This window comes from Ruegeria sp. O4, from assembly GCF_056535125.1.
The window spans coordinates 1-51,039 of sequence record NZ_JBQERO010000024.1 but is presented as its reverse complement, the minus strand read 5'-3'; the positions used below and the strand labels follow the sequence as shown (position 1 = coordinate 51,039).

At 57.2% G+C, this 51,039-nt stretch carries 63 protein-coding genes, 1 tRNA gene and 1 pseudogene; 31 read left to right on the top strand and 34 right to left on the bottom strand.

The window, feature by feature from the left end:
- The 6 genes from ACR0J7_RS18785 to ACR0J7_RS18760 form a co-directional block, all read left to right on the top strand.
- On the top strand, nucleotides 1-191 hold a 191-nt coding region (locus ACR0J7_RS18785), incomplete at its 5' end, for an EF-Tu C-terminal domain-related protein (protein ID WP_480487331.1).
- Between the two features lie 240 nt (nucleotides 192-431).
- The gene (locus tag ACR0J7_RS18780; protein WP_480484782.1) at nucleotides 432-2,159 is read left to right on the top strand and encodes an amidohydrolase; all 1,728 of its coding nucleotides are present in this window, start codon (nucleotides 432-434) and stop codon (nucleotides 2,157-2,159) included.
- Nucleotides 2,160-2,334: 175 nt separating this feature from the next.
- Nucleotides 2,335-2,649, top strand: coding sequence for a 30S ribosomal protein S10 (gene rpsJ, locus ACR0J7_RS18775; RefSeq protein WP_008756422.1), 315 nt, complete (start codon nucleotides 2,335-2,337; stop codon nucleotides 2,647-2,649).
- Between the two features lie 18 nt (nucleotides 2,650-2,667).
- Nucleotides 2,668-3,393 (top strand): 50S ribosomal protein L3, encoded by a 726-nt coding sequence (gene rplC / locus ACR0J7_RS18770; RefSeq protein ID WP_171638102.1) that lies wholly within the window; start codon nucleotides 2,668-2,670, stop codon nucleotides 3,391-3,393.
- Nucleotides 3,390-4,007 carry a 50S ribosomal protein L4 gene (gene rplD / locus ACR0J7_RS18765; protein WP_480474058.1) on the top strand — a complete coding sequence of 206 codons (618 nt, stop codon included), beginning with the start codon at nucleotides 3,390-3,392 and terminating at the stop codon, nucleotides 4,005-4,007. The genes rplC and rplD overlap by 4 nt, the downstream gene beginning before the upstream one ends.
- On the top strand, nucleotides 4,004-4,300 hold the full coding sequence (locus ACR0J7_RS18760) for a 50S ribosomal protein L23 (RefSeq protein WP_170609990.1): 297 nt from the start codon (nucleotides 4,004-4,006) through the stop codon (nucleotides 4,298-4,300). Before rplD ends, ACR0J7_RS18760 begins: the two co-directional genes overlap by 4 nt.
- 283 nt (nucleotides 4,301-4,583) lie before the next feature.
- On the opposite strand, the gene ACR0J7_RS18755 is transcribed toward ACR0J7_RS18760, so the two are convergent.
- The 3 genes from ACR0J7_RS18755 to ACR0J7_RS18745 form a co-directional block, all read right to left on the bottom strand.
- Nucleotides 4,584-4,796, bottom strand: a complete 213-nt coding sequence (locus tag ACR0J7_RS18755; RefSeq protein ID WP_209505835.1) for a DUF1127 domain-containing protein — start codon at nucleotides 4,794-4,796, stop codon at nucleotides 4,584-4,586.
- A 165-nt stretch (nucleotides 4,797-4,961) separates the two neighbouring features.
- Entirely contained in the window at nucleotides 4,962-5,423 is a 462-nt protein-coding gene (locus tag ACR0J7_RS18750; RefSeq protein WP_480484780.1) for a hypothetical protein, read from the bottom strand.
- 21 nt (nucleotides 5,424-5,444) lie between these two features.
- Nucleotides 5,445-5,813, bottom strand: coding sequence for an antibiotic biosynthesis monooxygenase family protein (locus tag ACR0J7_RS18745; RefSeq protein ID WP_480915225.1), 369 nt, complete (start codon nucleotides 5,811-5,813; stop codon nucleotides 5,445-5,447).
- Nucleotides 5,814-5,890: 77 nt separating this feature from the next.
- Between ACR0J7_RS18745 and ACR0J7_RS18740 the strand changes: the two genes are divergently transcribed.
- The gene (locus ACR0J7_RS18740) at nucleotides 5,891-6,322 is read left to right on the top strand and encodes a MarR family winged helix-turn-helix transcriptional regulator (protein ID WP_480915223.1); all 432 of its coding nucleotides are present in this window, start codon (nucleotides 5,891-5,893) and stop codon (nucleotides 6,320-6,322) included.
- A 101-nt stretch (nucleotides 6,323-6,423) separates the two neighbouring features.
- Here the strand turns inward: ACR0J7_RS18740 and rpmD are convergent, their stop codons facing one another.
- From rpmD to rplB, 18 genes are all read right to left on the bottom strand, one after another.
- A complete protein-coding gene (rpmD, locus tag ACR0J7_RS18735; RefSeq protein WP_267364815.1) occupies nucleotides 6,424-6,612 on the bottom strand; it encodes a 50S ribosomal protein L30 in 189 nt (62 codons plus the stop codon).
- Nucleotides 6,613-6,624: 12 nt separating this feature from the next.
- Nucleotides 6,625-7,194, bottom strand: a complete 570-nt coding sequence (rpsE, locus tag ACR0J7_RS18730) for a 30S ribosomal protein S5 (protein WP_209505839.1) — start codon at nucleotides 7,192-7,194, stop codon at nucleotides 6,625-6,627.
- A gap of 186 nt (nucleotides 7,195-7,380) precedes the next feature.
- Nucleotides 7,381-7,740, bottom strand: a complete 360-nt coding sequence (gene rplR / locus ACR0J7_RS18725; RefSeq protein WP_010437103.1) for a 50S ribosomal protein L18 — start codon at nucleotides 7,738-7,740, stop codon at nucleotides 7,381-7,383.
- An 11-nt stretch (nucleotides 7,741-7,751) separates the two neighbouring features.
- Entirely contained in the window at nucleotides 7,752-8,285 is a 534-nt protein-coding gene (gene rplF, locus ACR0J7_RS18720) for a 50S ribosomal protein L6 (protein WP_170467582.1), read from the bottom strand.
- A gap of 11 nt (nucleotides 8,286-8,296) precedes the next feature.
- The gene (gene rpsH / locus ACR0J7_RS18715) at nucleotides 8,297-8,689 is read right to left on the bottom strand and encodes a 30S ribosomal protein S8 (protein WP_209505841.1); all 393 of its coding nucleotides are present in this window, start codon (nucleotides 8,687-8,689) and stop codon (nucleotides 8,297-8,299) included.
- A gap of 13 nt (nucleotides 8,690-8,702) precedes the next feature.
- On the bottom strand, nucleotides 8,703-9,008 hold the full coding sequence (rpsN, locus tag ACR0J7_RS18710; RefSeq protein ID WP_010437098.1) for a 30S ribosomal protein S14: 306 nt from the start codon (nucleotides 9,006-9,008) through the stop codon (nucleotides 8,703-8,705).
- A 19-nt stretch (nucleotides 9,009-9,027) separates the two neighbouring features.
- Nucleotides 9,028-9,588, bottom strand: a complete 561-nt coding sequence (gene rplE, locus ACR0J7_RS18705) for a 50S ribosomal protein L5 (RefSeq protein WP_209505843.1) — start codon at nucleotides 9,586-9,588, stop codon at nucleotides 9,028-9,030.
- On the bottom strand, nucleotides 9,581-9,892 hold the full coding sequence (gene rplX, locus ACR0J7_RS18700) for a 50S ribosomal protein L24 (protein WP_480474055.1): 312 nt from the start codon (nucleotides 9,890-9,892) through the stop codon (nucleotides 9,581-9,583). Before rplX ends, rplE begins: the two co-directional genes overlap by 8 nt.
- A gap of 2 nt (nucleotides 9,893-9,894) precedes the next feature.
- Complete coding sequence (gene rplN, locus ACR0J7_RS18695) at nucleotides 9,895-10,263, bottom strand: 50S ribosomal protein L14 (protein ID WP_005621870.1); 369 nt, start codon at nucleotides 10,261-10,263, stop codon at nucleotides 9,895-9,897.
- 75 nt (nucleotides 10,264-10,338) lie between these two features.
- A complete protein-coding gene (gene rpsQ, locus ACR0J7_RS18690) occupies nucleotides 10,339-10,569 on the bottom strand; it encodes a 30S ribosomal protein S17 (RefSeq protein WP_209505845.1) in 231 nt (76 codons plus the stop codon).
- 4 nt (nucleotides 10,570-10,573) lie between these two features.
- On the bottom strand, nucleotides 10,574-10,780 hold the full coding sequence (rpmC, locus tag ACR0J7_RS18685) for a 50S ribosomal protein L29 (protein WP_209505847.1): 207 nt from the start codon (nucleotides 10,778-10,780) through the stop codon (nucleotides 10,574-10,576).
- Between the two features lie 203 nt (nucleotides 10,781-10,983).
- On the bottom strand, nucleotides 10,984-11,487 hold the full coding sequence (locus ACR0J7_RS18680; protein WP_480538830.1) for a hypothetical protein: 504 nt from the start codon (nucleotides 11,485-11,487) through the stop codon (nucleotides 10,984-10,986).
- A gap of 149 nt (nucleotides 11,488-11,636) precedes the next feature.
- Nucleotides 11,637-12,257: a 2OG-Fe(II) oxygenase family protein gene (locus ACR0J7_RS18675; RefSeq protein ID WP_480915221.1), complete on the bottom strand. Its 621-nt coding sequence runs from the start codon at nucleotides 12,255-12,257 to the stop codon at nucleotides 11,637-11,639.
- 235 nt (nucleotides 12,258-12,492) lie between these two features.
- Nucleotides 12,493-12,906 carry a 50S ribosomal protein L16 gene (gene rplP, locus ACR0J7_RS18670; RefSeq protein ID WP_267364819.1) on the bottom strand — a complete coding sequence of 138 codons (414 nt, stop codon included), beginning with the start codon at nucleotides 12,904-12,906 and terminating at the stop codon, nucleotides 12,493-12,495.
- Between the two features lie 12 nt (nucleotides 12,907-12,918).
- Nucleotides 12,919-13,629, bottom strand: a complete 711-nt coding sequence (gene rpsC, locus ACR0J7_RS18665) for a 30S ribosomal protein S3 (protein ID WP_209505853.1) — start codon at nucleotides 13,627-13,629, stop codon at nucleotides 12,919-12,921.
- On the bottom strand, nucleotides 13,629-14,009 hold the full coding sequence (gene rplV / locus ACR0J7_RS18660) for a 50S ribosomal protein L22 (protein ID WP_039538267.1): 381 nt from the start codon (nucleotides 14,007-14,009) through the stop codon (nucleotides 13,629-13,631). Before rplV ends, rpsC begins: the two co-directional genes overlap by 1 nt.
- Before the next feature lie 3 nt (nucleotides 14,010-14,012).
- Nucleotides 14,013-14,291, bottom strand: coding sequence for a 30S ribosomal protein S19 (rpsS, locus tag ACR0J7_RS18655; protein WP_005980699.1), 279 nt, complete (start codon nucleotides 14,289-14,291; stop codon nucleotides 14,013-14,015).
- 3 nt (nucleotides 14,292-14,294) lie between these two features.
- Nucleotides 14,295-15,137 (bottom strand): 50S ribosomal protein L2, encoded by an 843-nt coding sequence (gene rplB, locus ACR0J7_RS18650; RefSeq protein ID WP_170531634.1) that lies wholly within the window; start codon nucleotides 15,135-15,137, stop codon nucleotides 14,295-14,297.
- Nucleotides 15,138-15,432: 295 nt separating this feature from the next.
- Between rplB and ACR0J7_RS18645 the strand changes: the two genes are divergently transcribed.
- The gene (locus ACR0J7_RS18645) at nucleotides 15,433-16,554 is read left to right on the top strand and encodes a hypothetical protein (RefSeq protein ID WP_480496039.1); all 1,122 of its coding nucleotides are present in this window, start codon (nucleotides 15,433-15,435) and stop codon (nucleotides 16,552-16,554) included.
- 74 nt (nucleotides 16,555-16,628) lie between these two features.
- On the opposite strand, the pseudogene ACR0J7_RS18640 reads toward ACR0J7_RS18645, so the two are convergent.
- Together ACR0J7_RS18640 and ACR0J7_RS18635 are read right to left on the bottom strand one after the other, a co-directional pair.
- Nucleotides 16,629-16,727: pseudogene (locus ACR0J7_RS18640) on the bottom strand (50S ribosomal protein L23); the annotation flags it as partial.
- Entirely contained in the window at nucleotides 16,726-17,760 is a 1,035-nt protein-coding gene (locus tag ACR0J7_RS18635; protein ID WP_480508542.1) for a fatty acid desaturase, read from the bottom strand. The gene ACR0J7_RS18635 and the pseudogene ACR0J7_RS18640, both read right to left, overlap by 2 nt.
- 319 nt (nucleotides 17,761-18,079) lie before the next feature.
- Here ACR0J7_RS18635 and rplO point away from each other — a divergent pair, with 319 nt between their 5' ends.
- The 17 genes from rplO to ACR0J7_RS18550 all read left to right on the top strand — a co-directional run bounded on the left by rplO (nucleotide 18,080) and on the right by ACR0J7_RS18550 (nucleotide 33,994).
- Complete coding sequence (gene rplO / locus ACR0J7_RS18630) at nucleotides 18,080-18,553, top strand: 50S ribosomal protein L15 (protein WP_480496037.1); 474 nt, start codon at nucleotides 18,080-18,082, stop codon at nucleotides 18,551-18,553.
- Between the two features lie 110 nt (nucleotides 18,554-18,663).
- Entirely contained in the window at nucleotides 18,664-20,028 is a 1,365-nt protein-coding gene (gene secY, locus ACR0J7_RS18625) for a preprotein translocase subunit SecY (RefSeq protein WP_480508517.1), read from the top strand.
- Nucleotides 20,025-20,669, top strand: coding sequence for an adenylate kinase (locus ACR0J7_RS18620; RefSeq protein ID WP_209505861.1), 645 nt, complete (start codon nucleotides 20,025-20,027; stop codon nucleotides 20,667-20,669). The genes secY and ACR0J7_RS18620 overlap by 4 nt, the downstream gene beginning before the upstream one ends.
- A gap of 201 nt (nucleotides 20,670-20,870) precedes the next feature.
- Nucleotides 20,871-21,239, top strand: a complete 369-nt coding sequence (rpsM, locus tag ACR0J7_RS18615) for a 30S ribosomal protein S13 (RefSeq protein WP_209505862.1) — start codon at nucleotides 20,871-20,873, stop codon at nucleotides 21,237-21,239.
- 15 nt (nucleotides 21,240-21,254) lie between these two features.
- Nucleotides 21,255-21,644: a 30S ribosomal protein S11 gene (gene rpsK / locus ACR0J7_RS18610; RefSeq protein ID WP_170462414.1), complete on the top strand. Its 390-nt coding sequence runs from the start codon at nucleotides 21,255-21,257 to the stop codon at nucleotides 21,642-21,644.
- A gap of 114 nt (nucleotides 21,645-21,758) precedes the next feature.
- Entirely contained in the window at nucleotides 21,759-22,775 is a 1,017-nt protein-coding gene (locus ACR0J7_RS18605; RefSeq protein ID WP_480484769.1) for a DNA-directed RNA polymerase subunit alpha, read from the top strand.
- A 175-nt stretch (nucleotides 22,776-22,950) separates the two neighbouring features.
- On the top strand, nucleotides 22,951-23,373 hold the full coding sequence (gene rplQ, locus ACR0J7_RS18600) for a 50S ribosomal protein L17 (protein WP_267363765.1): 423 nt from the start codon (nucleotides 22,951-22,953) through the stop codon (nucleotides 23,371-23,373).
- Nucleotides 23,374-23,483: 110 nt separating this feature from the next.
- Entirely contained in the window at nucleotides 23,484-23,891 is a 408-nt protein-coding gene (locus tag ACR0J7_RS18595) for a hypothetical protein (RefSeq protein ID WP_480915219.1), read from the top strand.
- Nucleotides 23,892-23,956: 65 nt separating this feature from the next.
- Nucleotides 23,957-25,342 carry a trypsin-like peptidase domain-containing protein gene (locus ACR0J7_RS18590; protein ID WP_480484767.1) on the top strand — a complete coding sequence of 462 codons (1,386 nt, stop codon included), beginning with the start codon at nucleotides 23,957-23,959 and terminating at the stop codon, nucleotides 25,340-25,342.
- Between the two features lie 3 nt (nucleotides 25,343-25,345).
- Nucleotides 25,346-26,656, top strand: a complete 1,311-nt coding sequence (locus tag ACR0J7_RS18585) for a replication-associated recombination protein A (protein WP_480484766.1) — start codon at nucleotides 25,346-25,348, stop codon at nucleotides 26,654-26,656.
- 186 nt (nucleotides 26,657-26,842) lie between these two features.
- Nucleotides 26,843-27,886, top strand: a complete 1,044-nt coding sequence (locus tag ACR0J7_RS18580; RefSeq protein ID WP_480833377.1) for an RluA family pseudouridine synthase — start codon at nucleotides 26,843-26,845, stop codon at nucleotides 27,884-27,886.
- Nucleotides 27,883-28,554, top strand: coding sequence for an HAD-IA family hydrolase (locus tag ACR0J7_RS18575; RefSeq protein ID WP_480915217.1), 672 nt, complete (start codon nucleotides 27,883-27,885; stop codon nucleotides 28,552-28,554). Before ACR0J7_RS18580 ends, ACR0J7_RS18575 begins: the two co-directional genes overlap by 4 nt.
- 3 nt (nucleotides 28,555-28,557) lie before the next feature.
- Complete coding sequence (locus ACR0J7_RS18570) at nucleotides 28,558-29,265, top strand: ATP12 family chaperone protein (protein WP_480484764.1); 708 nt, start codon at nucleotides 28,558-28,560, stop codon at nucleotides 29,263-29,265.
- A 205-nt stretch (nucleotides 29,266-29,470) separates the two neighbouring features.
- A complete protein-coding gene (locus tag ACR0J7_RS18565; RefSeq protein WP_480474036.1) occupies nucleotides 29,471-30,487 on the top strand; it encodes an amino acid ABC transporter substrate-binding protein in 1,017 nt (338 codons plus the stop codon).
- A 128-nt stretch (nucleotides 30,488-30,615) separates the two neighbouring features.
- Nucleotides 30,616-31,884, top strand: a complete 1,269-nt coding sequence (locus ACR0J7_RS18560) for an amino acid ABC transporter permease (RefSeq protein WP_480474035.1) — start codon at nucleotides 30,616-30,618, stop codon at nucleotides 31,882-31,884.
- A gap of 1 nt (nucleotide 31,885) precedes the next feature.
- Complete coding sequence (locus tag ACR0J7_RS18555) at nucleotides 31,886-33,190, top strand: amino acid ABC transporter permease (RefSeq protein WP_480547313.1); 1,305 nt, start codon at nucleotides 31,886-31,888, stop codon at nucleotides 33,188-33,190.
- A gap of 12 nt (nucleotides 33,191-33,202) precedes the next feature.
- Nucleotides 33,203-33,994: an amino acid ABC transporter ATP-binding protein gene (locus ACR0J7_RS18550; protein ID WP_480484762.1), complete on the top strand. Its 792-nt coding sequence runs from the start codon at nucleotides 33,203-33,205 to the stop codon at nucleotides 33,992-33,994.
- 44 nt (nucleotides 33,995-34,038) lie between these two features.
- Here the strand turns inward: ACR0J7_RS18550 and ACR0J7_RS18545 are convergent, their stop codons facing one another.
- The 8 genes from ACR0J7_RS18545 to ttcA all read right to left on the bottom strand — a co-directional run bounded on the left by ACR0J7_RS18545 (nucleotide 34,039) and on the right by ttcA (nucleotide 42,000).
- Nucleotides 34,039-34,536, bottom strand: coding sequence for a SixA phosphatase family protein (locus ACR0J7_RS18545; protein ID WP_480915215.1), 498 nt, complete (start codon nucleotides 34,534-34,536; stop codon nucleotides 34,039-34,041).
- The gene (locus ACR0J7_RS18540) at nucleotides 34,533-35,219 is read right to left on the bottom strand and encodes a ferredoxin (protein ID WP_480915213.1); all 687 of its coding nucleotides are present in this window, start codon (nucleotides 35,217-35,219) and stop codon (nucleotides 34,533-34,535) included. The genes ACR0J7_RS18545 and ACR0J7_RS18540 overlap by 4 nt, the downstream gene beginning before the upstream one ends.
- Nucleotides 35,220-35,241: 22 nt before the next feature.
- Nucleotides 35,242-36,105: an acetylglutamate kinase gene (gene argB / locus ACR0J7_RS18535; RefSeq protein ID WP_267363778.1), complete on the bottom strand. Its 864-nt coding sequence runs from the start codon at nucleotides 36,103-36,105 to the stop codon at nucleotides 35,242-35,244.
- Between the two features lie 60 nt (nucleotides 36,106-36,165).
- Nucleotides 36,166-36,819 carry a ribosome biogenesis GTP-binding protein YihA/YsxC gene (gene yihA, locus ACR0J7_RS18530; protein ID WP_480474029.1) on the bottom strand — a complete coding sequence of 218 codons (654 nt, stop codon included), beginning with the start codon at nucleotides 36,817-36,819 and terminating at the stop codon, nucleotides 36,166-36,168.
- On the bottom strand, nucleotides 36,816-37,553 hold the full coding sequence (locus ACR0J7_RS18525; protein WP_480897824.1) for an MOSC domain-containing protein: 738 nt from the start codon (nucleotides 37,551-37,553) through the stop codon (nucleotides 36,816-36,818). Before ACR0J7_RS18525 ends, yihA begins: the two co-directional genes overlap by 4 nt.
- Nucleotides 37,550-39,379, bottom strand: a complete 1,830-nt coding sequence (gene yidC, locus ACR0J7_RS18520) for a membrane protein insertase YidC (RefSeq protein WP_480915211.1) — start codon at nucleotides 39,377-39,379, stop codon at nucleotides 37,550-37,552. Before yidC ends, ACR0J7_RS18525 begins: the two co-directional genes overlap by 4 nt.
- A gap of 126 nt (nucleotides 39,380-39,505) precedes the next feature.
- Complete coding sequence (locus tag ACR0J7_RS18515) at nucleotides 39,506-41,062, bottom strand: putative bifunctional diguanylate cyclase/phosphodiesterase (RefSeq protein ID WP_480901039.1); 1,557 nt, start codon at nucleotides 41,060-41,062, stop codon at nucleotides 39,506-39,508.
- Nucleotides 41,063-41,106: 44 nt separating this feature from the next.
- Nucleotides 41,107-42,000, bottom strand: a complete 894-nt coding sequence (ttcA, locus tag ACR0J7_RS18510) for a tRNA 2-thiocytidine(32) synthetase TtcA (RefSeq protein WP_480901041.1) — start codon at nucleotides 41,998-42,000, stop codon at nucleotides 41,107-41,109.
- Between the two features lie 114 nt (nucleotides 42,001-42,114).
- On the opposite strand from ttcA, the gene ACR0J7_RS18505 reads away from it, so the two are divergent.
- Nucleotides 42,115-43,050 (top strand): alpha/beta fold hydrolase, encoded by a 936-nt coding sequence (locus tag ACR0J7_RS18505; RefSeq protein ID WP_480901043.1) that lies wholly within the window; start codon nucleotides 42,115-42,117, stop codon nucleotides 43,048-43,050.
- Here the strand turns inward: ACR0J7_RS18505 and yidD are convergent.
- Genes yidD through rpmH form a run of 3 tightly spaced genes read right to left on the bottom strand, consistent with a single transcriptional unit; the run spans nucleotide 43,047 to nucleotide 43,863 of the window.
- A complete protein-coding gene (gene yidD, locus ACR0J7_RS18500; protein ID WP_209598859.1) occupies nucleotides 43,047-43,280 on the bottom strand; it encodes a membrane protein insertion efficiency factor YidD in 234 nt (77 codons plus the stop codon). The genes ACR0J7_RS18505 and yidD overlap by 4 nt on opposite strands.
- Nucleotides 43,277-43,702, bottom strand: coding sequence for a ribonuclease P protein component (gene rnpA, locus ACR0J7_RS18495; RefSeq protein ID WP_209598858.1), 426 nt, complete (start codon nucleotides 43,700-43,702; stop codon nucleotides 43,277-43,279). Before rnpA ends, yidD begins: the two co-directional genes overlap by 4 nt.
- A gap of 26 nt (nucleotides 43,703-43,728) precedes the next feature.
- Nucleotides 43,729-43,863 (bottom strand): 50S ribosomal protein L34, encoded by a 135-nt coding sequence (gene rpmH / locus ACR0J7_RS18490; protein ID WP_005980833.1) that lies wholly within the window; start codon nucleotides 43,861-43,863, stop codon nucleotides 43,729-43,731.
- A gap of 269 nt (nucleotides 43,864-44,132) precedes the next feature.
- Between rpmH and ACR0J7_RS18485 the strand changes: the two genes are divergently transcribed.
- The 5 genes from ACR0J7_RS18485 to ACR0J7_RS18465 form a co-directional block, all read left to right on the top strand.
- On the top strand, nucleotides 44,133-44,891 hold the full coding sequence (locus ACR0J7_RS18485) for a TVP38/TMEM64 family protein (RefSeq protein ID WP_480901045.1): 759 nt from the start codon (nucleotides 44,133-44,135) through the stop codon (nucleotides 44,889-44,891).
- Nucleotides 44,892-44,894: 3 nt separating this feature from the next.
- The gene (locus ACR0J7_RS18480; RefSeq protein ID WP_480915208.1) at nucleotides 44,895-46,313 is read left to right on the top strand and encodes a dihydrolipoyl dehydrogenase family protein; all 1,419 of its coding nucleotides are present in this window, start codon (nucleotides 44,895-44,897) and stop codon (nucleotides 46,311-46,313) included.
- Nucleotides 46,314-46,331: 18 nt separating this feature from the next.
- A complete protein-coding gene (locus ACR0J7_RS18475; protein WP_480484751.1) occupies nucleotides 46,332-47,714 on the top strand; it encodes an ATP-binding protein in 1,383 nt (460 codons plus the stop codon).
- A gap of 64 nt (nucleotides 47,715-47,778) precedes the next feature.
- Nucleotides 47,779-47,855, top strand: a tRNA-Arg gene (locus tag ACR0J7_RS18470).
- A gap of 710 nt (nucleotides 47,856-48,565) precedes the next feature.
- The coding region (locus ACR0J7_RS18465; protein WP_480915206.1) for a DUF4062 domain-containing protein at nucleotides 48,566-51,039 on the top strand (2,474 nt) is incomplete at its 3' end.

The following is a 51,039-nucleotide window of genomic DNA, read 5'->3' as shown; positions in this document are numbered from 1 at the left end:
ACTTCCGGACCACTGACGTGACCGGCACCGTGACCCTGGCGGAAGGCACCGAGATGGTCATGCCCGGCGACAACGTGTCGTTCGGCGTTGAACTGATCGCACCGATCGCGATGGAGCAGGGCCTGCGCTTCGCCATCCGCGAAGGCGGCCGCACCGTCGGCGCCGGCGTCGTGTCGAAGATTACTGAATAATTCGCACAAGCGAATGAACCAACGAAAAGGGCTTCCCTCGGGACGCCCTTTTTTCGTTTTTGCCTAAGCTGATTGTAATGCTACTTCTCTCATATTGAGGCATCACAATTAGAAAGAGGTCACAGCATGCACTTATTGGCGCGTTCAGTTGGTCTAGTTGCTGCACTTGTTTATTTATCCACATCAGCGTCCGCACAGCAGATCGCGGACAGGATTTATCTCGGAGGGCCTGTGTTAACGATGAACGATAAGGCTCCGTCCGCTGAAGCGGTCGCAGTCAAAGACGGACGCGTTCTTGCTGTGGGGTCGTTGTCTGATTTGTCGATGCATCGCGGTGAAGAAACCGAAACGTTTGACCTGGAAGGCCGCGCGATGCTTCCGGGTTTTGTAGATAGCCACGGTCATGTGGTCATGGGGGGGTTGCAGGCATTGTCCGCCAACCTTCTTGCGCCGCCTGATGGGAAAGTCGTTGATATCGCCAGTCTGCAAGCCACGTTGACTGACTGGGCCGACGAAAATGCGCAAGCCGTTGAACAGGTCAAAATGATCATCGGCTTTGGTTACGACAATGCTCAATTAAAGGAACTGCGCCACCCTACGCGACAAGAACTGGACATTGTGTCTGAGGACTTGCCGGTCGTTATCGTTCATCAGTCCGGGCATTTGGGAGTAGCAAACTCGAAAGCTCTAGAGTTGGCAGGCATCACAGCCGCTTCAAAAGCCCCTCCGGGCGGAGTGATTCAACGCGATGACGCCGGTGAGCCAAACGGTGTTCTGGAAGAGTATGCGTTCTTTTCGGTCCTTGTGCCCATGTTGGGAAATCTGGGTGAAGAAGGCCTGGCGGCATTTGCCAAAGCTGGAACCGAACTTTGGGCACAGTTTGGATACACGACCGGACAAGAAGGCCGAACCTCAGGAGAAATTGTTGACGTTCTCAAGAAAGTTGCCGCCGAAGATGGGCTCCCAATTGACGTGGTAGCCTTCCCGGATGTTCTTGAGGCTAGGGAATATATAGGTGCAAACACCTCCAAGAACTACGACGACCGGGTTCGGGTCGGGGGCTGCAAGCTAACGATTGACGGCTCGCCTCAGGGTTTCACGGCTTTGAGGGATCGGCCCTATTATGATCCAGTCGGAAGCTACTCCGCCGGTTATTCAGGGTATGCTGCTATTACGATGGAGCAGCTACAGGACGCCGTTAATTGGTGTTACGAAAATGGGTTCCAAATCCTTGTGCACTCTAACGGGGAAGGGGCTTCTGACATGCTGATAGCAGCTCTCGAAGAGGCACAGATGAAGTATGGCGACCCGGGGAATCGTCCGGTTCTGATCCACGGTCAGTTTCTAAGAGAGGATCAGGTTGCGAGTTTTAAACGCCTCGGCGTATTCCCATCGCTTTTCCCGATGCACACGTTTTACTGGGGGGATTGGCATCGTGATCACACCGTTGGGCCGGTCAATGCAGACAATATCTCACCCACAGGATGGCTGCTCGAGCGGGACATGATGTTTGGCACACACCACGATGCCCCGGTGGCCTTTCCAGATAGCATGCGTGTTCTTGCTGCGACGGTTACTAGACGCACACGCTCTGGAGATATTTTGGGGCCGCATCAAAGGGTCGATGTTATGACTGCCTTGAAAGCCATGACAATCTGGCCCGCTTGGCAGCATTTCGAGGAAGATGAAAAGGGGTCCATTGAGGTTGGCAAAGTTGCGGATTTCGTGATCCTGTCAGACGACCCCACATCCGTTGACCCAGAAACACTGGCGGAATTAGAAGTGCTTGTAACCGTGAAGGGCGACGAGATTGTTTATGAAGCCGAAGTGGGTGTCCGAGAGGGCAAATTGGATTACTCGCCGTTCTCAAATGATCCTGTGATTGCCCATCTGTATCTGCATGCGGTTTACCAAGGGATGAAGGTAGAAGACGCATGGCTAACCAATGGCGTGTCTGGCGGCGAATAAAACGGTGTTCTTTGTGACGTTTGCCCCTTGTCAAACCCCGCCAACCCCACTAATACGCGCAGGTTCTCAACAAGAACATCAAGGCGGGATGATTCCCGCCTTTTGGGTTCGATGAGGGTTGGCGATGCGCGTCTGTCCTCCTCTCAACCTCAACGCCTGATAAAAGGCTGTTACTATGCAAAGCCAAAATATCCGTATTCGGCTGAAGGCATTTGACTATCGCGTTCTGGATGCCAGCACGCAAGAGATCGTCAACACTGCCAAGCGGACCGGCGCGAATGTGCGCGGCCCGATCCCGCTGCCGAACAAGATCGAGAAGTTCACGGTTCTCCGTGGCCCTCACGTTGACAAGAAATCCCGCGACCAGTTCGAGATCCGCACGCACAAGCGTCTGCTCGACATCGTTGATCCGACCCCCCAGACCGTGGATGCGCTGATGAAGCTCGACCTGGCTGCTGGTGTGGACGTCGAGATCAAGCTGCAGTCGTAAGATCGGAGGGTATAGATTATGCGCTCTGGTATTATCGCAAAAAAAGTTGGCATGACCCGCCTGTTCATGGAAGACGGCAAGCAGATCCCTGTGACCGTTCTTCACCTGGACAACCTGCAGGTTGTTGCGCAGCGGACCGCTGAAAAAGACGGCTACACCGCCGTTCAGCTGGGCGCTGGTGCTGCCAAGGCAAAACGCACCTCGAAGGCCATGCGCGGCCACTACGCCGCTGCCAAGGTCGAGCCCAAGCGCAAGCTGGCCGAGTTCCGCGTCTCCGAAGATGGCCTGATCGAAGTGGGAGCCGAAATCTCGGCCGAGCACTTCCTGGCTGGTCAGAAGGTTGACGTGTCGGGCACCTCGATCGGTAAAGGCTTTGCCGGTGCGATGAAGCGCCACAACTTCGGTGGTCTGCGCGCCTCGCACGGTGTGTCGATCAGCCACCGTTCGCACGGCTCGACCGGTCAGTGTCAGGATCCGGGCAAGGTGTTCAAAGGCAAGAAGATGGCCGGTCACATGGGTGCTGCCCGTGTTACCACCCAGAACCTCGAGGTTGTCAAAACCGACGCCGACCGTGGTCTGGTCTTCATCAAAGGCGCCGTTCCCGGACCGAAATCGGGCTGGGTCACCGTCAAGGACGCCGTGAAGAAGAAAGCACCGGAAGGCCTGCCTTTCCCGGCTGCTGTGAAATCGGCTGCAACCGAAGCACCTGCGGAAGAAGTATCCGCGGAAGGTGGTGAAGCATGAAACTTGATGTAATCAAACTGGACGGCGGCAAGGCCGGCGACATCGAGCTGGATGCAGACCTGTTCGGCCTCGAGCCGCGCGCGGACATCCTGCACCGTGTGGTCCGTTGGCAGCGCAACAACGCGCAGGCCGGCACCCACAAGGTCAAGACCCGCTCGGAAACCAGCTACTCGACCAAGAAGATCTATCGCCAGAAGGGCACCGGTGGCGCACGCCATGGTGACCGTAACGCACCGATCTTCCGCAAGGGTGGTGTTTACAAGGGCCCGACCCCTCGTTCGCACGGCCACGACCTGCCGAAAAAGTTCCGCAAGCTTGGCCTGCGCCACGCTCTGTCGGCCAAAGCCAAAGCAGGTGAACTGGTTGTGATCGAGAACGCCGAAGCCGAAGGCAAGACCGCCGCACTGGCCAAACAGGTTGCAAACCTGGGCTGGAAACGCGCTCTGGTCATCGACGGCGCGACCGTGAACGAAGGGTTCCTGAAGGCGTCGCGCAACATCGAAGGTCTGGATATCCTGCCGTCGATGGGTGCAAACGTTTATGACATCCTCAAGCGTGACACCCTGGTGCTCACCAAAGCGGCTGTCGAAGCACTGGAGGCTCGTCTGAAATGAGCGCGAAGGCAGAACACTACGACGTGATCCGCAAGCCGATCATCACCGAAAAGTCGACCATGGCGTCCGAAAATGGCGCGGTTGTCTTTGAAGTGGCGATCGAAAGCAACAAGCCGCAGATCAAAGAGGCCGTTGAGGCGCTGTTTGGTGTGAAGGTCAAGGCGGTGAACACCACCGTGACCAAAGGCAAGGTCAAGCGGTTCCGCGGCCAGCTGGGCCGTCGGAAAGACGTCAAGAAAGCATATGTGACCCTGGAAGAGGGTAACACAATCGACGTAAGCACCGGTCTCTGATCCAACGCTTACAGCGACACTTTTCGGCCCCGGTGGATCACTCCTCCGGGGCCGATTTCGTTTCAGACGTCAAAGCTCTGGGTTTGCGCGTCGGGGCAGGGCGGTCACACGTCCTCCAGCGGCCGCTCAGGACGATTCTGGCGTCACCGGCATATTGGTAGCCCATCAACAGCTATCGCACCCTCTGGCGGCCGCTGAGCGGCCTGCTCGCGGGGCAGGGCCTGCACTGAACATAGAAAAGGCGCCCTAAGGCGCCTTTGGGTCGTTTCAATTGTATGAGTGGTTACGAGCAATATACGTGCCGGTGCGCGATATCTGCGATGTCGCAGCGGCGGATGCCGATATCGTCCAGCTCACGGTTGCTCAGACGCTGCAACTCGGTATAGGTGCGCTGATACTCAGCAGCACGTGCGCGGGCTGTTTTGATCCGTGTGATCATGTCAGCGATCCGGGTGCCGAAGTTGAAGCCGGTATGGGTCAGTGTCGCAGTTGTCATCTCTTTATTCCTTTCTCGTATCAGGGCGTATTCCCTGACGTTTCCTTTTGAGTTCCTTCATTGGACAAGGCAGAGATAGGAGCGTTTGCTATCGCTAACAACGCAGATTTTGGTCTAGCCGATATGCATCTATTGAATGGCTATACATGTCGTGGGCCACGTCAATCACACGCCGCTTTCATTTCTTTTGCGCGTTTTATTGCGGGCGGCCATCGCCCGACCATCACGTATGCTCAGCCCCATCAGTGTCAGATTGGTCGCCCCGGCAATCAGTTCGATGATCTGTACAATATAGAAGCTGGTATCAAACGAGCCCGCGTTTGCCTTTGCGCTCAGGTAGACGGCGGCTGGAACAAGGACGATGAGCCCGTTCATAGCAATGATTGGCATCCGTTTCTTTTTGGCGAGCGCAGGGGCATCTTTTCGACGACGCCCAAGTGTCGCCCCGGATGCACCGACAATCACCATTGCAGGCACCAGAACAAAGAGCCCGCTGACGATCATGGACTTTACTGCCGCGACGGTCTCATGGTTTGCAAATAACTCACTGTACAAAGTGGATGTCCAGAATACGAGTATCGTAAGAAAGCCTACTACTCCGGCGATGGGGTGGATGGTTCTTAACATGTTGCTACTCCCAAATGAGGGTCAGGCGACGCAGTGGTTTTCGACTGCGAGCTTGCGAAGAAGATGTGGCCGGGCCACTGCGCTTGCTGGATAGTCCGCGATCCGACGCTGGAACTCGGGATGAGTGAATGCGTCGCGAAAGCTTTGCACGTTCTGCCAGATCGCGTAGTTCACAAAGGTCGAACTGCCCGCGATACCCTGATGGAGCTGGGTTGAGATATATCCCGGTTGCGATTTCATGAAATCCGCATCATGCGCCCATGCCCGAAGCAGCGTCTTTTCGTCTTCGGCGTCCACCGTAAACAGGTTGATCAGCACCACCGGTCCTTCCTCGGTCTGCATCTGATCTGCCAGCGTGACGATCGTGTCCAACTCTTTGATACGAGCCATTTCGGTTCCCTTCGATTCTGAAATATAGCAAGCTATATAAAATTGCATAGCATGCTATTCAAGTGTAAATCCAGGACATGGACTTCGAAAAAGAAAACTCGGCCGGGTATCTGGTTAATCACATGGCACGATTGTTTGCAAAGGAGTTGCAGCAACGCATTGCGCCCTTTGGCATCGTCGTCGGACAATTCCCAATCTTGCTGGAACTCTGGCTCAAAGACGGTGTGACGCAAAAGGATCTGCTGACCAAAATTGACGTCGAACAGGCGACATTGGCTAACACGCTTAACCGTATGGAACGTGATGGCTTGATCAAAAGAACGAAGAACCATGCTGACGCCAGGGCTCAATTGATTTGGTTGACCGAGAAGGCCGCAGCACTTCGCAACAGCGCCTACGAGGCAGCTCAGAACGTGAATGCCGATGCATTACAGGTCTTGAATGACCCTGAGCGCGCACAATTCATGAACTATATGCGTCGAGTCATAGGCGGCATGCGCTCAAGGTGAATTGACGGAGGATCAGTTCACGGCACCGGCAGGCAAGCCCTTAAACAAAAAACGCCCCCGACCGAGGTCGGAGGCGTTTCTAAGTCTTCGAAGCTGCGGGCTTAGCCGCGCTCTTCGATGATCTCTACCAGATGCGGGATCTTGCGGATCATGCCGCGCACCGAAGGAGTATCCTCCAGCTCACGGGTTCTGTGCATCTTGTTCAGGCCCAGGCCGATCAGGGTTGCGCGCTGTTCGGCGGGGCGGCGGATCGGCGAACCGACCTGTTTGACGACGATGGTTTTTGCCATGACGTGCTCTCCTTATGCTTCTGCTTCAGCAGCAGCCGGTGCGTCGTCCCGCTTGGGCAGGATGTCAGCAACCTTTTTGCCACGACGTGCGGCAACCGAACGCGGGCTCTGCTCTTTCTGCAGGCCGTCGATGGTGGCGCGGATCATGTTGTAGGGGTTCTGCGAGCCCAGCGACTTGGAGACAACGTCCTTGACGCCCAGCATTTCGAACACGGCACGCATCGGACCACCGGCGATGATACCGGTACCTTCAGGCGCGGCGCGCATAACCACTTTACCAGCGCCGTGACGGCCCTCGATGTCGTGGTGCAGGGTCCGACCTTCGCGCAGCTGTACGCGGATCATCTGACGCTTGGCTTGCTCAGTCGCCTTGCGGATGGCTTCAGGTACTTCTTTCGCTTTACCCTTGCCAAAGCCGACGCGGCCTTTCTGATCGCCGACAACCACCAGAGCGGCGAAGCCAAAGCGCTTACCACCTTTTACGGTTTTCGACACGCGGTTGATTGCGACCAGGCGATCTGCAAATTCCGGCGTTTCTTCACGGTCGCGGCCACGGCCCCGACGGTTTTCACGTTCTGCCATTTGGCATCCCTTTTCCTCTAGAGGCGCTTGCGGCGCCAATTGCTCAATCGAAGTGAACCCCTGAATGACATTCTGGGGCTCCCCGATCATCGAGGCGGGCGGACCCGCCTTCAAAGTGCCGGTGCCGGGCTGAAGCCCGGCCTACGGCGTCGGATCCGGTAGGGCGGGCTTCAGCCCGGCACACCATCAGATCTTCAGGCCACCTTCACGCGCAGCGTCGGCGACAGCCTTCACTTTGCCGTGGAACAGGAAGCCGCCACGATCGAAATAGGCCTCTTCGACGCCCGCCTTCTTGGCACGCTCGGCGATGGCCGCGCCCACTTTGGTGGCCGCTTCGACGTTGTTCTTGCCAACAACACCCAGGTCTTTTTCCAGGGTCGAGGCCGAGGCCAGGGTCACGCCACGTACGTCGTCGATCAGCTGAACAGAGATGTTCTTGTTCGAACGGTGTACGGACAGGCGCGGACGACCCGCGTTGACCTTGCGAAGTTTGTTCCGAACGCGCAGGCGGCGCTTCAGAAACAGGGTTCTTTTGCTGTTTGCCATTGTCTGCGTCCTTACTTCTTCTTGCCTTCCTTGCGGAAGATGAACTCGCCCTTATAGCGGATGCCCTTGCCTTTGTACGGCTCGGGGCGGCGCCACTCGCGGATTTTGGCCGCGGTTTCGCCCACCAGCTGCTGGTCGATACCTTCCACAACGATCTCGGTCTGCTTCGGTGCGGTGATGGTGACACCTTCCGGAGCTGTGAAATCAACATCGTGGCTATAGCCCAGGTTCAGCTTCAGGGTGTTGCCCTGCATCTGCGCCCGGTAACCAACACCCTGGATCTCCAGCTCTTTTTTGAAGCCTGTGGTCACACCGGTTACCAGGTTGGCAACCATGGTGCGGCTCATGCCCCACTGCTGGCGGGCACGCTTGGACATGCCACGAGGGTCGATCTTGACCACGTTGTCTTCAACCGACAGCGTTACGTCGTCGGTGGCGGTGAAGCTGCGGGTGCCTTTCGGACCTTTGACTTCGATGGTCTGACCCGACACAGAGGCGGTAACGCCGCTGGGCAGCTCGACCGGTTTTTTACCAATACGAGACATTGCAGACCTCCTTAGAAGACGGTGCAGAGCACTTCGCCGCCAACATTGTTGGAGCGAGCGTTTGCGTCCGACATCACACCTTTCGGAGTGCTGACAATCGACACGCCCAGACCCTGACGGACCTGCGGGATGTCATTGACGCCCATGTATACGCGGCGACCGGGTTTCGAAACCCGCTTCAGTTCGCGAATGACAGGGGTGCCTTCGTAGTATTTCAGGCTGATTTCGATGGCCGGATGACCGTTTTCACCGGTCGTCTTTTCATAGCCACGGATGTAACCTTCGTCCGCCAGCACGTCCAGAACCCAAACACGCAGCTTCGACGCCGGAGTGGATACGGTGGACTTGCCGCGCATTTGCGCGTTGCGGATACGGGTGAGCATATCGCCGATAGGATCATTCATATCTATGTCTCCCTTACCAGCTCGATTTCACCATGCCGGGGATCTGACCAGCAGAACCCAGCTCGCGCAGCGCGATACGGCTGACCTTCAGCTTACGATAGTAAGCGTGGGGACGACCGGTCAGCTGACAACGGTTGTGCAGACGGGTAGCCGAGCTGTTGCGCGGCAGTTTCGCCAGTTTCAGACGCGCCTTGAAGCGCTCTTCCATCGGCTTGCTCTCGTCATTCGCGATTTCTTTCAGCTCGGCACGCTTTGCGGCATATTTGGCCACCAGGCGTTCGCGCTTCTTCTCGCGTTCGATCATTGCTTTCTTAGCCATGTCTCAATCCTCCCGGCGCTTACGCGTTGAACGGCATGTTGAATGCTTTCAACAGTGCCTTTGCTTCAGCGTCGGTTTTCGCTGTGGTGGCAATTACGATATCCAGGCCCCAGACCTCGTCGACCTTGTCGAAGTCGATTTCCGGGAACACGATGTGCTCTTTCATGCCCATGGCAAAGTTGCCACGACCGTCGAAAGAAGGCTTAACACCGCGGAAGTCACGAATACGCGGCATCGCGATCGTGATCAGACGATCCAGGAATTCGTACATCCGGTCACCGCGCAGGGTCACTTTCGCACCCAGCGGCATGTCTTCCCGGACGCGGAAACCCGCGATCGACTTCTTCGCCTTGGTTGCAACGGCCTGTTGACCGGCAATCGCAGTCAGGTCCTCGACAGCGGCTTTCGCTTTCTTCGAGTCTTTGACGGCCTCAGCACCACAACCGATGTTCAGAACGATTTTTTCCAGCTTGGGCAGCTGCATGTCGTTCTTGTAGCCGAACTCTTCTTTCAGAGCGGCACGGATGGTCTCGGCGTACTGCGCTTTCAGGCGCGGGGTGTAGGTTGCGTTATCAAGCATCGATCACGTCCCCTGTGGTCTTGGCAAACCGCACCTTCTTGTCACCTTCCATACGAAAGCCAACGCGGGTTGCTTTGCCGTTCTTATCCAGCAGTGCCAGGTTCGACAGCTCGATCGGGTTTGCCTGAGGCAGGCGACCACCTTGCGAGGTTTGCGACTGGCGGGTGTGGCGGATGGCGATGTTGATACCATCGACAACAGCTTTACCGGCTTTGGGGTCAACCGAGGTGATAGTTCCCTCTTTGCCCTTGTCCTTGCCGGACAGCACGACGACCTTGTCGCCTTTGCGGAGTTTAGCAGCCATGATTACAGCACCTCCGGAGCCAGCGAGATGATTTTCATGAAGTTCTTCGCGCGCAGTTCACGAACAACGGGGCCAAAGATACGGGTACCTACGGGCTCGTTGTTGTTGTTCAGGATGACGGCGGCGTTGCGATCGAAACGGATCGCGGTGCCGTCTTCGCGACGGACTTCCTTGGCGGTGCGTACGACGACGGCCTTACGGACGTCACCTTTCTTTACGCGGCCGCGCGGGATGGCTTCCTTCACCGAGACGACAATGATGTCGCCAACGGAGGCGTATTTACGCTTGGAACCACCCAGGACCTTGATGCACTGAACTCGGCGTGCGCCAGAGTTGTCAGCGACATCCAGATTGGTCTGCATCTGGATCATGTGGTTTCTCCCGACCTGTGGGGGCTGGTCTGATTAAATCCCCCAGGGTTTCGACAAATGAAAAATCCCGGAAGCTTACGCTTCCAGAACTTCCCAACGTTTCGTCTTCGATTTCGGCGCGCATTCGATGATGCGTACAGAGTCGCCGACCTTGAAGGCGTTCTTTTCGTCATGAGCCCGGTATTTCTTGGACTTACGAACGGTTTTGTGCAGCAGCGGGTGCTTGAAACGGCGCTCGACCAGCACGGTGATGGTCTGTTCGTTGGCGTCGCTGGTCACGGTGCCTTGCAGGATACGCTTGGGCATCTGATTACTCCTCGGATGCCGCAGCAGCGGCCTTTTCGTTCAGGATGGTTTTGACGCGGGCAGCGTTGCGGCGGGCCGCTTTGATGCCAGCAGTGTTTTCCAGCTGACCGGTTGCCTGTTGAAAGCGCAGGTTAAAGCTTTCTTTCTTCAGGTTGACCAGTTCCTCGCGGAGCTGATCAGGGGTCTTGTCACGCAGTTCTTGGGCGTTCATCGCCTTTTTCCTTTGCTCAAAACACCAGAAGGCCCCGTACACGGGTCACCTTTGACCTGGTGGATGAATGATAGACATACGAATCGCCCGACAACGCCGGGAGACCGCAAGATGCCGCTCTATAGGGGGTTAGGGGTGGGGTGGCAAGGGAAAGTTTGCCATGCGGGAACAGGGAAATTCCCAAAATCAAAAACTCGCGTGTGTCACCGTGTCAGACCCTGGCTATTTGCCACTCTGGTCAATACGGACAGCATCTCGGAAACCTCTTCCGGTGAAAGACGGCCATGACCGTCCAGGAACGCTCCGATGTCACGCCCGGTATATCGCCCCGTCAGCTTCCCTTCCTCAAGGATCAGATTGTTTCGCACGAGCTCCACGGCGGTCACATGGCAAATACGGCATTTCTCGATGAAGATCCCGCCCGAGTCCCGGATAATTCGGAAATGAGCAAGCAGAACCTCGGCCTTGTCCGGAGTCACCCCGCCATGACCGGAGCGCAGGTAAATTTCGACCGCCCGTCCGGACCGGGCTCCGACCAGCACGCCATCTGACACATTAAGCTCATCCCAAACGAAATCACCGGAATGGGGGGCGTGGCATCCGGAACAGCTGTTTTCGTAGATGCGGTGCGGGTCGACCTCCTGTCCCACTACGCCAGTCGCGCTTGAGACCAGTAGCCCTATGATCAATGTGACAAATCTCAGCACGGTGTGTCCGATCAAACCAGATACGCGGCACTCCGGTCCGACTCATCAGGCAGACCGACGCATTGGAGCGGAGTCTACAACGAGCAGGCTTAAGTGTGCTTGATCCCGATCAATCAAACAGGTGCAGAAGTCAGCCCTGCCAGAAACGGTCAGTCCCACTTATAGTTGAAACTCACCGAAATCCGCTCTTCCTCGGCCATGTTCATCGGCACCTCGTGGCGTAGCCAGCTTTCCCATAGCAGGACATCGCCCACCTGCGGCTTCATATAGATGAACGGCTGCAAATCGCGCCGCCCGCCTTTGAGGCGCGTCGGCGCGGCCATCATGCGGCCTGAGCGAGGGTCTTCAAGCTTCAGAGCACTCGCCCCTTCTGGCATCGATACATAGGTCGTGCCCGAGATCACGCTGTGCGGGTGCAAGTGGCTGGAATGCATGCCGCCCTCGGGCAGGATGTTGATCCAGAGGTCTTCCAGCTTCAGCTCACCCTCGCCCAGATCAAACTCCAGATCCTTGGCAAAAGCCGCCACATGGCTGTCCAGCGCCTTGACCAGATCGGCGAATATCGGAAACCGCCAGGGCAGGTCGGTCAGCGAAGCATAGCTGGTGTAACCGGGATAGCCGTTTTCTTCGCACCAGTCCTGACCGGCCTCGTCATCCTCGGCGATGACAAGGCACGAGCTTTCCAACTCCTCCGCATCGATCGGGGGACCAAACTCGGACAAAGAGGCACGATAGAGGCGGGTGACGAAGAGTGATTCAATCTGTGGCATGGCGCTGTCTTAAACCAGCCGCGCGGTGAAGGCGATGGCTGTTTTGCGAGGCTCTGCCTCGCGCTCCGGGATATTTGCAGCCAGATGAAGAACGGATTCCCTGCTTCATCTGGCCCAAAATTCCCGGGGGAGGCGCGCGGCACGCGCGACGGGGGCAGAGCCCCCTATAGAAAAACCCCCGCCGGTGTTCCGACGGGGGTCAATCTTGTCACGAGCGGGGGTGCCCCCGGATCGCTTACCAGTCTTCGCGAACCACGACGCGGGTCTTGATCGGCAGCTTCATCGCAGCCAGGCGCAGGGCCTCGCGGGCGATGTCGTCATTGACGCCGTCGATCTCGAACATCACGCGACCGGGCTTGACCTTGCAAACCCAGCGGTCGACCGAACCCTTACCTTTACCCATACGAACTTCGATCGGCTTTGCAGTGACCGGAGTGTCGGGGAAGATGCGGATCCAGACACGACCCTGACGCTTCATGTGACGCGTCATGGCACGACGTGCAGCTTCGATCTGGCGTGCGGTTACACGCTCAGGCTCGATCGCTTTCAGGCCGTAGGTGCCAAAGTTCAGATCAGAGCCGCCCTTGGCTTCGCCCTTGATCCGGCCTTTGTGCAACTTGCGGAATTTTGTACGCTTTGGTTGAAGCATATCTTTCCCTCCTTAGCGACGACCGCCACCAGCACCACGAGGTGCAGGGCCGTCCTGGAGTTCCTGTGCTTTACGGTCACGTGCCTGCGGATCGTGCTCCATGATCTCCCCTTTGAAGATCCAGACCTTGATCCCGATGATCCCGTAGGGGGTCATCGCTTCGGCATGTGCGTAATCGATGTCGGCGCGCAGCGTGTGCAGCGGCACACGGCCTTCGCGGTACCATTCGGTCCGTGCGATTTCGGCACCACCCAGACGGCCAGCGACGTTCACCCGGATACCCAGGGCGCCCATGCGCATGGCGTTCTGTACGGCACGCTTCATCGCGCGGCGGAACGAAACACGGCGTTCCAGCTGCTGAGCGATTGACTCGGCAACCAGCTGACCGTCAAGCTCGGGCTTGCGCACTTCGACGATGTTCAGGTGCAGTTCGCTGTCGGTCATCGCGGCCAGCTTCTTGCGCAGAACTTCGATGTCCGCACCTTTCTTGCCGATGATGACACCCGGACGTGCGGTGTGGATCGTAACGCGGCACTTCTTGTGCGGACGTTCGATGATCACACGGGCAACACCGGCCTGCTTGCACTCTTTCTGGATGAACTCACGGATCTTGAGGTCTTCCAGAAGAAGATCACCGTAGTCCTTGGTATCTGCGTACCAGCGGCTGTCCCAGGTGCGGTTGACCTGAAGGCGCATGCCGATCGGATTGACTTTATGTCCCATTAGGCTTGCTCCTCAACTTGACGCACCTTGATGGTGATCTCCGAGAACGGCTTCATGATCTTGCCGAAACGGCCACGGGCACGCGGGCGACCGCGCTTCATGACCAGGTTCTTGCCAACCCAGGCTTCGGCGACGATCAGCTCGTCAACGTCCAGGTTGTGGTTGTTTTCGGCATTCGCGATTGCGGACTGCAGGCACTTCTTGACGTCCTGCGCGACGCGCTTGTTCGAGAAAGTCAGGTCGGTCAGGGCCTTCTCGACTTTCTTGCCGCGGATCATTTGCGCAACCAGGTTCAGTTTCTGCGGGCTGGTGCGAAGCATGCGCGTTTTCGCCATTGCTTCGTTTTCAGCCACGCGGCGGGGGTTCTTTTCCTTGCCCATGACTTACTTCCGCTTCGCTTTTTTGTCTGCGGCGTGGCCATAATAGGTCCGTGTCGGCGAATATTCACCGAACTTCTGACCGATCATGTCTTCCGAGACGTTTACCGGGATATGCTTCTGGCCGTTGTACACACCAAAGGTCAGACCCACGAACTGGGGCAGGATGGTGGAACGACGCGACCAGATCTTGATGACTTCGTTGCGGCCCGACTCGCGCGCTGCTTCGGCTTTTTTCAGCACGTAAGCATCGACGAAAGGACCCTTCCAAACAGAGCGAGACATGGATTAACGTCCCTTCTTCTTGGCGTGCCGCGAGCGGATGATCAGCTTCTGGGACGCTTTGTTCTTGTTGCGGGTACGCTTACCCTTGGTGTCCTTACCCCACGGCGTAACCGGTGTACGGCCACCCGAGGTACGACCCTCACCACCACCATGCGGGTGATCGATCGGGTTCATAGCAACACCACGAACCGACGGACGAACGCCCTTGTGGCGCATACGACCGGCTTTACCAAGGTTCTGGTTGCTGTTGTCGGGGTTGGACACGGCACCGATGGTGGCCATGCATTCCTGACGGACCATGCGCAGCTCGCCCGAGCTCAGACGGATCTGAGCGTAACCGCCATCGCGGCCCACGAATTGCGCGTAAGTACCGGCCGCACGTGCGATCTGACCGCCTTTGCCAGGCTTCATCTCGATGTTGTGGACGATGGTACCGATTGGCATGCCCGAGAACGGCATTGCGTTGCCCGGCTTGATATCGGCCTTTGCCGACGCGATGACCTTGTCACCAACAGCCAGACGCTGCGGAGCCAGGATATACGCCTGCTCGCCGTCTTCGTATTTAACCAGTGCGATGAACGCGGTCCGGTTCGGGTCATATTCGATCCGCTCGACGGTTGCCGCGACATCAAATTTGTTCCGTTTGAAGTCAACGATCCGGTAGAGACGCTTTGCGCCACCGCCGCGGCGGCGTGAAGTGATCCGTCCGGTGTTGTTCCGGCCGCCCGATTTGGTCAAACCCTCTGTGAGAGACTTGACCGGACGTCCTTTCCAAAGCTCCGAACGGTCGATCAGCACCAGCCCGCGCTGGCCCGGCGTCGTCGGCTTGTACGACTTGAGTGCCATGCTTTCTGTCTTCCGTTTAGCAAGTGCAGGGGAGGTCCCCCGCTATGTGATAGGCCCCCGTAGGTGCCAAAGGTATAGGGCCCCGAAGGTCCCCGGTTGCAAAATATCTAAGGCCCCGGAACGAATCCGAGGCCGCAAGATTGGGTGCGTTTAGCAGTGTTGGGAGTTGGTGTCTATAGGGTGCGGCAGATTATCTTAGCGTTGCTGACAACACACTGAGGGAGTTGCTCACACTTTTCAACTCTACTACCTCAAAAGGTGAAAGAATCCAGTCTAGAAAGCGGGTAACGCGTTGATGTTAAAAACACTAATCAGCCAATTTGGGAGAAAGGAGCTCGAAGTATATGAATGGGACAGAAATGACATTTTGATGAAGAGGCTGCCGGATCGACCCCAGTGGGCTCACTTCGCAAATGCCAGACCAGCACTTGAGTTTTCAGGCTGGCAGCTTGCGCAGGCAGTTGTTAAAACAGATTTCCTGATAACAAAAAGTAGATATTTGCAAAGCCTTGGGTTTCTCCTCCAATGCCACCACGTTCTTAACCCAAACATGGGTGGAAATTTGAGGCTTGTAGACGGTGGATCCGGCCTGCTTAGCGATGTTTCTCAAACCAGCATGAGCGCTCGCCTAGGGCAAGGTATCTCTGTTCTTTTCGCTCAGAACTTAGGATACGATTTTGTCAGTCATCTAGCTACCGACCCGGACGTTATAGTGCACAAGAAGACCAATAAAATTGGCACAGTAGCAGATTTTCTTTTCGAAAACTCCTCTCGGGAGCGTATGATACTTGAAGCGAAGGCCTCTTTTGCGCTGCAAGAAAACAATCCTTCCGGGGTGAAGCAAGTGCTTAAACCCGCCCTTGAGAAACAAGTTGCACCGTGGCTTAGCGCAATTTCCCCACCTGCCAGTAAAGGATACGCCACCCTTACGTGTTTTCGCGAGGCATCGAGCAATACGCAGAGCGCCCTGGTTTTTGTAGACCCACCAGGGGATGAAACCGTAACAGGAATGAAGTTGCCACCTAGTTGGGTTCTTCGTAGAAATTATAGTTCTTGGCTTGCCGCAATGGGAATGATTGAAACAGCCCAACAGCTTATTGGAGCAGATATCACAGAAAGTCGGTCCCATGACATTGACCTAGCTACAATCAGGGATCGAGCGTTTGTTGTTACCCGGTTTCACCCTGAAATTTCTGAGATGGAAGATATCTACGTCGGAATCGATTTGAGTATATATTCTCTCATTCGCGATACGATAAATGGCTCGGAAGACGCACTATTGGGCTACGAGCAGGTGGAGTGGGAACCTGATGACTTCGGGCAACGGCCAAATGGCAGCCTCATGTCAGATGGAACATTTTTTGGGTCAATTGATGAAATCCAAGAAATTAAATCTCCTAAGAAACATTACACGTAGTTTCGCAATGTTCACGAAAACAAAAAACCCCCGCTTTCGCGGGGGCCTTTATCTCTCTCCAAAGACGGGTTCGATCAGAGACCGCTGGACACGTCGATGGAGCTGCCCTTTTCCAGGGTCACATAGGATTTCTTGACGTCTTTCCGACAGCTCAACCGGCCAAGGAACTCCTCACCCGTAAAGCGCGCGGGCCTCGGCGAATGACAGCAGTCGGCGGCTTTGCTCATCCCAAAGGTGCAGGCGCGCGTTGGCGAGGCTCTCGCGGATGGTCATCCGGTTGCTGTTTGCCAGCTCATCATGGTCGCGCAGCACTTCGGTCAGGCGATAGAATGGAATGCGGCTGTACAGGTGATGCACGTGGTGGATGCCGATATTGGCGGTGAACCACTGCAACACGGACGGCAATATATAATGAGAGCTTCCGTGCAGCGCCGCTTCGTGCAACTGCCAGTCTTCATCGGCGTCCCAATGCGTGTCCTCGAACTGGTGTTGCACATAGAACAGCCATACCCCGGCGGTGGCGGCAATCAGGGTCGAGGGCAGGAAGATCAGCACCATCGGCATCAGCCCGCCAAAATAGTAAATGGCCACAAGCGCAACCAGAATGGCAAGATTGGTGGCCATCGCGCTGACCCAGAACCGGACGCTGTCGGTCAGACCCAGCGGAAGGCGGTTTTGAAACAGGAACAGATATCCGGGGCCAAAAACGAACAGGGTGATCGGGTTTCGATACACACGATACCAGAACCGGTTCATCGGGGTTTTCGCCTGATATTCGGCCACGGTCAGGGTGTGGATATCGCCCATCCCGCGTTTGCCCAGATTGCCGGAACTGTTGTGATGTGTGGAATGCGTGCGGCGCCAGACATCATAAGGTGTCAGCGTCAGAACTCCGATCGAGCGTCCAACCCAGTCACTGACCGTCCGGTTCTTGAAGAACGCGCCGTGCCCGCAATCGTGCTGGATGGCAAACAGGCGCAACAGAAAGGCCGCGTTGAGAACGGAAATCGCAAAAGCAAGCCAATAGCTGACCGACAGCGACATCCAGGACAAAGCCCAGAGCGCGAAGAAGGGGATGATACTGACGCCCAGCTCAAACGCGCTGCGCAGCTGGTCGGGTTCGCGATATTTGGCAAGCGTTGTTACCCAGTCACGTGCAGCGGTAGCCCCAGGCTGTTTCCGGGTCGAGAGAGTGGTTTCAGTCATGCGCCTGCCAAGTTCTTGTTTGTGGCAATCCGGATAGACTACCGCCCGGTCATGGCAAGCGATATTTGCCAAAATCGCCATATTTCGTGCTCAATTTTCGGTCAGACTCCGGTGAAGGTGTCCTTTTGGGTTCACCCGCGGGGCCGGTCCCGGGGCTTTTGCCGGTCATGACAAGCGGCTGGCGATCTACAGTCTTGCCAAGCCCTGCCATCGGGCCTATACGCCTGCGGTGGCTTTTTGGCCGCGAGAATCAAAACCAAGAAATGCCGTGTTTGGCCCATCACGCTTCGGGGGTCATATCCGGCTTAGGAGAAGCGAAATGAAACTGAACGAATTGCGCGACAATCCTGGCGCCGCCCCAAAACGCACCCGCGTTGGCCGTGGTCCGGGTTCCGGCAAAGGTAAAATGGGTGGCCGTGGTATCAAAGGCCAGAAATCCCGCTCGGGTGTGGCCATTAACGGCTATGAAGGCGGTCAGATGCCCTTGTACCAGCGTCTGCCCAAGCGTGGCTTCAACAAGCCCAACCGCAAGGAATTCGCCGTCATCAATCTGGGCCTGATCCAGAAATTCGTCGAAGCCGGCAAGCTGGACGCCAAGGCTGCGATCACCGAAGACGCTCTGGTTGCGTCCGGTCTGGTCCGCCGCAAGCTGGACGGTATCCGCGTTCTGGCCAAAGGCGAGATCAGCGCCAAGGTTGATCTGGAAGTGACCGGTGCGTCGAAAGCTGCTGTCGAGGCAGTTGAAAAAGCGGGCGGTTCACTGAAAGTCACAAAAGCCGCTGCGGCAGAGTAAGCGCTTGTGAGCGGGCAAAGACCCGCTTACATAGACTTCAGAGTTTTCCAAGACGCCGTCCGAGCCGGAAAACGGTTCCGGGCGGCGTTTGCATAAGAGAGACCGACTTTATGGTATCAGCAGCAGAACAAATGGCAGCCAACACAAGCTGGGCTGCCCTTGGCAAGGCCACCGATCTGCGCAACCGCATCCTGTTCACGCTGGGTTTGCTGATCGTCTATCGTCTGGGCACCTTCATTCCGGTGCCGGGGATCGACGGAGCAGCATTGCGCGAGTTCATGGAACAGGCGGGGCAGGGCATCGGCGGCATGGTTTCGATGTTTACAGGCGGGGCGCTTGGCCGAATGGGCATCTTTGCCCTTGGCATCATGCCCTATATCTCGGCCTCGATCATCGTGCAGCTGCTGACATCGATGGTTCCCGCGCTCGAACAGCTCAAGAAAGAGGGCGAGCAGGGCCGCAAGAAGATCAACCAATACACCCGTTTCGGCACCGTGGCGCTGGCCACCGTTCAGGCCTATGGTCTGGCTGTGTCGCTGGAATCGGGCGATCTGGCGACCGATCCGGGGCTGTATTTCCGCATGTCGACCATGATCACGCTGGTCGGCGGCACCATGTTCCTGATGTGGCTGGGTGAGCAGATCACCGCGCGCGGCATCGGCAACGGTATCTCTCTGATCATTTTCGTCGGCATCATCGCCGAGGTCCCCGCCGCCCTGGCGCAGTTCTTCGCGTCGGGCCGTTCGGGCGCAATCAGCCCCGCCGTGATCGTTGGTGTGATCGTAATGGTGATCGCCGTGATCATGTTCGTGGTCTTCATGGAACGGGCGCTGCGAAAGATCCATATTCAGTACCCGCGCCGTCAGGCCGGGATGAAAATCTATGAAGGCGGCTCCAGCCACCTGCCGGTCAAGGTCAACCCCGCGGGCGTGATCCCGGCGATCTTTGCCAGCTCGCTGCTGCTGCTGCCGGTGACGATCTCGACCTTCTCGTCGGGCGCTGCAAACGGGCCGGTCATGTCGTGGCTGCTGGCCAATTTCGGCCCCGGACAGCCGCTGTATCTGCTGTTCTTCGCGTCGATGATCGTATTCTTCGCCTATTTCTACACGTTCAACGTGTCGTTCAAGCCGGATGATGTGGCGGACAACCTCAAAAAGCAGAACGGGTTCGTGCCCGGTATCCGCCCCGGCAAGAAAACCGCGGAGTATCTGGAATACGTGGTCAACCGCGTGCTGGTGCTGGGGTCGGCCTATCTGGCCGCCGTCTGTCTGCTGCCTGAAATCCTGCGGGGCCAGTTTGCCATCCCGTTCTATTTCGGCGGCACCTCGGTTCTGATTATCGTCTCCGTGACCATGGACACGATCCAACAGGTTCAGAGCCATCTTCTGGCGCATCAATACGAAGGGCTTATCGAAAAGTCTCAACTGCGCGGCAAAAGCAAGAAACGCGGCAGGAAGGGACCCTCTCGTCGATGAATATCATTCTGTTGGGCCCCCCGGGGGCAGGGAAAGGAACGCAGGCGCGTCATCTGGTTGAAACACGCGGCATGGTGCAGCTCAGCACGGGCGACATGCTGCGCGAAGCCAAAACCTCGGGCACGGAGATGGGCCGGAAGGTTGCGGCGATCATGGATGCGGGCAAGCTGGTCACCGATGAAATCGTGATCGGCCTGATCGAAGAGAAACTGACCACCGAAACAGGCGCCGGTTTCATCTTTGACGGCTTTCCCCGAACGCTGGCGCAGGCCGATGCGCTGGCCGCTCTGCTGACCAAGCTGGGCCAGTCGCTGCACACCGTGATCGAGATGCGCGTTGATGACGACGCGCTGGTGGGCCGGATCACCGCACGCTCAACCTGCGGCGGATGTGGTGAAGTCTATAACGACAACACCAAGCCGATCCCGGCGGATGGCAAATGCACCAATTGCGGCAAGGAAAATGACTTCCAGCGCCGCGCCGATGACAACGAAGACAGCCTGCGCACGCGCCTGATGGAATACTACAAGAAGACGTCTCCGCTGATTGGCTATTACTACGCCAAGGGCGATCTGCGCCCCGTGAACGGGCTGGCGGATATCAAGGAAGTGACGGCCTCGATCGAGGCGATACTGGGTTGACCGAAAGTTGGGGCTTGACGGCCCCACCAAAAGCCCATATCGACCCCCATCCCTAAAGGGAATCAAGACCGCATGCGGGATTCGTCCCAATTGCCCCGACCACCTCGAATAATACTGGACCCTCTGGCGTCACTGCCACGGTAAAGTGTTGTGAAAAAAGGTTCCGGAGTTACGGAACCGCAACAAAAAGGAAAGTGACACGTGGCACGTATTGCCGGCGTAAACATCCCGACTGCAAAGCGGGTTCCAATCGCCCTCACATATATCACCGGTATCGGCAACACCTCGGCCAACGCAATCTGCGAAGCCGTGGGCATTGAAGCGCACCGCCGCGTCAATGAACTGTCGGATGCCGAAGTTCTGGCCATCCGTGAACATATCGACGCCAACTACACCGTCGAAGGTGACCTGCGTCGCGAAGTTCAGATGAACGTCAAGCGTCTGATGGACCTGGGCTGCTATCGCGGTCTGCGTCACCGCCGCAACCTGCCGGTTCGCGGTCAGCGTACCCACACCAACGCTCGTACTCGCAAAGGCCCCGCAAAGGCCATTGCCGGTAAGAAGAAATAAGGGAGGGTCTGACCGATGGCACGCGATAAGACTCGCATCAAGCGCAAAGAGCGCAAGAACATCGCATCGGGCGTTGCCCATGTGAACTCGACCTTCAACAACACCAAGATCCTGATCTCGGACGTACAGGGCAACGCCATCTCGTGGTCGTCTGCCGGTACCATGGGCTTCAAGGGATCGCGGAAATCTACTCCGTATGCCGCGCAGATGGCTGCGGAAGACGCAGGCAAGAAAGCGCAGGAACATGGCGTCAAGACGCTGGAAGTCGAAGTTCAGGGCCCCGGTTCGGGTCGTGAATCGGCTCTGCGCGCACTGGCTGCCGTGGGCTTCAACATCACGTCGATCCGCGACGTGACCCCGATTGCTCACAACGGCTGCCGTCCGCCGAAGCGTCGTCGCGTCTAAGCGATCTGGAATTAAGCTGGGGCTGTGTTTTTACACGGCCCCAGCACGTCATTTTGAACCTCGGGCGTCTGCACCTTGTTGGTCATGGGGCGCGGGCAGGAATGGAGGGATTACATGATCCACAAGAATTGGGCAGAATTGATCAAGCCGACCCAGCTGGAAGCCAAGCCGGGCAACGACCCTGCGCGTCAGGCGACACTGGTTGCCGAACCGCTGGAACGTGGTTTTGGTCTGACCCTGGGCAACGCCCTGCGTCGCGTTTTGATGAGCTCGCTGCAAGGCGCGGCCATCACCAGCGTCCAGATCGACAACGTCCTGCACGAGTTCTCGAGCGTGGCGGGTGTGCGTGAAGACGTCACCGACATCATCCTGAACCTCAAGCAGGTTTCCTTGCGCATGGAAGTCGAAGGCCCCAAGCGCCTGTCGATCAATGCCAAAGGTCCGGCAATCGTAACGGCTGGTGACATCAGCGAAAGCGCAGGTATCGAGGTTCTGAACCGCGATCACGTCATCTGTCACCTGGACGACGGCGCCGACCTGTTCATGGAACTGACCGTCAACACTGGCAAGGGTTACGTTTCGGCTGAAAAGAACAAGCCGGAAGATGCGCCCATCGGCCTGATCCCGATCGACGCGATCTATTCGCCGGTCAAGAAAGTCGCCTATGACGTGCAGCCGACCCGTGAAGGTCAGGTTCTGGACTATGACAAGCTGACCCTGAAGATCGACACCGACGGTTCGATCACCCCCGATGACGCACTGGCTTATGCCGCGCGTATCCTGCAGGATCAGCTGTCGATCTTCGTCAACTTCGACGAGCCGGAATCGGCAAACCGTCAGGACGAGGACGATGGTCTGGAGTTCAACCCGCTGCTGCTCAAGAAAGTGGACGAGCTGGAACTGTCGGTCCGTTCGGCAAACTGCCTGAAGAACGACAACATCGTCTATATCGGCGACCTGATCCAGAAGACCGAAGCCGAGATGCTGCGCACCCCGAACTTCGGCCGCAAGTCGCTGAACGAGATCAAGGAAGTGCTGTCCGGCATGGGTCTGCACCTCGGCATGGATGTCGAGGACTGGCCGCCCGACAACATCGAAGATCTGGCAAAGAAATTCGAAGACGCGTTCTAAGCATCTTCGGCTGCGGCGGCGGGGCCAACCTGCCGTCGCAGGTTTTGTACAATTCGGACCAATGGGGTCTGAAAGCCGGTACAAAACGTACAATCCGGGCAATCCCGCCCCAAGGTGAGCCTCTGACACGCATCGGAGGCCGGACAAAGCAAAACGCGAAAGAAGGAATTGAAAAATGCGTCACGCACGTGGTTACCGCCGCCTGAACCGTACTCATGAGCACCGCAAGGCTCTGTTTGCAAACATGGCTGGCTCGCTCATCGAACATGAGCAGATCAAGACAACTCTGCCCAAGGCAAAAGAACTGCGCCCGATCATCGAAAAGCTGATCACCCTGGGCAAGCGCGGCGACCTGCACGCCCGCCGTCAGGCCGCAGCACAGCTGAAAGAAGACAAAGACGTCGCCAAGCTGTTCGAAGTTCTGGGCCCCCGCTATGCCGAGCGTCAGGGCGGTTACGTCCGCATCCTGAAAGCCGGCTTCCGCTATGGTGACATGGCTCCGATGGCGATCATCGAATTCGTCGATCGCGATGTTGATGCCAAAGGCGCCGCGGACAAAGCCCGTACTGCTGCCGAAGAAGCCGCAGCCGAAGAATAAGCACTAAGGTCATCGACCTAATGCGCCTGCCCGAGCAATCGGGCAGGCTTTTTTTGTGCCTCAGCCAGCCGATTGTCATCATGTGGTTTGTCCATTAAGTTCAAACCGTTATGACAAATAAACCTGCAACTGGATACTCGGGCAAACCGCTCTGGTCGAAACTGGGTTTCAAACCCGGAAATGCGGTCCGCACGCTCAACGCTCCGGCCCATTATCCCAACCTGACAGCCGGTGCTGACGGTGTTCTGTTCGACCCTGCAGCCGATCCTGCGGATGCGGTTCACATGTTCCTGAACCATCCGGACCAGATCGCCGAATTGGCCGCTGAGCAGATCGCCCACATACGGCCCGGAGGAATGCTGTGGGTCTCCTGGGCCAAGAAATCTTCGCCCCTGCACGCAGGTGTGACCGAGGATATGCTGCGCAGTGAAATCCTGCCGCTGGGCTGGGTCGACGTGAAGGTTTGCGCGGTTGACGCCGATTGGTCCGGGCTCAAGTTCCTGCGCCGCCAAAGCTGAGCGCGCGGCTTGCATTTATCGCCTTTGCCCCGCATATCCCAAGGATAATCAAATCCGGAGCCCCCATGATCCGCGCATCCTTCATCTCTCTTATGCTTGTCATGGCCCTGCCAGCATTTGCCGAAACCCGCGTCCCGCAATCGCAGTCCGAAATCTCTCTGGGCTTTGCTCCGGTGGTCAAAAAGGCCTCGCCTGCGGTGGTGAATATCTACGCCAAGATCGTGCGGCAGGGGCGGGCCAGCCCGTTTTACTCGGACCCGTTCTTTCGGGATTTCTTTGGCGGAAGCCTGGGAACGCCGCAGCCGCGGGTTCAGAACTCGCTGGGTTCCGGGGTCATCCTGTCTGAAGATGGCTACGTTGTGTCCAACTACCATGTTGTAGGCTCGGCGACCGAGATCAGAGTCGTGACAACCGACCGGCGCGAATTTTCTGCCACGGTCGTACTGGGACACGAAGAAAGCGACATTGCGATCCTGCGTCTGGAAGAGGCGCAAGACCTGCCCTACCTGACCCTGCGCGATTCCGATCAGGTCGAGGTTGGCGAACTGGCCCTTGCCATCGGCAACCCGTTCGGGGTGGGGCAGACGGTGTCCTCTGGTATCATCTCGGGCTTGGCGCGCACAGGTACGGCGACAGGCAATGCGCGCGGGTATTTCATTCAGACGGATGCAGCGATCAACCCGGGCAACTCCGGCGGTGCGCTGATTGATGTGAACGGGGACCTGATCGGGATCAACACCTCTATTCTGACACGCTCGGGCGGGTCGAATGGCATCGGTTTTGCCATCCCCGCAAATCTTGTGGCCGAGTTTCTGAAACAGGCCCAGCAGGGCAATGACAGTTTTATCAGCCCCTGGGCAGGCATGACCGGTCAACATATGAGCGCGGATATTGCTGAATCCCTTGGTCTTGCCATCCCGCTGGGTGTTGTGATCTCGGACCTGCATGACCTTAGCCCGCTGCGTGAGGCGGGGCTTAAGGTGGGGGACGTCGTGACCCATGTGGACGGGGACGAAGTGAACTCGCCTGCCGAGATGAAGTTTCGCATGTCCGTAGCGGGGGTGGGGGGAACATCGGTTCTGACACGGCTGCGCGGCACCCAGAGCGAAGAGGTTGAGGTGGCACTGATCAAAGCGCCGGAAACCCCCGCCGCTGAAAAGACGACATTGGATGAAGACACTGTCCTGCCGGGGCTGGTGGTGTCCCGCGTCAATCCTGCGGTGATCTCCGATATGGGCTTGCCACTGTCCCAGACAGGTGTCGTTGTTGTTGATCCCGGCCCCTATGGTGGCCGCGCGGGTTTGCGATCGGGGGATATTCTTGAAAGCATCAATTCCAATGACATCGAACGTCCTGGGGATGTGGAGAATGCGCTGACAGATCCGGGTCGTCGTGTGCAGATGGGTCTTCTGCGCGGTGGCCGGTCAGTCTCATTGCGGTTCCGGCTGTAACCCGTGAGCGATCTGTTCGATACCGGGCCAACGGAACCCACCGCTGCGCCACACCGTCCCCTGGCGGACCGGTTGCGCCCGCAGTCACTGGCCGAGGTCATCGGTCAGGAACAGGTTCTTGGCCCGGATGCGCCGCTGGGGGTCATGCTGGCGTCAGGCAGTCTGTCCAGCCTGATCTTCTGGGGGCCGCCCGGTGTCGGCAAGACGACGATCGCACGGTTGCTGGCGCAGGAAACCGATCTGCAATTCGTTCAGATCAGTGCGATTTTCACCGGTGTTCCGGATTTGAAGAAGGTTTTCGAAGCGGCCAAGATCAGGCGCCAGAACGGGCAGGGGACCTTGCTGTTCGTGGACGAGATACACCGCTTCAACAAGGCGCAACAGGACGGGTTTCTGCCGCATATGGAGGACGGCACGATCCTTCTGGTCGGGGCAACGACCGAGAACCCGTCCTTTGAGCTGAACGCCGCGGTTCTCAGCCGGTCGCAGGTTCTGGTGCTGGAACGGCTTGGCCTTTCCGATCTTGAACGCCTGACCCAGCGCGCCGAAAAAGAGCTGGACCGCGCGCTGCCGTTGACACCCGCAGCCCGCGATGCGTTGCAGGAAATGGCCGATGGTGACGGGCGGGCGTTGCTGAACCTGATCGAACAGGTCTCGGCCTGGAAGGTGGATGCGCCACTGGACACGGACGCGCTGTCGACGCGGCTGATGCGGCGGGCGGCGAAATATGACAAGTCGGGCGATGAACATTACAACCTGATTTCAGCCCTGCACAAATCGGTGCGCGGGTCCGACCCGGACGCGGCGCTGTACTGGTTTGCGCGAATGCTGACAGGGGGCGAAGACCCGCGCTATCTGGCGCGTCGGATCACACGGATGGCGGTCGAGGATATCGGTCTGGCCGACCCGCAGGCGCAGGCCATCTGCCTGCAATCCTGGGAAACGTATGAGCGGCTCGGCTCCCCCGAAGGTGAGCTGGCGCTGGCGCAGGCGCTGGTCTATCTGGCCCTGGCCCCGAAATCCAACGGTGCTTATGTCGGCTATAAGGCAGCGATGCGGCTGGCCAAGCAATCAGGCAGCGAGCCACCGCCCAAACATATCCTGAATGCCCCCACATCACTGATGAAGGATCAGGGATATGGTGCTGGCTATGCGTATGACCATGACGCCGAAGACGGGTTTTCCGGTCAGAACTATTTTCCCGAAACAATGAAACGCCCGGTTCTGTATCAACCGGTCGAGCGCGGGTTCGAGCGTGAACTGAAAAAGCGCCTCGATTACTTCGCCAAGCTTCGGACCCAGCGCAACAGCTAGGCTGGCTGGGAATGTATTGACCGCGCCGAGGAGTGGCGGGCGACGCTGAGCCCCCACGAACGCCAAACGTTCCTGTCTGATACCTTGACTCTTGCCGCGTTGCGCGCGAGAGACCCCCATGATTTCTGGGACACGGACAAAGACGCAATCCGGGCGGATCACCCGCGCGGCGCAAGGGGCAATGGCATGAGTGGCGTACAGATGATTACAGTCGCTGAAGGGGACGGCGATCAGCGTGTGGACCGCTGGTTGCGCCGCCTGTTCCCGCATGTCAGCCAGGGCCGCATCGAAAAGATGTGCCGCAAGGGAGAACTGCGTGTGGATGGTGGCCGGGCCAAGGCCTCGACCCGATTGGAGGTCGGGCAGGTGGTTCGTGTGCCGCCATTGCCGGGGCCTGATCACAAACCGGTTGAGGTCAAGCATCGTATCTCGGATGCGGATGCCAAGATGATCCAGTCCTGCGTGATCTACCGTGATGATCACATTCTGGCCCTGAACAAGCCGCAGGGCCTGCCGGTTCAGGGCGGCAGCGGGCAGACCCGACATGTCGACAGCCTGTCTGAGGCGTTGCGGTTTGGATATGACGAAAACCCGCGTCTGGTTCACCGCCTGGACAAGGACACGTCAGGTGTTCTGCTGCTGGCCCGCACGCGCGAAGCCGCGAAGGGGCTGACAGCCGCTTTCCGTCACCGCGATACACGCAAGATTTACTGGGCGCTGGTTGCAGGTGTTCCCACGCCATATCTGGGTGAAATCAAGACGGGTCTTGTGAAAGCAGCCGGTCATGGCGCCCACGGCGAGGGTGAAAAGATGATCCCCGTCCATATGAACGAGATCGACAGCACCCCCGGTGCGAAACGGGCACATACTCATTATGCGACCCTCTACCGCGTGGCCGGACGCGCCGCTTGGGTGGCGATGGAGCCAATCACGGGCCGCACCCACCAACTGCGCGCGCATATGGCAGCGATCGGGCATCCGATCATTGGCGACGGCAAATACGGTGGCTCGGGGCAGGAAAACCTGGGTGATGGCTGGGGCGCACAATTGGGTGGGATCATCAGCAAAAAGCTGCATCTGCACGCGCGGCGACTGTCATTCCTGCATCCGATCACGCGCAAACCAGTGACCGTGACAGCGCCCTTGCCGGAACATATGAAACACAGCTGGGACACCTTTGGCTGGACCGAAGATCTGGCCGCAGACGACCCGTTTGAGGCGCTGCAATGAGAGCACCCCTGCGGTTGGTTCTGTTTGATGTCGATGGCACTCTGGTCGACAGTCAGGGCAGTATCGTTCACGCCATGACCACCAGCTTTCAGGCCGCGTCGGTACCTGTACCGACGCGAGAGGTGATCCTGTCCATTGTCGGATTGTCCCTGCCACATGCCATCGCACGATTGGTGCCGGACCAACCTTCCTCGGTACAGAACGATCTCGTTGAAGGGTACAAGGAAGCTTATCACGCGCATCGCTTGGATTTGGGCGCGGCCAGCTCTCCGCTCTATCCCGGCGCGCGAGAGGCGATTGAAGCCTTGCACGCCGTACCCGAAGTGCTTCTTGGGGTGGCAACCGGCAAATCCCAGCGCGGACTTGATGCGTTGATCGAAGTGCATGGGCTTGAGCGCTACTTCGTCACCCGGCAGGTCGCCGACCACCATCCGTCGAAACCGCATCCTTCCATGGTGCAGGCCGCGTTGGCCGAGACCGGAGTCGAATCCGACTGCGCGGTGATGGTCGGCGATACAAGCTATGACATGGACATGGCTGCCGCTGCCGGGGTGCGCGGCATCGGCGTGGCATGGGGGTACCATGATCGGTCTGCTTTGACCTCGGCCTTCTGCGTGATTGAGACCTTTGACCAGTTGCCCACTGCGCTGGCCGGGATATGGAACTGAAACATGAGTGACTGGAAACCGAAACGCTTCTGGAAAGAAAGCCGGATTACCGAGGTCGACGGCGGGTTTACGGTTGAACTGGATGGCCGCCGCGTCAAGACCCCTGCCAAAGCGGCGTTGATCCTGCCGACCCGCGCCATGGCCGAAGCGGTTGCGTCAGAATGGGATGCCCAGCAGAAAGAGGTAGATCCGTCGACGATGCCATGCACCCGTTCGGCGAATGCGGCAATCGACAAGGTTCGGTCCCAGCACGGGGAAGTTGCCGATATGCTTGCGGATTACGGCGATTCTGATCTGCTGTGCTATCGAGCGACACATCCAACAGAGTTGCAGGAACGTCAAAGCGCCGAATGGGATCCGGCACTGGACTGGGCCGAGGCTGCGCTGTCTGCTCGCTTGCAGCCGGTTATAGGTGTGTTGCACAAGCCGCAATCTGCCGCTGCCCTGTCGGCGCTGCGTGCTCGCGTCCATGCGCTGGATGCGTTTCAACTGGCGGCGTTCCACGATCTGGTCAGCTTGTCAGGGTCATTGATTCTCGGGTTTGCGGCGGCCATGGATTGGCGCGAACCGGCCGAAATATGGCGCATTTCGAGGCTGGACGAAACCTGGCAGATCGAACAATGGGGTCACGATGACGAGGCCCATGCGGTTGCCGAAACGAAGAAAGCCGCATTTCTGCATGCTAAACGCTTCTTTGATATGTCGGTTTGATCCTTATTTTCCGATTTTTGGCCAAATGTTCAAATTGGTTGGGGTCTGATCCATCGTTTTCGATGATCCGACCCTTGACGTTTGTTTATGAATACGCCCAAACTCAGTGCCACTAAAGGGGAGACACCTTTGGAGTAACCTATCCGGCATCCACTTGCCGGGCAGAGCCGCCTCTGATGGGGCGGGAAATCAGGAAGAGGTAAAAATGAAAAAATCCGTAATCTTGGGCGCGGCAACGATTGCCGGTCTTGCTGCTGGCGCAGCCGTGGCAGGGACCGTTGACGACGTTAAAGCGCGCGGCAAGCTGAACTGTGGTGTGACCACCGGTCTGGTTGGCTTTGCTGCTCCTGACGCCAATGGCGAATGGCAGGGCTTTGACGTATCTCTGTGCCGTGCCGTTGCTGCTGCTGTTCTGGGCGATGCAAGCGCGGTAGAATTCGTTCCGACCACCGGTAAGACACGTTTTACCGCTCTGGCCTCGGGCGAGATCGACATGCTGGCGCGGAACACCACCTGGACCTTCAGCCGCGACGTCGACCTGAAGTTCGAATTCACCGGTGTGAACTACTATGACGGTCAGGGCTTTATGGTTCCCAAGGCACTGGGCGTAAGCTCGGCCAAGGAACTGGACGGCGCAACCGTTTGTATCCAGACCGGCACCACAACCGAGCTGAACCTGGCGGACTTCTTCCGTTCGAACAACATCAGCTACGAACCGGTTCCGATCGAAACCAACGCCGAAGCACAGCAGCAGTACCTGGCTGGCGCATGTGACGTTTACACCACCGACGCTTCGGGTCTGGCGGCAACCCGCGCCACATTCGAAAACCCCGGTGATCACATCCTGCTGCCTGAAATCATCTCGAAAGAGCCGCTGGGCCCGCTGGTCCGTCACGGCGACCACGAGTGGGGCGACGTTGTGCGCTGGACTCTGAACGCGCTGATCTCGGCTGAAGAACTGGGCGTAACCTCGGCCAATATCGATGAACTGGCCGCTGGCACCGAAAACCCCGAAATCAACCGCCTGCTGGGTACCGAAGGCACCCTGGGCGAGATGCTGGGTCTGAACGCTGACTGGGCAGCCAAGGCGATCAAAGCCGGCGGCAACTATGGCGAAGTGTTTGCCAAGAACATCGGTGAAGAAACCCCGATTGGTCTGGCACGCGGCCTGAACGCACAGTGGACCGAAGGCGGCCTGCTGTACTCGCCGCCGTTCCGCTAATATCGACGGAGAAGGGCGCAGGGCAACCTGCGCCCTTTTTCCATCCATAAGAATCACGCCCGTACGGTTTTGAGCAGGGATCAACTCTGCCGACATATTTACGGGATGCACGGGGATATACATAGGTCATGACGACTCTCACTGACCCGCCGAAGGAGCAGTTCCGGCTGTCCATGCTCCTTTATGATACGCGGTACCGATCTGCGACCATCCAGGTCATTGCAATGATTGGTTTTATGCTTCTGGCAGCCTGGATCATCTCCAATACCATCCAAAACCTCGAAGCGCTTGGAAAACCGGTTGAGTTCGGCTTTTTCGCAGAACCGGCCAGTTACGATATCAACCAGCGCTTGCTTGAATACGATTCGCGCGACAGTCACTTGCGCGCGGCCTTTATCGGCTTGCTGAACACGCTGGTTGTGGCAGTTCTTGGTTGTATCACAGCAACGATAGTCGGTGTTTTGGTTGGTGTTCTGCGCCTGTCCAACAACTGGCTGGTTGCGCGGATCATGACCGTCTATGTCGAGATGTTCCGCAACGTACCTGTGCTGCTGTGGATCGTTCTGGCCATGGCCATTCTGATCGAAAGCCTGCCAGCACCAAGGGCGTTCCGCGGAGAAAACCCAGAAGCCACGATGAATCTGTTCGATTCTGTCGCAGTGACCAATCGCGGGGTCTATATCCCGGAGTTCCTGTTCTCGCGCAGCCTGGGTGATATACACATCTTCGGTGCGTCGAGCCTGCGGTTCGATATCTCGCTGGACCTGATCGCCATTCTGATCGTGCTTGGTGGCAGCATCTTTGCGATGCGCAAGGTGTCCGCCTGGGCACAAGCCAAGCAAGAGGCATCCGGTGATCGTCCGACGATCTGGCACATCCAGCTGGGTATTCTGTTTGTGCCGATGATTGTCCTTCTCACCATCCTGGGGTTTCACCTTGGTTTCCCTGAGCTGAAAGGCTTCAACTTTACCGGCGGCACACACTTGCGTAACTCGTTGATCGCGCTGTGGCTGGCCTTGTCGCTTTACACGGCGGCCTTCATCGCCGAGATCGTTCGTGCGGGTATCCTGGCCATCTCAAAAGGCCAAACCGAAGCCGCATCGGCGCTGGGTCTGCGCCCGGGCCGGACCATGCGCCTTGTGATCCTGCCGCAGGCATTGCGGGTGATCATTCCGCCCATGATCTCGAACTATCTGAACCTGACCAAGAACTCGTCACTGGCGATCGCGGTCGGATATATGGACATCACGGGGACCCTTGGCGGCATCACCATGAACCAGACCGGTCGCGAGCTGGAATGTGTTCTGCTGTTGATGCTGGTCTATCTGTCCATCTCGCTGAGCATCTCAGGGGTGATGAACTGGTACAACAACCGTGTAAAACTGGTGGAGCGGTAATATGAGTGATGTTTCATTTGTCCGCACGGAAATGCTGCCCGAGCAGGCACCGCCTGCTTCCGAGGTCGGTGCGCTGGGATGGGTCAAGCACAACCTGTTCTCAAGTTGGTTTAACACGATCCTGACGGTGGTTTCGCTTTATGCGATCTACTACGTGCTGTCAGGTGTTCTGCCATGGATTTTCCAGTCCGTGTGGAATGCCGACTCTCTCAACGAGTGCCGCGAGATCATGATGGCCACCTGGGGGTCGACCCATGGGCACGCCTGCTGGGCGGTTATCAATGACCGTTGGTTACAGTTGCTGTTCGGCTTCTATCCAAGCCATCTGTACTGGAGACCGATCCTAGCGCTGGTTCTGTTGCTGGTCGCATTGGCGCCGGTTCTGTATTCGGACCGCGTCCCAACCAAGATGCTGATCTTCACGGCAATCTACCCGTTCCTGATGCCGTTCCTGATGTGGGGCGGAACCATCTGGGGGCCAATCTCGGCCGCGCTTGGGTTTGTCGTCGGTTGGTTTGCGTATTCGGTTCTCAGTAAACAGGTGAGTGAACTGGTGGGTATGATCGGTGCGGTCGTTGCCGCAGTGATCTGGTGGCTGGTGCTATCCAGCTATTTCACGGGCGCGATGGACTCGGTTCTGCCGATTGGCATCGAAGCTGTTGAAAGCCGTCAGTTCGGTGGTTTCATGCTGGCGATCCTGCTGGGCGTTGTGGCCATTGGTGTCTCACTTCCGATCGGTATCGTTCTGGCGCTGGGGCGTCAGTCGGACCTGCTGATCGTCAAATACCTGTGCGTGGGCTTTATCGAGTTCATTCGCGGTGTGCCGCTGATCACCTTGTTGTTCGTGGCGTCGCTGCTTCTGAACCTGTTCCTGCCACCGGGCACCAACTTTGACATCATCCTGCGGGTGATGATCATGATGACCCTGTTCTCGGCGGCTTACATGGCCGAGGTGATCCGGGGTGGTCTGGCTGCCCTGCCACGAGGACAGTACGAAGGCGCCGACAGTCTGGGCCTGAACTACTGGCAGGCGCAAAGGCTGATCATCATGCCGCAAGCCCTGAAAATCTCAATTCCGGGCATCGTGAGCACATTCATCGGGATCTTCAAGGATACGACGCTGGTGTCGATTATCGGGTTGTTCGACGTGATCGGATTGGCATCTGCTATCCGCGCCGACACAGCCTGGAACGGCATCTATTGGGAACTGTTCGCGTTCATCGCGTTCCTGTTCTTCATCGTCTGCTTCTCTATGTCCCGTTATTCCATGTATCTGGAGCGCAAGCTTCAGACTGGCCACCGTTAAGGAGTTCAACACATGTCTGAACTTGCAATTGACCGCGAAATCGACCGTTCCAAAATGCAGGTGAGCGACGAGGTCGCCATCGAAATCACCAACATGAACAAGTGGTACGGTTCCTTTCACGTGCTGCGCGACATCAATCTGACCGTCAATCAGGGCGAGCGGATTGTTATTGCGGGTCCGTCCGGGTCAGGGAAATCCACCCTGATCCGCTGCCTGAACGCGCTGGAGGAACACCAGCAGGGCACGATCATCGTGGATGGGACCGAGCTGTCGAATGACCTCAAGAACATCGACAAGATCCGGTCCGAGGTTGGCATGGTGTTCCAGCACTTCAACCTGTTCCCGCACCTGACCATTTTGGAGAACTGCACGCTGGCCCCGATCTGGGTGCGCAAGACGCCCAAGAAAGAGGCCGAAGAGCGCGCGATGCATTTCCTTGAAAAGGTGAAAATTCCCGAGCAGGCCGACAAGTATCCTGGTCAGCTTTCGGGTGGTCAGCAGCAGCGTGTGGCAATTGCCCGCTCGCTGTGCATGATGCCGCGGATCATGTTGTTCGATGAACCGACATCGGCGTTGGACCCCGAGATGATCAAAGAGGTGCTCGACACCATGATCGAGCTGGCCGAGGAAGGCATGACCATGCTGTGCGTGACGCACGAGATGGGCTTTGCCCGTCAGGTTGCCAACCGTGTGATCTTTATGGATGCGGGCCAGATCGTGGAACAGAACGAACCGGAAGAGTTCTTCAATAATCCGCAAAGCGAGCGGACCAAACTGTTCCTCAGCCAGATTCTGGGACACTGAACGGCTCAAGATGGTGGAAAGGCGGGGTTTTGCCCCGCCTTTTTCTATTCCAGCAACTCTCGCGCGGTGGTGAAGCCCAGCACGGTGCCCATATGCCAGCGCACGTCCGACCAGCTGTCGGCGTTGAATGTCATCACAATGGTTGCACAAGTTGGATAATCGAAAAAGCGCATGTGATCCGGTGGCCGTTGCACAAGGCGGTTGGCGAATTCGGCGATTCCGGGGTTATGGCCCAGCATCAACACAGTCGGCTCCGTGGCACCTGCTAACTCGCGCAACATATCATCGGCGTCGGCGTGGTAGAGCGCATTGTGAAAGCGGACCTTATCGGCCGTTAACCCCATCCGGTCCCATGTCTCGCGGGTGCGGGTTGACGTCGAGCTTAGCACTTCATCCGGCAACCAGCCGTTATCTTGCAGCCATTCGCCAATGGCCGGGGCTGACCTGCGCCCGCGCTTGCTCAGGGGGCGTTCATGATCGCCAAGTCCTGGGTTATCCCAGCTGGATTTGGCGTGACGCGTCAGGATCAAAGTGCGGGTCATGACGGGTGAAAAGCCCTCATATGATGGGCTGATTGTTCGGGATCGCGCCCTGCGCCCGCGCTGAGCGGGCAGGCGAGGCGGGCCAGACAGCCGCCTGTCATGCAGGTTTGACCCTCAGTGGTATCAAGATGGTCGTGGCAGGCTGCAAGGTCATAGAAGTTTTGCGCGTTCAGCGCGCCGACAGGGCAGGCCGTCGTGCACGGGGCGGCGCAGGTGTCACAGGGGGAAACGCCGGGTGTTTCTGGGATGGCAAACTCATGGGCGAAATGCAGTGCGCCGCGATATGAGATCATCATACCGACCGTGTCATGTACCAAAGCCCCCACCGGGCTGCTGAAGGTGCGTCCCGATTTCAGGGCCCAGTCGATGAAAGGCGCATAGGGCGGACCACCAAAGGGGAAATAGGCCTGTGCACCGAACGCATGTGCCATCTGGCCGACGATTCTGGTTGACCAGCGGTCTACTGGATCAGGCCCCCGCCATTCGGGCGAGGCTTTCAGAGCAGACCAGAAATCAGAGCCTGCGCCCAGCAAGATCAACGTGCCAGTGTCAAGTTGCCGGGCCGCCACGCGATGAGGATGCAGCGCACCCATGACAATCAACCCCGCCTGACGCGCCGCGTGTTCTACGCGGCCATAGGTTGCCGCATCCGGAACTGAGGAAGGTTGCGCAAGGTCTGTCATCTTCCCTCGGCTGTTGCTGCGATCAGTCTGGCCGTATCAGCGACCCGGCGCCATGTTCCGTGAACAGTTCAAGCAGAACCGCATTTGGCGCGCGCCCGTCAAGTATCACGACGGCCCGAACGCCGCTGTGCAGGGCATCGAGGGCCGTTTCGGTCTTGGGGATCATACCGCCCGCGATGGTGCCTTCGCGGGTCATCTCGCGGATCTGGCCGGCTTTCAGCTCGGTCACCACGTCACCAGCCGCGTTCTTGACGCCCGAGACATCAGTCAGCAGCAGAAGGCGGTCAGCTTTCAATGCCGAGGCAATCGCCCCGGCAGCCGTATCGCCGTTCACGTTGAACGTTTCACCCTCACGTCCCGCGCCCAGAGGGGCGATGACCGGGATCACATCATGTGAGAACAGATCATGCAGGATTTTCGGGTTCATCTCGGACGGGGTGCCGACATAACCCAGAGACGCATCCGTCTGGTCGCAGATCATCAGGTTTGCATCCTTGCCCGACAGACCCACGGCCGAACCGCCCTGTCCATTGATAGCCTGAACGATGCGCTTGTTCACCAGGCCAGACAGAACCATCTCGACAACTTCGACGGTTGCCGTGTCGGTCACGCGCTTGCCGTTCACAAAGTCGGACTGGATATCAAGCTTGTTCAGCATCGCGTTGATCATCGGACCACCGCCATGCACGACAACCGGGTTCACGCCGACCTGCCGCATCAAGACGACATCGCGGGCAAAGCTCTCCATCGCCTCGTCACTGCCCATGGCATGCCCGCCCAGCTTTATGACGACGATGGCCCCATCATAGCGCTGCAGATAGGGCAATGCGCTGTTCAGAGTTGCTGCGGTGGCGATCCAGTCCCGGTTCATGTCACGTGTCTTCATTGCTAAGGTCCCTCTGACCGTCCGTGTTAGGGCCTTTGCACCGCGCTGCCAAGGGCGAAGCTATTCCAGATGCGCAATGATCGAGCGCAGGGTCGGAATCCCGTCGCCTTTTTCGGACGAGGTCAGGACGATTTCCGGGAATGCTGCGGGATGTTTGGACAAAGCCGCACGGGTTTGTTCCAGAACCTTCTCGCGCTCGTTGGCCTTGACCTTGTCGGCCTTGGTGAGAACGCATTGAAAGGTCACGGCACTGGTATCCAGCAATTTCATGATTTCAGCGTCGACCGGTTTAACCCCGTGGCGCGCATCAATCAGGACAAAGGCACGGCGCAGCGTCTGGCGACCGCTCAGGTATTGCTTGAGAAGCTTCTGCCATTTTTCCACCACGTTAACCGGTGCATTGGCATACCCATAGCCCGGCAGGTCGACCAGATAGAGGTCCGGGCCTTGCGTGAAGAAGTTGATTTCTTGCGTACGGCCAGGTGTGTTCGAGGCACGCGCCAGACCCTTGGTTCCGGTTAGCGCGTTGATCAGGCTGGATTTGCCGACATTCGAGCGCCCGGCAAAGCAAACCTCCAACCGGTCAGGGGCGGGCAGGCCCGTCATGGCGACCACGCCTTTGATAAATTCAGACGGGCCGGCAAACAGTTTGCGACCGCGTTCTTTGGCGAAGTCATCCGGCTCTTCGGCCAGCGGAAACGGAAGCGTGGTCATAGCAACTCCAGCGTATCATTCAGGCGGATTTCACCACCCTGAATGACTTCTGCATAGACACCGAAATCCTGATGATCCCAGCTGTTCAGCGCGCCCAGAGTATCCGCGTCGCGTTCGCCGGTTTCCGGATTTGCAGTGGTGGCCAGACAGCGAATGATACGCTCGCGAACCCGGAGTACGGTTTCGCCAATGCGAAGGTCACGGCCCAGCCAGTCGAATTCATCCCACTCAGGCAGGCCTTCGAACCAGATGTTTCCCCGCCACCGTGCCGCAGATAAAGACTGGCCCAGCTTTTGTTCAACAGCGCGATGAGAGGCCATGTTGCACAGGCTGATTGACGGGAAATCGGTATCGGTCATGCCGCGCCCGGGCACCCGGACAATTCGGGCGGACGCAGCGCGATCCGAGGGCATAAGCGGTTTTACCCAGTTCAGGAAAACCGAGTGCTCCGTGTCGGGGTGAAAGCTCAGATCCGGGCGGTCCGGGTGGCGCAACGTGACCTGCTCGCCGTCCAGTTTCGCCCAAATCGCCATAAGCTTGGGGGCTTTTGAACCGCGGCTGAAATTTACACATGGGGCCCATTCCGTTCCGTCGGTCTTGGCCGCTTCATGGGCAACGGCCCAAACGCGATCCCCGGGCATGGTCTGCCCGGGGTTGAGGGTAATCTGGCTCAGGGCTTCGCGCCCATGGCTTTTGATCGGGTGACGCCAAAGGCCTGAAACTGTTCCGCTCATTTCTTGTCCGTGTTCGGCAATCGCTTAAATCCGGATTTGATGTTTCCGAACACATCCGGCGTATACCCCTGACTACGCATGATCAGATATTGCTGCGTAAATGTGATCGTGTTGTTCGCAATCCAGTACACGACCAGACCGCTGGCAAAGCCGCCCAGCATGAACATGAAGACCCACGGCATCCACGCGAAGATCATCGCTTGTGTGGCATCGGTTGGTGCCGGGTTCAGTTTCTGTTGCAGCCACATCGAGATCCCCAGCAGCAGCGGCAGAATACCGATAAAGATCAGCGCCATCAGGGTGTCCGGCTGCGGGCCAGCCCAGGGCAGCAAGCCAAAGAGGTTCATGATCGAGGTCGGGTCAGGTGCGCTCAGGTCCTGGAAGGGGCCAAACCACGGTGCCTGACGCAGTTCGATTGTGACGAAGATCACCTTGTACAGTGAAAAGAAGATCGGGATCTGCAACAGGATCGGCAAACAACCGGCAGCGGGGTTCACCTTTTCCTTCTTGTACAGCTCCATCATGCCCTGCTGCATCTTCTGGCGGTCGTCGCCCGCGGCTTCCTTCAGGGCTTCCATCTGCGGCTGTAGTTCCTTCATCTTCGCCATCGAGACGTAGGATTTGAAGGCCAGCGGGAACAGGATTGCCTTGATGATCAGCGTCAGGCCGATAATGGACCAACCCATATTGCCGATCAGCGCATGAATGTTGTGCAGCAGCCAGAAAATCGGCTTGGTCAGGAAGAAGAACCAGCCCCAGTCGATGCTGTCGATGAATTTCTGCACACCGTCAGCCTGGTATTCGCGGATGGTCTCCCACTCTTTTGCGCCGGCAAACAGCTGCGTTGTCACCTGCTCGGTCGCACCCGGCGCCACGGTCAGCGTCGGAAGTACCGTTTCTGTCTGGTAAATCTTGCGACGCGAGTCGTATTTGGCAGCCGCCTTGAACGCAGAACCGGGTTCCGGGATCAGCGTGGTCATCCAGAAGTGATCAGTGAACCCGATCCAGCCGTTTTCCTTGACCTGAAACACCTCGGCCTGAGCGCGCTCGTCCGGGTCGATATCGAAATCACGAACGTCGCCATAATCCACTTCGGTCAGAGTGCCGTCGGCCATACCGATCACACCCTCATGCAGAATGAAGAAGTTCTTCAGGTCCGGCAGGTCCCCGTCTTCGCCAATGCCGTGGCGCGCAAGAATGCCATAAGGTGCCAATCCAATTTCAACCCCGGTGGCGTTTTCGACAGATTGCGTGACCGTGAACATATAGTTCTCGTCAACCGCGATGGTGCGGTGGAACGTCAGTCCATTGCCGTTTTCCCAGGCCAGCGTCACAGGTGTGTCAACACCCAGGGTTTCACCCTGCTCAAGCGTCCAGATGGTATTTGGTCCGGGAACATCTGCACCGGTCAGGCCCGCGCCAGGAGCCCAGCCATAGAGGGCGTAATAGGCGGATTGCGATCCGACTGGCGACAACAACTCGACAATCGGAGAATCCTCGGCCAGCGAGACCTTGTAGTCTTTCAATGACAGCTCGTCGATCCGACCGCCAGCAAGGGACAGGCTACCGGTCAGGCGGGGCGTGTCGATATTGATGCGGGGCGCTTCGGCCTCGGGTTCAGCTTCGGCAGCTGCCGCGGTTGCCTCTCCGACAGTGCTGGTGTCGGCCGCACTGGGCGTCTGAACCTCACTGCCTTCGACGCTGGTTGCTTCAACCTGATCCGGGGTTGTCGTCTGTTCCGGAGGGGGGAACAGCACGAACCAGACCAGGATCACGAGAAAGCTGAGCGCGGTTGCGAGGATAAGGTTCTTGTTCTGATCGTCCATCGGGGACAGCCACCTTGAGCAGTGAAAGACACCCGCAGGGTTCAACAGAGTGCAGACCCAAAGGTCAAGCGGAATCGCCCGTCATTTCGTCACGGAGGGGTCTTCTTTGTCGCGATTTCCGGTTCCCTACCGCGTTTTCCGCCCGATTTTGGGAACACCGTCGACCTTGTTGCGGTAAGACGTGATCCAATCCTTGGTTTTTTCGAATGGTATGGGCTTGCCGATGCCAAACCCCTGAACATGATCGCAACCCAGTTGGGCCATCAAAGCGTGCTCACCCGGCGTTTCGACACCTTCGGCCAGAGTTTCCAGATGCAAACGTTCTGCCATCATCAGAATGGCGCTGGCAAGCTGTTGCTGGCTTGGGTCCAGATCCGCTTTGGCAACAAATGATCTGTCGATCTTGATGCGCGACACGTTGAACCGTTTGATGGAACCGATCGAGGCATGTCCTGTCCCGAAATCGTCCAGATCAATACAGCACCCCATTGCGGCAAGCCCGGTGACGTTGCGGGTGATGACATCGTCGGGCCGTCTGGAGAACACGGTCTCCAACACCTCGACCGCCAACCTGTCAGGGGTCAGATCGAATTGATCCAGTTCCCATTTCAGACGGTCGATCAGGCCCGGATTGCGCAGTTCGTCAGATGAAAAGTTGATCCCGATGCGCGGCACCGACAGCATGGACCGATCCCAGTCGCGCATTGCGGAAAAGGAATGATGCCGCATGGCCTGACCCAACCGGTCCATCAGTTCGGCCTGTTCGGCAAAGGGCAGGAACACATTGGGGGCAAGAACCCCTTTTTTCGGATGTTCCCAGCGGGCCAGAGCCTCAAACCCGCTGATACGCCCGGTATCGGTTGAGATCTGGGGTTGAAACCATGGACGGATCTCACCGCTGTCCAGCGCCGCTTCGAATTCTTTGCGCAAGTTGATCCTGACCTGTGCCCGTCTGCGCGTCTGAGAGGAAAAAGCGCGAATCGTGGATGGCCCGTTTTGTTGTGCCTCCAAAAGGGCGTTATTTGCGGCCTCCTGCCAATCGATTGCAGAGCCGTCAGTGATATTGCTGCTCAGGCAAAAGCCGATGGAACAGGACATATACACGCCGGTACCATTCAGCATGATGGGATCTTCTACGGCGTTTTGCATACGGCCCGACATCTGAATACAAGCTTCCAAATCCAGTTGCCGTGCCGGGTGCAGAACAACCATCATCCTGTTTCCACCCATCCGGGTTGCGCAATCATTTGAGCGGATCATGGACAAAACGCGCGAGCAGAATTGCTGTGCAACGTGGTTTGCCGCCGCCTGTCCGTGCAGATCAAGCAATTGCGTAAAGTCATCCAGAACCACCGCGAAACAGGCCGAGTTTTCCCCCTTCAGGCGGGCGTCGGCAAATACCTTCTCCAAAACTGTTTCAAACTGGTCCTTTGACAGCAGACCGCCGGGACGCCAAAGCCCCTTACGCGACGGATTGGCTGCGAACGCATTGATGCCTGCGACGATCAGAGGCAAAACCAGGGCCAGTGCAACCAGGGCCTGTTCACCCCCAATCCAGAATGCACTCAGACAAAGCGCCGGAACAAAGGCCAGCGCGGCTGGGCCGCCCAGAACGGTTTTCAACGAATGGACAAAACGGTCGGTAAGGGGATGGTTCCGCATCAGCTTTCTGGCCTTGGGCATGATCTGCACAAGGCAAAGCCTATGAAACCAGTCTGAGTCAGTCGTTAACGCAGAAGCGGAATCTCTTCCAAATTCCCGGAATTTTCGTTGGAATTTAGCGAAAGGTTAATGAAATCAAATAGCTTTCCATCCAGAAGGTGCGATGGCCGCGCATTTGTTAACGCTCGGAACATAACCTGTCGCCGACCCGGGCTGTTCTTTTCCCATTGATCCAGAATCTGTTTGACCTGCTGGCGCTGCAACCCATCCTGACTGCCGCACAGGTCACAGGGAATGATCGGGTATTGCATCGCCTTTGCAAATTTCTCGCAATCGGCTTCGGCGACATGGGCGAGCGGGCGGAATACAAAAAGATCGCCTTCTTCATTCACCAGTTTTGGCGGCATCGTGGCCAGGCGGCCGCCGTGGAACAGGTTCATGAAAAACGTCTCAAGGATATCGTCGCGGTGATGCCCCAGGACGACCGCCGAGCATCCCTCCTCGCGCGCGATGCGATAGAGGTTGCCACGGCGCAAACGGGAACACAGGGCGCAATAGGTCCGGCCCTGCGGAACCTTGTCCATCACAACGGAGTATGTGTCCTGATATTCGACCCGATGCGGTACGTCCATTCGACCCAGAAACTCGGGCAGGACCGTGGCCGGAAAGCCCGGCTGGCCCTGATCCAGATTGCAGGCCAGCAGATCGACAGGCAACAGGCCTCGCCATTTGAGCTCGTAGAGAACAGCCAGCAATGTATAGCTGTCCTTGCCACCGGAAAGACAGACCAGCCAGCGGGGCGGCTTGCCATCCTTGTCGTGGGCGGACGGAGCCACCATCCCGTATTGCTCGATCGCTTCACGGGTCTGGCGCACAATGCGTTTGCGCAGCTTCTTGAACTCGGTTGTCGAGGGCGCGCCGGCAAACAGCGGGTGGATATCGTCTGCATCATCAAACATGCGCCGTGGTTACAGCGGACCGAAGGCCCGGGCAAGGCGTAGAAGCAGGATCAACCGCGTTTGGAGCGTAGTTGCACCCGTGTTACCCTGCGCGTATTTTTCAGGAGGTATATTATGGACTACTTCTTTTCGGTCCGCGCCCGCAGCGGCGATCACTATTCAAACAAGATGGGTGCCGCGCGATATCTGGCTATTCCGGGAAATGTCGGGCAACCGGCACGGCAGCATGAAATACCGCAGTCTCAATGGATAAGCCGGCTTCAGGCCGAAGCCGGGGCGACGGCTACCGAGAATGGGCATATTGTCGTCTTCGTGCACGGGTTCAATACCGAGCAATATCAGATGCTGGAACGTCACCGCAAAATTCGCACCGGTCTTGAGGCGCATGGCTTTAACGGTGTGGTCATTAGCTATGATTGGCCAAGCGATGGATCGGTTCTGGGCTATAACGTTGACCGGGCTGACGCGCGGCGTGCGGCAGAAAAATTGTTCAGTCACGGGATCACGCGGCTGTCCCGGATGCAGACCGCGGATTGCCGGTATAACGTCCATGTTCTGGCGCATTCCATGGGCACGTTCTTGGTACGCGAAGCCATGGATTATGCCGATGACGACCATGAAACCGCGCAACACAGCTGGATGACCAGCCAGATCGCGTTTGTCGCGGCGGATGTATCCGCGAAATCGTTCCGCGACGGCAGTTCCAAGACCTCCTCTCTGATGCGACGTTGTACCAGGCTGACATGCTATTACAGCCCCTTTGACGAGGTTTTGTCGATTTCAGAGGTCAAGCGTGTCGGAGTATCGCGCCGACTGGGCCGTGTCGGAATGCCAAACGACCGGCCTGAGAAAGCGGTTAATCTGTATTGCGGGTCCCATTTCAAGAATACCCGCGATGAATACGGGGATGGGCCTTCGGCGACACACAATTGGTATTTTGATTCGCCCCGGTTTTTCGAAGACCTGCACCATACGTTGATGGGGAAACTGGACCGAGAGGTCATTCCGACCCGCAGCTTCACCGACCGCGGCAACCTGGCGTTGACTTAAGGGTCGGCATTGTCGGGCACCGGATCGTAACCGTCACCGCCCCAGGGGTGGCACCGGCAAATCCGGTGCGCAGCCAGCCACGATCCTCGGATCGCGCCATGTTTTTCCAATGCTTCCAGTGCATAGGCCGAGCATGTGGGCTGATAGCGGCAGTTGAAACCAACCCAGGGGCTGAAAATCAGCCGGTACGCGCGAACGGGCAGGGCGACGATATGGGACAGAAAGGTCATTTGCGATCCGCATGCACTTTGCGAAGCGCATACCGCAAGTCGCTCAGCAGGACGTCATAAGGAAGATCGGCGGTTACATCAGCCCGCCCGATCAGCACATAGTCCCAACCTTCAAGACCATACACAGGCAAGACGGCCCGTGCGACTTCTCTCAGGCGGCGCTTGGCACGATTGCGGGCCACGGCATTGCCGACTTTCTTTGAGCAGGTAAAGCCAACGCGCAGCCCCACCGCTTCATCCGGAGCGCGTCTGCGGGCCTGCACCATCATCGAAGACGTTCCCTGCCTGCGCGCGCGGGCGGCTTTCAGGAAATCGGCTCTTTTTTTCAGGATCGTCAGGGATGTGGGTAGACAAACAGAAGCCGCCGGGGGCGTATTCCCGGGGTGGTTCTTACCATCCTCAGGGGCCTCCGGCGGCGTCATGTTCATACCCTGATCGGTGGGCGGTTTTACGCGCTCAGCGATTTGCGGCCGCGGGCGCGGCGTGCGTTCAGGATCTTGCGGCCGGCTTTGGTGGCCATGCGCGCGCGGAAACCGTGGCGGCGTTTGCGAACCAGGTTCGAAGGCTGATAGGTGCGTTTCATCGCTCCGTCTCCAATCTATAGCGGTCGGGTGCGGCGCGGATTCGCCTGGCCCTAGTGTTCGAAGCCCGTCCTCTACTGCCAAGCGAAGTGTAAGTCAAACCCCAACGGTCCGGTTTTCGCGGCTTTTGCAACAATTCTGTAAACCGGATGCAGAAAAGATTTCAAATCGGTCGATTATCGTCTGAAACTGTCACGTTCGCGGCCACATAGATCAAGGCCCCGTGAACCCCCTGTTGCCGAAAGCGCAAGCAGCGCATGTTGGGCGTAAGATGAAGCAAGAAGAACCGGAAGGCCAGATGTCCGAAACAAGCCACGCTCCACGAAACGGGTTGGCGCGTCATATCCCCTTGCTGGTGATTCTCGGTGTCGCCGCGGTGGGGTTTTTCACGCTGGGTGATTACCTGACTTTCGAAACCCTGCGAGACAACCGCGAAGCGTTGCTGGCGTGGCGGGACGCAAACTATTGGGCCATGGTGGCCGGGTTCGTTGCCGTCTATATCGTAATCGTCGCGTTTTCGCTGCCCGGGGCTGCTGTCGCCTCGATGACCGGCGGGTTCCTGTTTGGACTGTTTGCCGGAACGGTGTTCAATGTATTTTCGGCCACTATTGGCGCATCGGCCATCTTTTTGGCCGCCCGCTGGGGGTTGGGCAATGTTTTGACGGCCCGGCTGGATGCCTCAAAGGGGACGATTGGGAAGCTGAAAGACAGGTTGCGCGAGAACGAAATCTCGGTGCTGTTCCTGCTGCGGCTTGTCCCGGTTGTGCCGTTCTTTGTGGCCAATCTGGTGCCTGCGCTGGTGGGCGTCAAATTTCGCAATTTTCTGATCACGACGGCGCTGGGCATTATTCCGGGGGGTATCGTTTACACCTGGATCGGCGTTGGGCTGGGCGGTGTGTTCGACCGTGGCGAAACACCGGACGTTTCTTTGTTGTGGGAACCCTTCGTCATTGGCCCCATTGTCGGCTTGTGTGTGCTGGCTGCTTTGTCGATTGTCATCAAGTCCCTGCGTGGCGGAAAGGACGCCTGACCCATGCAACACCTCAAGACAGATATCCTGGTCATTGGGGCCGGGTCCGGTGGGTTATCGGTTGCGGCCGGTGCCAGCCAGATGGGTGCGAAGGTGATCCTTCTGGAAGGGCACAAGATGGGTGGCGACTGCCTGAACTTCGGCTGCGTCCCGTCGAAAGCGCTGATCGCAAGCGGCAAAGCGGCCTTTGGTCAGGCGCATTCCGCCGCGTTTGGCGTGGCCGATGTAAACCCTCAGATCGACTATGCAGCGGCGAAGGATCATGTGCGGGATGTGATTGCCCAGATCGAACCGATGGACAGCCAGGAGCGCTTCGAAGGTTTGGGTGTCAAAGTGATCCGCGAATATGGCAGCTTTATCTCCCCGACCAAAGTGCAGGCCGGAGATCATGTCATCACCGCGCGCCGGATCGTGATTGCGACCGGGTCGTCGCCAATGGTTCCGCCAATCCCTGGTCTGGACACTGTACCTTATCAAACAAACGAAACCATCTTCGACCTGCGCGAGCGTCCGGAACACCTGCTGATCATTGGCGGTGGTCCGGTGGGTATGGAAATGGCGCAGGCTCATGTCCGGTTGGGCAGCAAGGTAACAGTCGTTGAAGGGCAGAGGGCGTTGGGCAAAGACGACCCCGAGGCCGCGTCCATTGTGCTGGAGGCTTTGCGCAGTGAAGGTGTCGTGATCCACGAAAACGCCGTGGTGGCCCAGATTCGCGGAAAGGATGGCGTTGTGGAGGTCGTGACCGAGAACGGCGATATTCACCGGGGCTCTCACCTTTTGATCGCCGCAGGGCGCAAAGCCAATATCGAGCGTCTGAAACTGACTGCGGCGGGAATTGACCGCACCAGAAACGGAATCAAGACGGATGGCAGCTTGCGGACGTCAAACCGCCGGGTCTATGCGATTGGCGATGTCGTGGGGGGGCTGCAATTCACCCATGTTGCCGGGTATCATGCGGGTATCATCATTCGATCCGCCTTGTTCGGCCTGCCCACCAGGGCGAAAACGGCGCATATCCCATGGGCAACGTTCACCGATCCTGAACTGGCACAGGTAGGTCTGACCGAAGCTCAGGCCCGCGACCGGCATGGCGACAGGCTGGAGGTTGCGCGCTTTGATTTTCACCACAATGACCGCGCTTTGGCCGAGCGCAAAACCAAAGGGTTCATAAAGGTCATGGTGGTGAAGGGCAGGCCCGTCGGCGCCACGATTGTGGGCCATCAGGCGGGCGAGTTGATAAACATGTGGTCGCTGGCTTTGGCCAATAATCTGAAGATGGGACAGATCGCTGCTATGGTTTCACCCTATCCGACAATCGGAGAGCTTAACAAACGCGTTGCTGGCGCTTATTTCTCTCCAAGGCTGTTTGAGAATCAGACAGTTAAACGTGTGGTCAGGTTTGTTCAGCGTTGGATTCCCTGACCTGTAAAGGAGCGTAAATTGAACTCGCTGTCGGGCCGATTTCTGATCCTGACGACGGTCTTCGTTATGTTGGCCGAAATCCTGATCTTTGTCCCGTCGATAGCCCGGTTCCGCGAGGATTTCCTACTGAACCGTCTGGAACGCGCTCAGATCGCATCGCTGGCTTTGTTGGCAGATGATATGCTGGCCGAAGATCTTGAGGCGGAATTGCTGGCGAATGCCGGTGTCTACAACGTTGTGTTGCGTCGGGATGAAGTCCGCCAACTCATGCTGTCGTCTCCGATTCCAGAGGCAATCACCAAAACATTTGATCTACGGGATGCCGGTCCATGGATTTTGATCCGGGATGCGGTGAGCCGGATATTCATACCTGAAAATGAAGTCATTCGTATCATTGGCGAGCCGGTCAAGGGCGCGGGACTGCTGATCGAGGTCACCATCGACAGCGCTCCCCTCCGTATGGCGATGGTTGATTACGGCCTGCGCATTCTGGGGCTGTCCTTTGTCATCTCGATCATCACGGCGTCCTTACTGTTCCTTGCGGTGCGCGTGGTTCTTGTCCGGCCCATCAAAAGCGTGGTTGGATATATGCAGCGCTATGCCAGCGCACCCGAAGATGCGCGCGGCATCATCTCTCCGAATTCCAGAGTGACAGAATTGCGCGAGGCGGAAGAAGCGCTGAAGATGCTGCAAACGGAACTGACGCAGGCTCTCAAACAGCGCGAGCGGTTGGCGCAACTGGGTGGGGCGGTTGCAAAGGTCAGCCATGACCTGCGCAACATTCTGACATCGGCGCAGCTGTTCACGGACAGGATCGAATCCAGTGATGACCCGCTGGTCCGGCGAATGGCTCCGAAGTTGGTGAATTCGATCACCCGTGCTGTATCGCTGTGTGAAAGCACATTGGCATTCGGCCGTGCAGAAGAACCTGCGCCCACCTTGACGATGGTGCCCCTGCGGACAATTGCGGCTGATGTCGCCACCAGCGAACAGCTGGCGGTCGCAGGGGGCTGCGTCGAGATCGTGAACGAAGTGCCGGAAGATCTGATCGCCCGCGCCGACCCCGAGCAGTTGTTTCGTGTCATCATGAACCTCGTGCGTAACGCAAGACAGGCGTTGGAAGCCTCGGGTAAGCCGGGTCACATCACCATCGTCGGGTGTGAATATCAGGATGCCTGGTGTCTTGAAATTCGCGACACCGGGCCGGGTCTTCCGCCAAAAGCACGTGAAAACCTGTTCACACCGTTTCAGGGTGGGGTCCGCAAAGGAGGCTCTGGCCTGGGCCTTGCAATCTCACAGGAACTGGTGCGCGGGCATGGCGGTAACCTGACACTGAAGGAGACCGGACCCGATGGAACGATCTTTGAAATCAGGCTTCCGCGTGGAGACATGACTTTTTGATTTTTTTTTGAAGAATCGGCTTGCACGTCTTTGACCACAGGTCTAAACAGCGCCTCACCAACGCGGACCGATAGCTCAGCTGGATAGAGTACTTGACTACGAATCAAGGGGTCGGGGGTTCGAATCCTCCTCGGTCCGCCACTGGTTTTCTGTTGAACGTCACATGAACCTGACCCAACCTTCATAGTTGGACCAGAAAAGCAGCGAACGTTCGACATCAGAAGGCGCCCCCAATGTTGGACATCAGTTGAATTTGACCTTTGTGTCATCAGCTAACACGCCGCCGCCATTTCGTATTCCCGCAGATAGTGTGGTTTGATCTGACTTCCCTTTCGGAAAATCAGAGCTGATTTGTAGGTCAGACAGCGAAGCTGCCTGTTCCTGCTAATCTGCCACGTGGCGAACGCGGGAGGGGGCGAGGCAATGCTATTCGACAGGGGTGGTGCGGCCCGCAGGCACAGCCGAGGACACGGCCCTGTCTAATGGGGTTGCCCGAGGGGGAGGGCTGCGCCCTCACCCTGACGGCCAGGGCGTTTGGCTTGTCCAAATCCCGCTGGCCCACGAAAAGAAAGTGGTGAGGTAGAGGGCCTGCCGCCATTTGCGATTGAGCCCTTCTGTCAAAATTCAAAAAGTAATAGACGGCCACACATCTGCCGTTCGCTGCCCTTGCAACATCGAGCCTGACCAAAGGCAGCTTTGCGCAGAGACCAGACTTTTCAAAGGTGCGCCAATGGTGGAAAAGCCGTCAAAAAGTCTAAAACCGATCTTTGCAAACATCGCTTGGCGCCTTAACCTTTGGAAACGCATAATATTCTTGGCGATAGCCCAAATCTCAGAGCAAAGTTGACGTGTTGAACGGTAATATCCAACTAATCTCAGTTTTCATCGGTTCCCCAAGTGGGCTTGAAACGGAACGCTCAACATTTCGCGATGTTGTTGACGAGTTAAATAGAGATCATTCCCGCCACTGGGGGTGCATGATAGATCCAGTCGGCTGGGAAGAAACATTGCCTGGGCGCGGTCGTCCGCAAGCTCTAATCAACCAAGAGTTGGATCGATGTGAATATTTCATTGGTGTAATGTTCGATCATTGGGGCTCGCCAACAGCAACTGGAAACTCTCGCTTCAGTTCAGGATTTGAAGAAGAATTTGAGCGTGCCAAAGAGCATGTCAAGTCCGGAAAAATGCAAGATATAACAGTGTACTTCAAAGCGATACCACCTGAGAGGCAGCGCGATCCAGGCGCGTCGTTACAGCGTGTCTTAGAGTTCAAGGAGGATTGCTTCTCAAAAAAAGATGCACTGTACAAAGAATATCCCGACGAGGCTGCGTTTGAAACGTTAATCCGAGCAAAACTGAATTCAATCGGATGGGCGGAGTTCGAAAAACGACAAGCCAAATCAACACGAAAAGCCAAAACGGAAACGCCGCAGGCCTCAGTTAAGTCTATGCCTGAGGAAGAAAGTGAAAAAAACCACCTGTTTTCGGAACCCGCCAGACTCTTCCTTGAAAACATCGCGCAACGGCATGCTGGTTGGGAAGAAACCAGTGCAGTCGAAGCTGCGCGCTTGCGGCTTGTAGCTTCAACACTTTATCGGACCGGCAATGACGATATTGTCTTGGGTGCCCACGATGCGAACCTCCTCTTCAGATATCGTAATGACGTCGAACTTGGTCAAGAGGAGATTCGAGGGTTACAAGACTGCGGGATCGCAGGGTTTGACAGCCAGAACATACCTTTGTGGTATTGGATTGCGCGCCAGTTGGAAGGATCAAAAAATTTAGAAACCCTGGTTTTCAAAGCATCGATTTCCGACGAGGCAAAACAGGCGAATACCATCAGGTTGATTTCTCTTTTGGACATGAAGCTTCCTGAAACTGGGCAAGCCTTTGGTCGAAAAGCTGTTATCAAACGCTGGCTGAGCGAAGATGCCAAACGCGGTGTATTTGCAGAAGCGCTCGGGTACCTAGCGCGTCATGGCAAAAGAGACGATATCCCAATACTTGAAGAACTGTATCACAACAGCACACCTCAGTATCAAGCAAAGCTAGGCGATCTCATTCTCAGGCTTGAAGCTCGGTCCGGTATCACACGGGCGCTGACGCGTGCACTAGAATTGGCCGTAGATGACGTCGATGAAAAGACGGCGGACGAGTTGTTTAAAAACCCAACCTCGTTGACCACGGAATTCTTGATTGAGTGCGCGGGATCACCCTCGGGAACCATACGTCAGCGAGCAACAGCCACACTGTATGATCGAAGTGCTCTACATAAGGAGCTAGCGGGAACACTCATAAGCGATCCGGACTATACGGTCAGGTACTACGCAGCACTTGCACTGCATGATGCAGGCTTTCCCTTGGAAGACAATTTGGCAAAGAAGGCTCTCGCAATAACCAAAAAGAAACAAGGGTTTGGATCGATCTTCGTAAACACAGAAACGGACAATGAGCATCTGGATCGGTACAAACTAGCTATTCTAGCAACCAAGGACTTCCGAGAACTTCGGAAGAATTACGACGAAGGCGGAATATACGACGATGAAGCCGCCTTGGTTCTGTTTCGCGAACACACAACCAAGATGAAACAAGCTATGCGCCGGGAGCTGCAAGATGGGTTTGAGCAGTACTTTGATACGCGCCTAAGCAAGCTTGAAGATATTCTTGGCAGCGAAAATGAAACTTTTAAAGGATCAAAAAAACTTATTCCGTTCCTTCGTAAGCGCCTTGTGACAGCTGCGCTGGAGGCTCTGTGCGGCATTAAGCAAAAGCAAGACCTAGAGCTAGTTCGGCGTGTTTTGGACGATCACGAAATAAATATGTCGGAGTCCGCAATAGAGTTCTTAGGTAAATTCGGCGACTGGTCTGACCTGGCCCGCATTAAGGCAATTACTGACTATCGACCGCCAACACTCAGCCTTCTCAACATTGGTTCCCCTAAAGCACTCCCGCTTAAAGCAGCTGCGATGCTTTCGATTGGAAAGGATCGCATTGCGGACCTTTTAGCGGAGGATATGGAGCTGTTGTTACGTCGAGAGTTGTTGAAGCAATTAAAGAAGAAAGACATTGCCTCAATGAATGATGAGATTCTGCTTCAAATGCTTGACCACGATGACGATGAATGTCGTGCCGTTGTGGCGCTAAAGTGCACGCAATCCCTTTCAAAGACACGTCTCAAATCTCTCCTCAAATCCTACACCGAGCATGATGGTTATCGATACTACAATAGTATTCCTGGACCTGTCCCGTTTTTGTGCCGCCCCAAGTGCTCGTTTAAGCCACTTTCCTTTCGAATGCGACGGGGCTTTTCCAGCCCAATGCTGAG

What these genes read in the sequence shown, in the direction of transcription:
- ACR0J7_RS18675 (WP_480915221.1), bottom strand. Translation starts at nt 12,257, where the DNA reads ATGCCACAGATTGAATCACTCTTCGTCACCCGCCTCTATCGTGCCTCT.
- ACR0J7_RS18780 (WP_480484782.1), top strand. Translation starts at nt 432, where the DNA reads ATGAACGATAAGGCTCCGTCCGCTGAAGCGGTCGCAGTCAAAGACGGA.
- ACR0J7_RS18555 (WP_480547313.1), top strand. Translation starts at nt 31,886, where the DNA reads ATGAGTGATGTTTCATTTGTCCGCACGGAAATGCTGCCCGAGCAGGCA.
- rplO (WP_480496037.1), top strand. Translation starts at nt 18,080, where the DNA reads ATGAAACTGAACGAATTGCGCGACAATCCTGGCGCCGCCCCAAAACGC.
- rpsJ (WP_008756422.1), top strand. Translation starts at nt 2,335, where the DNA reads ATGCAAAGCCAAAATATCCGTATTCGGCTGAAGGCATTTGACTATCGC.
- ACR0J7_RS18580 (WP_480833377.1), top strand. Translation starts at nt 26,843, where the DNA reads ATGAGTGGCGTACAGATGATTACAGTCGCTGAAGGGGACGGCGATCAG.
- yihA (WP_480474029.1), bottom strand. Translation starts at nt 36,819, where the DNA reads ATGACCACGCTTCCGTTTCCGCTGGCCGAAGAGCCGGATGACTTCGCC.
- ACR0J7_RS18505 (WP_480901043.1), top strand. Translation starts at nt 42,115, where the DNA reads ATGGACTACTTCTTTTCGGTCCGCGCCCGCAGCGGCGATCACTATTCA.
- rpsH (WP_209505841.1), bottom strand. Translation starts at nt 8,689, where the DNA reads ATGAATGATCCTATCGGCGATATGCTCACCCGTATCCGCAACGCGCAA.
- ACR0J7_RS18645 (WP_480496039.1), top strand. Translation starts at nt 15,433, where the DNA reads ATGTTAAAAACACTAATCAGCCAATTTGGGAGAAAGGAGCTCGAAGTA.
- ttcA (WP_480901041.1), bottom strand. Translation starts at nt 42,000, where the DNA reads ATGTTTGATGATGCAGACGATATCCACCCGCTGTTTGCCGGCGCGCCC.
- ACR0J7_RS18540 (WP_480915213.1), bottom strand. Translation starts at nt 35,219, where the DNA reads ATGACAGACCTTGCGCAACCTTCCTCAGTTCCGGATGCGGCAACCTAT.
- secY (WP_480508517.1), top strand. Translation starts at nt 18,664, where the DNA reads ATGGTATCAGCAGCAGAACAAATGGCAGCCAACACAAGCTGGGCTGCC.
- ACR0J7_RS18605 (WP_480484769.1), top strand. Translation starts at nt 21,759, where the DNA reads ATGATCCACAAGAATTGGGCAGAATTGATCAAGCCGACCCAGCTGGAA.
- rnpA (WP_209598858.1), bottom strand. Translation starts at nt 43,702, where the DNA reads ATGACGCCGCCGGAGGCCCCTGAGGATGGTAAGAACCACCCCGGGAAT.
- ACR0J7_RS18740 (WP_480915223.1), top strand. Translation starts at nt 5,891, where the DNA reads ATGGACTTCGAAAAAGAAAACTCGGCCGGGTATCTGGTTAATCACATG.
- argB (WP_267363778.1), bottom strand. Translation starts at nt 36,105, where the DNA reads ATGAAGACACGTGACATGAACCGGGACTGGATCGCCACCGCAGCAACT.
- ACR0J7_RS18755 (WP_209505835.1), bottom strand. Translation starts at nt 4,796, where the DNA reads ATGACAACTGCGACACTGACCCATACCGGCTTCAACTTCGGCACCCGG.
- rpmC (WP_209505847.1), bottom strand. Translation starts at nt 10,780, where the DNA reads ATGAACGCCCAAGAACTGCGTGACAAGACCCCTGATCAGCTCCGCGAG.
- rpmH (WP_005980833.1), bottom strand. Translation starts at nt 43,863, where the DNA reads ATGAAACGCACCTATCAGCCTTCGAACCTGGTTCGCAAACGCCGCCAC.
- rplN (WP_005621870.1), bottom strand. Translation starts at nt 10,263, where the DNA reads ATGATCCAGATGCAGACCAATCTGGATGTCGCTGACAACTCTGGCGCA.
- rplP (WP_267364819.1), bottom strand. Translation starts at nt 12,906, where the DNA reads ATGCTTCAACCAAAGCGTACAAAATTCCGCAAGTTGCACAAAGGCCGG.
- yidC (WP_480915211.1), bottom strand. Translation starts at nt 39,379, where the DNA reads ATGGACGATCAGAACAAGAACCTTATCCTCGCAACCGCGCTCAGCTTT.
- rplE (WP_209505843.1), bottom strand. Translation starts at nt 9,588, where the DNA reads ATGCTTGATAACGCAACCTACACCCCGCGCCTGAAAGCGCAGTACGCC.
- rpsS (WP_005980699.1), bottom strand. Translation starts at nt 14,291, where the DNA reads ATGTCTCGCTCTGTTTGGAAGGGTCCTTTCGTCGATGCTTACGTGCTG.
- ACR0J7_RS18620 (WP_209505861.1), top strand. Translation starts at nt 20,025, where the DNA reads ATGAATATCATTCTGTTGGGCCCCCCGGGGGCAGGGAAAGGAACGCAG.
- rpsC (WP_209505853.1), bottom strand. Translation starts at nt 13,629, where the DNA reads ATGGGACATAAAGTCAATCCGATCGGCATGCGCCTTCAGGTCAACCGC.
- ACR0J7_RS18560 (WP_480474035.1), top strand. Translation starts at nt 30,616, where the DNA reads ATGACGACTCTCACTGACCCGCCGAAGGAGCAGTTCCGGCTGTCCATG.
- rplD (WP_480474058.1), top strand. Translation starts at nt 3,390, where the DNA reads ATGAAACTTGATGTAATCAAACTGGACGGCGGCAAGGCCGGCGACATC.
- rplX (WP_480474055.1), bottom strand. Translation starts at nt 9,892, where the DNA reads ATGGCTGCTAAACTCCGCAAAGGCGACAAGGTCGTCGTGCTGTCCGGC.
- rplV (WP_039538267.1), bottom strand. Translation starts at nt 14,009, where the DNA reads ATGGGCAAGGAAAAGAACCCCCGCCGCGTGGCTGAAAACGAAGCAATG.
- rpsN (WP_010437098.1), bottom strand. Translation starts at nt 9,008, where the DNA reads ATGGCTAAGAAAGCAATGATCGAACGCGAGAAGAAGCGCGAACGCCTG.
- ACR0J7_RS18595 (WP_480915219.1), top strand. Translation starts at nt 23,484, where the DNA reads ATGACAAATAAACCTGCAACTGGATACTCGGGCAAACCGCTCTGGTCG.
- ACR0J7_RS18590 (WP_480484767.1), top strand. Translation starts at nt 23,957, where the DNA reads ATGATCCGCGCATCCTTCATCTCTCTTATGCTTGTCATGGCCCTGCCA.
- rplB (WP_170531634.1), bottom strand. Translation starts at nt 15,137, where the DNA reads ATGGCACTCAAGTCGTACAAGCCGACGACGCCGGGCCAGCGCGGGCTG.
- rpsK (WP_170462414.1), top strand. Translation starts at nt 21,255, where the DNA reads ATGGCACGCGATAAGACTCGCATCAAGCGCAAAGAGCGCAAGAACATC.
- rpmD (WP_267364815.1), bottom strand. Translation starts at nt 6,612, where the DNA reads ATGGCAAAAACCATCGTCGTCAAACAGGTCGGTTCGCCGATCCGCCGC.
- rplC (WP_171638102.1), top strand. Translation starts at nt 2,668, where the DNA reads ATGCGCTCTGGTATTATCGCAAAAAAAGTTGGCATGACCCGCCTGTTC.
- rplQ (WP_267363765.1), top strand. Translation starts at nt 22,951, where the DNA reads ATGCGTCACGCACGTGGTTACCGCCGCCTGAACCGTACTCATGAGCAC.
- ACR0J7_RS18745 (WP_480915225.1), bottom strand. Translation starts at nt 5,813, where the DNA reads ATGGCTCGTATCAAAGAGTTGGACACGATCGTCACGCTGGCAGATCAG.
- ACR0J7_RS18750 (WP_480484780.1), bottom strand. Translation starts at nt 5,423, where the DNA reads ATGTTAAGAACCATCCACCCCATCGCCGGAGTAGTAGGCTTTCTTACG.
- rplR (WP_010437103.1), bottom strand. Translation starts at nt 7,740, where the DNA reads ATGGCAAACAGCAAAAGAACCCTGTTTCTGAAGCGCCGCCTGCGCGTT.
- ACR0J7_RS18515 (WP_480901039.1), bottom strand. Translation starts at nt 41,062, where the DNA reads ATGCCCAAGGCCAGAAAGCTGATGCGGAACCATCCCCTTACCGACCGT.
- ACR0J7_RS18550 (WP_480484762.1), top strand. Translation starts at nt 33,203, where the DNA reads ATGTCTGAACTTGCAATTGACCGCGAAATCGACCGTTCCAAAATGCAG.
- ACR0J7_RS18760 (WP_170609990.1), top strand. Translation starts at nt 4,004, where the DNA reads ATGAGCGCGAAGGCAGAACACTACGACGTGATCCGCAAGCCGATCATC.
- ACR0J7_RS18570 (WP_480484764.1), top strand. Translation starts at nt 28,558, where the DNA reads ATGAGTGACTGGAAACCGAAACGCTTCTGGAAAGAAAGCCGGATTACC.
- rpsE (WP_209505839.1), bottom strand. Translation starts at nt 7,194, where the DNA reads ATGGCAGAACGTGAAAACCGTCGGGGCCGTGGCCGCGACCGTGAAGAA.
- ACR0J7_RS18635 (WP_480508542.1), bottom strand. Translation starts at nt 17,760, where the DNA reads ATGACTGAAACCACTCTCTCGACCCGGAAACAGCCTGGGGCTACCGCT.
- yidD (WP_209598859.1), bottom strand. Translation starts at nt 43,280, where the DNA reads ATGACCTTTCTGTCCCATATCGTCGCCCTGCCCGTTCGCGCGTACCGG.
- rpsQ (WP_209505845.1), bottom strand. Translation starts at nt 10,569, where the DNA reads ATGCCCAAGCGTATCCTGCAAGGCACCGTGACCAGCGACGCCAACGAA.
- rplF (WP_170467582.1), bottom strand. Translation starts at nt 8,285, where the DNA reads ATGTCTCGTATTGGTAAAAAACCGGTCGAGCTGCCCAGCGGCGTTACC.
- ACR0J7_RS18565 (WP_480474036.1), top strand. Translation starts at nt 29,471, where the DNA reads ATGAAAAAATCCGTAATCTTGGGCGCGGCAACGATTGCCGGTCTTGCT.
- ACR0J7_RS18545 (WP_480915215.1), bottom strand. Translation starts at nt 34,536, where the DNA reads ATGACCCGCACTTTGATCCTGACGCGTCACGCCAAATCCAGCTGGGAT.
- ACR0J7_RS18575 (WP_480915217.1), top strand. Translation starts at nt 27,883, where the DNA reads ATGAGAGCACCCCTGCGGTTGGTTCTGTTTGATGTCGATGGCACTCTG.
- ACR0J7_RS18485 (WP_480901045.1), top strand. Translation starts at nt 44,133, where the DNA reads ATGAAGCAAGAAGAACCGGAAGGCCAGATGTCCGAAACAAGCCACGCT.
- ACR0J7_RS18525 (WP_480897824.1), bottom strand. Translation starts at nt 37,553, where the DNA reads ATGAGCGGAACAGTTTCAGGCCTTTGGCGTCACCCGATCAAAAGCCAT.
- ACR0J7_RS18480 (WP_480915208.1), top strand. Translation starts at nt 44,895, where the DNA reads ATGCAACACCTCAAGACAGATATCCTGGTCATTGGGGCCGGGTCCGGT.